Genomic DNA, 56,021 nt, shown 5'->3' with positions numbered 1-56,021 from the left:
ATTGCCGCCCCACCACTACGACCAGATCTTCACCGCCCACGGCGTCATCATGATCTTCTTCGTGGCCATGCCACTGGTGATCGGCCTGATGAACATAGTGGTGCCGCTGCAGATCGGCGCCCGTGACGTCGCCTTCCCCTTCCTCAACAACCTGAGCTTCTGGTTTACCGCCGCCGCCGTGGTGCTGATCAACGTCTCCCTCGGGGTCGGTGAATTTGCCCAGACCGGCTGGCTGGCCTATCCGCCCTTGTCGGGCAAGGAGTTCAGTCCCGGAGTCGGGGTCGATTACTGGATCTGGAGTCTGCAGATCTCGGGATTGGGCACCCTGCTGACCGGCGTGAACTTCTTTGCCACCATCATCCGGATGCGTGCCCCTGGCATGACAATGATGCGGTTGCCGGTGTTCACCTGGACCGCGCTGTGCGCCAACATACTGATCATCGCCTCCTTCCCGATCCTGACCGTCACCATAGCCCTGCTCACCGCAGACCGTTACCTGGGTACCCATTTCTTTACCAATGACATGGGTGGCAACATGATGATGTACATCAACCTGATCTGGGCCTGGGGTCACCCCGAGGTGTATATCCTGGTGCTGCCGGTGTTCGGGATCTTCTCCGAAGTGGTGGCGACCTTCTGCAAGAAGAAGCTGTTCGGCTACACCTCCCTGGTGTGGGCGACCATCGCCATTACCGTGCTCTCTTTCGTGGTCTGGCTGCACCACTTCTTCACCATGGGATCGGGCGCCAACGTGAATGCCTTCTTCGGCATCACCACCATGATCATCTCGATCCCGACCGGGGTGAAGATCTTCAACTGGCTGTTCACCATGTACCGCGGTCGCATCGAGTTCACTTCGCCCATGTTGTGGACCGTCGGCTTCATCATCACCTTCACCGTGGGTGGCATGACGGGGGTACTGCTCTCAGTGCCGGCCGCCAACTTCGTGCTGCACAACAGCCTGTTCCTGATCGCCCACTTCCACAACGTCATCATCGGCGGCGTGGTGTTCGGTTGCTTCGCCGGTATCACCTACTGGTTCCCCAAAGCGTTCGGCTTCAAGCTGGATGAGGTCTGGGGCAAGCGTGCCTTCTGGTTCTGGATCACAGGTTTCTTCGTGGCCTTCATGCCGCTCTACGTGCTGGGCTTCATGGGCATGACCCGTCGGGTCAGCCAGAACATAGATCCCGAGTTCCACGGCTGGTTGGTAGTCGCTGCCTGCGGTGCCGGCCTGATCGCCATCGGCGTCCTGTGCCAAGTTATCCAGGTGGTGGTCAGTATTCGTGACCGCGAGAAGAACCGCGATCTGACTGGCGATCCCTGGGGTGGCCGTACCCTGGAGTGGTCGACCTCTTCCCCGCCGCCCTTCTACAACTTCGCCATCGAGCCGAAGATCACAGGTCTGGATGCCTTCTGGGAAGCCAAGCAAGACGGTTCTGCCTTCCTGCGCCCGGCCCAGTACGCTCCCATCCACATGCCGAAAAACTCGGGTGCCGGTGTCATCATCGCCGCCTTCAGCGTGGTGTTCGGCTTTGCCATGATCTGGCACATCTGGTGGATGGCCATCGCCGGCTTCGTCGGCATGATAGCCACCTGGATCGTCCACAGCTTCAATGAGGACGTGGATTACTACGTGCAGGTTGACGAAATCGAGCGCATCGAAGGTCAGCATTTCGACAATATCAACAAGGTGGCTTAATTCCATGGCGACTGACGTTCTACATCACACTCACGGCGCCCATGACGATCATGGGCACCATGATGCCGGTGCCACCAAGGTGTTCGGTTTCTGGATCTACCTGATGAGTGACTGCATCCTGTTTGCGACCCTGTTCGCAACCTATGCAGTCCTGGTCAACGGCACCGCCGGCGGCCCGAGCGGCAAGGACATCTTCGAACTGCCGTTCGTGTTCGCCGAAACCATGCTGCTGCTGCTGAGCTCCATCACCTTCGGGTTCGGCATGCTGGCCATGAACAAGAACAAGGTTTCCGCGGTCAATACCTGGCTGCTGGTCACCTTTCTGCTTGGCGCCGGTTTCATCGCCATGGAGATCTACGAGTTCCACCACCTGATCGCCGAGGGCTTCGGCCCGCAGCGCAGTGGTTTCCTCTCCGCCTTCTTCACCCTGGTCGGTACCCACGGGATCCACGTGACCAGTGGCCTGGTCTGGATCATCGTGATGATGGTGCTGATCAGCAAGAAGGGGCTGACCGAGCGCAACCGTACTCGCCTGATGTGCCTGAGCCTGTTCTGGCACTTCCTGGACGTGGTGTGGATCTGCGTCTTCACCGTGGTCTATCTGATGGGGGTCATGTAATGAGTCATTCCGTTGACAATCACGGCGCGAGCCACGGCAGCGTCAAGTCCTATATGACCGGCTTCGTGCTGTCACTCATCCTGACCGCGATCCCCTTCTGGATGGTGATGGATGGCTCTGCCTCCCACGCCATGGTGCTGGGCACAGTGGTGGCCATGGCGGTGGTACAGATCTTCGTGCATCTGATCTACTTCCTGCACATGAACACCTCGTCAGAGGAGCGCTGGAACCTGGTGGCACTGGTGTTTACCGTGCTCATCATCGCCATCGTGGTCGTGGGTTCCCTGTGGATCATGTACAACCTCAACATCAACATGATGGTTCACTGAGCGGCTTGATGTGATGATGAAGCAATACCTGCAAGTGACCAAGCCGGGCATCATCTTCGGTAACCTCATCTCGGTTATCGGGGGATTCCTGCTGGCCTCCAAGGGGAGCCTGGACGTGCCCCTGTTCATCCTGACCATGGTGGGTGTCTCCCTGGTGGTGGCCTCCGGTTGTGTGTTCAACAACTACATCGACCGGGACATCGACTGCATCATGGAGCGCACCAAGAACCGCGCCCTGGTGAAGGGGCTGATCGCCCCCGGTGTGTCGCTCTGGTATGCGAGCGCGCTGGGCGTTGCGGGCATTGCACTGCTCTACTTTGCAGCCAATCCGTTGGCCGCCTTGCTGGCAGTGCTGGGCTTCCTGGTCTATGTAGGGGTCTACAGCCTCTACATGAAGCGTCACTCCGTCTATGGCACCCTGGTCGGCAGCCTCTCCGGCGCCGCGCCACCCGTCATCGGTTACTGCGCCGTGAGCGGTCAGTTCGACTCGGGCGCCTTGATCCTGCTGGCGATCTTCAGCCTGTGGCAGATGCCGCACTCCTATGCGATTGCCATCTTCCGCTTCAAGGATTACCAGGCCGCCAACATACCCGTGTTGCCGGTGGTGAAGGGGATTGTCGTGGCCAAACACCACATCACCCTCTACATACTGGCCTTCATGGTGCCGACCCTGATGCTGTTCCTCGGCGGTTACGCCGGCTACAAGTATCTGATCGTGGCCACTGCGGTCAGCGTCTGGTGGCTGGGGATGGCGCTGTCGGGTTACAAGCAGGCGGTCGATGACTCCCTCTGGGCCCGCAAGCTGTTCATGTTCTCCATCGTTACCATTACCTGTCTGAGCGTGATGATGTCGGTGGACTTCCAGCCGGATGCGACGCCGGTATTGGTGAGCATGCTGCCGTGATCCTGACGCGGCATGTTCTCCCTCGTCGTCATCATCTTCACTTGCCTGAGCGTGATGATGTCGGTGGACTTCCAGCCGGATGCAACTCCCGTGCTGGTGAGCATGCTGCCCTGATAGTGTGAACTGCACCCCTAAATGCATGAAATCCAGAGCCGGGAACCTTCCCGGCTCTGTTATTATGGAGCCGCCCTGCGGGGCACTTTTCCCGTTGTTCGGGTGTGGCGCGCCTTGTGTCATCCACCCCTTGCGTCTCCCTTCTCTTTGACCTATCGAGGCCATCATGAATGATTTCACCATGACGAGGGGCGAGCGCCGCGCGACCTGGGCGCTCGGCTCCGTCTTCTCCCTGCGCATGCTCGGCATGTTTATGGTGCTGCCGGTGCTGACCACCTATGGCATGTCTCTGGCGGGCGCCTCCGAAGCCCTGATCGGCCTTGCCATCGGCATCTACGGCATGACCCAGGCGTTGTTCCAGATCCCGTTCGGCCTGCTCTCCGATCGCATCGGCAGAAAGCCGCTCATCGTCGGCGGCCTGCTGATGTTTGCGCTGGGCAGCGTGATCGCGGCGCTGACCCACTCCATCTGGGGCGTCATCCTCGGTCGCGCCCTGCAGGGCAGTGGCGCCATCTCGGCCGCCGTCATGGCGCTGCTCTCGGATCTCACCCGCGAGCAGAACCGCACCAAGGCGATGGCCTTCATCGGGGTGAGCTTTGGCATCACCTTCGCCATCGCCATGGTGACGGGCCCCCTCATCACCCACGCGCTGGGGCTGTCCGGCCTGTTCTGGCTCATCGCCCTGCTGGCGCTGGGGGGCATAGCCATCACCCTCTGGCTGGTGCCGACCCCGAGTGGTCACCTGCTCAATCGCGAGTCCAGCATGGTCAGGGGCGGGATGCGCACCGTGCTCACCAACCCGCGCCTGCTCAAACTCAACCTCGGCATCCTCTGCGTGCACACCCTGCTGATGTCGAGCTTCGTGGCGCTGCCGCCGCTGCTGGAGCAGGCCGGTCTGCCCCGTGACAGCCAGTGGCAGGCCTATCTGGTCACCATGCTGGTCGCCTTTGTCAGCGTGGTGCCCTTCATCATCTATGCCGAAAAACGCCGCCAGATGAAACGGGTATTCCAGGCTTGCGTGCTGGTGATGCTCATCGCCGAAGTGGTGCTGTGGCAGGCCGGGTTGCAGCTGTGGGGCCTGCTTGCCGGGCTGCAGCTCTTCTTCATCGGCTTCAACGTGATGGAGGCGCTGTTGCCGTCGCTCATCAGCAAGGAGTCGCCACCGGGTTACAAGGGCACCGCCATGGGGGTCTACTCCACCAGCCAGTTCATCGGGGTGGCCATAGGCGGCAGCCTGGGTGGTTTGCTCTACAGCCTGGGCGGCGGCGTGCTGGTGTTTGGCAGTTGTGCCCTGCTGGCCCTGGCCTGGCTGGGGGTCAGCCTCACCATGCAGGAGCCCCCCTATGTGAGCAGCCTGCGCATAGTGCTGCCGGCAGGGGTCGAGGCGAGCGCGGCGCTGGAGCAGAAGATCCGCGCCTGTGACGGGGTGAGCGATGTGCTGCTGGCGCCAGCCGAGCATTCGCTCTATGTGAAGGTGGACAGCAAGCGCCTCACGCGCAGCGATCTGGAGCGGCTGGTCGCCGTCTGACGGCGTCTGCCAGCATGCAAAAGCCCGCCAATTTGGCGGGCTTTTTGTTGGGTTGGGTTCAGTCGGCCAGGCAGGGCTGCTCGGCGGGCAGGCTCGTGGCGTCGCCCAGCAGCAGGGTGCTGAGGGCCTCTCTGGCGCACTGTGAGGAGTGCAGCTGGCCGTGCCGGTTGCTCTGCTCCACCCGCACCAGACGGGCGGCGCTGCCAAAGGCGGCCTGCATCTGGCGGGCACCGGCGAAGGGCGTATTGGGATCGTACTCGGCGCCGAGCACCAGGGCCCTGGCATCATCCGGGAGCCTTATCTCGCCGGCGCCGTAGGTGGTGATGGGCTGGCGCGGGTAAGGCCAGTCGGCGCAGGTGTTGAAGCTCTTGGCCAGCAGCAGGGCGCCGGCCCCCTGGAAGGCGGCATCTTCCGGGTCCAGCGCCTGCCAGCCATAGGGCTCGCTGTTGTCGGTGCAGTGGATGGCGCTGAAGAAGGGCATTTCCAGCAGATCCTGGTAGGGGGTCTCGTCGGCCTGCTCCTTGGCGAGGCGGGTCAGCAGGGGGCCTGCATCATCCTGCTGCCAGAAGGCGAGCTGATCATAGTGCTGGCTGCCGCTGATGGCATCGCTCATCACAGCTTCCCAGTGGGCGCGGTCGAGCACATTGCCCATGTTGTCCACATAGCGGCCGCTGTCGCGCACCTGGCGGGTCACCGCCATGCTGCGCTGCAGCGCCTCGGCCCCGAAGCGCCATGCAAGGATGCGATTGGCATTCTCGGCATCGCCGCGGAAGATGGCCGGGTAGCGGCTCTCGGCAGGGGACATCGGCGAGTCGACCACCAGGTTGGCCACGTGGCTCGGGTAGCGGGCGGCATAGAGGGCGGCGAGGCGGGTGCCGTAGGAGAAGGTGATGGGGGTGATGCGGTCGTGCCCCAGATGCTGGCGCAGTCGCTCCATGTCCTCGACCACGGCCCGCGAGCCCAGGTGCGGCGCATGCAGCTTCAACGGCTCGTCGCAGCGCTCCCGCAGCGCAGTGCCGAAGGCCTTGCCCTGATCGTCACCGCTCTCGAGCGCCGGCAGGGCGCCCTTGTCCCGGCTGGCAAAGATCTGGGCGAGCTGCGCCGGGGTCATGTCCGGCCGGATGCCGCTCTTGTCCGTCAGCAGGCAACTGCGCAGTTCATGCCCGAGCGCGCTGTAACCGGCCCCGCGGGGATCCAGGGTGACTATGTCGTAGTGCGCCAGGATGGCGGGGTTGGCACTGCGCAACATGTCGAGCAGGATACCCAGATCCGGGGTGGCCGAGGTGGGGCCGCCCGGGTTGTAGAAGAGGGTGCCGCGATAGTCACCGGTGGCGCGATAGTGCACATAGAAGAGGTCTATGGTGTCCCCCTTGACCGTGCGGGTCTCCTGTTTGATCTCGCCCCGGATGGGGTTGTCTGACCAGGAGGAAGTCGAGAAGCGGCTTGTGTTGCCAGAGAGGAAAGTGGTAGCCGGGGCGGGGGCAGGGCGTTTCTCCCATTTGGTCTGCTTGATCTGGACCCACTCCTTGTCGTAATCGAGCGGCACCGTCAGGTAGTGGCAACTGACCTGGCTGGCGGGCACGGCGACGCCATCCTCCTGCCACCCCTGCCGCAATTGGCGGCAGATGTTGCCCGTGTCATAAGCGGCGGTGATATGCCGGGCCTTGAAGGGAGCTTCCTCTTTCTTTTCCAGATCGCAGCCCGCCAGCAGGGCCGGCGCCAGCAAAGATATCATCAGCGTGTATTTCATTTTTTTGTTTCCATCATATTGCCTGAACCCGGGCATGTTACGTGATGGACTCAAAAAAATAGCAGTGGGTAATTGTATGGAAATATTTCAATGTATGTCGGTGAAAATAATTCGGCGTCATTAACTGGGTTGTTTGAAAATAATGGCCCGCATAGCGCCCCGTTATTTTTATCGGGATCAATAAATGTCGCTAAACAGGCCATGTGGCATGAAGGGAGTGCCGGTTATACCCGCGTGCTCACCAGGCCCGCCAGAAGGGTTTGTCTCCCAGTATGGTGGCCCTGTGCATCACCCGCCGGGCAGGCAGATAGTCGGCGTTGGCATAGTGCTGGGTGACCCGGTTGTCCCAGATGGCGATGTCGTTCTCCTGCCAGCGCCAGCGCACCTGATACTCGGGTTTGGTGATGTGGGCGAACAGGAAGGCAAGCAGCGCCTCGCTCTCCCGCGCAAGCAGATCGGGCAGGCGGGTGGTGAAGCCTTCGTTGACGAACAGCGCCTGGCGGCCGCTCAGGGGATGGGTGCGGACCACAGGGTGGCGCAGGGGCGGGTGGCGGGCCGCCGCCTCCTGCCAGCGTCCATATTCCGCCGGGCTGCCGTTGTGGCGATGGGCCGGGAACGACTTGCTGAAGTCGTGCTCGGCTTCCAGTCCCGCCAGCAGCTGTTGCAGCCTGGGGGAGAGCCCCTCGAAGGCGGCGATGCCGCTGGCCCACAGGGTGTCACCGCCGACCGGCGGCAACTGCTTGGCGGCCAGGATGGCCAGCGCCGGTGGCGTCTCTATGAAGGTCACATCGGTATGCCAGTTGTCATTGTCCGGCGGATTCTCGTGGTGGGTGTCGAGCACTATGATCTCTTCGGCCTCGGGCGCATGGGGATAGACGGGGTGGATGTGCAGATCGCCGAAGCGGTTGGCCAGCGCCCGCTGAGCCAGGGGGGTGATGGGCTGATCCCGAAAGAACAGCACCTGATGGATCAACAGGGCCTGATGGAGCTGCTCGAAGTGGATCTCGTTCAAGGGTCCGGCCAGACGGATGCCGCTGACTTCGGCGCCGATATGGGGGCCAAGGGGGGTGATGTGCAGGGTATTGCTCATAGTCCTTCTCCATGCCACGGCGTCAGGCGACGCTGCAGCGCACGTAAACCAAGTTCCAGAATGAAGGCGATCAGGGCGATCACCAGAATGCCCGCCAGCACCACGTCGGTGGCGAGAAACTCGCCGGCGGCTTGCACCATGAAGCCCACGCCGCGGGTGGCGGCGATGAGCTCGGCCGCCACCAGGGTGGACCAGCCGACCCCGAGCCCGATGCGCAGCCCGGTCAAGATTTCCGGCAGGGCGCCGGGCAGGATGACGTGCCACAACACCTGCCAGCGGGTGGCGCCCAGTGCCCGGGCGGCCCGCAGCCGCACCTGCTGGGCGCTCTGTACCCCCGCCAGGGTTGCCATGGCGACCGGCGCGAAGATGGCGAGATAGATGAGCAGTACCTTGGAGGTCTCGCCTATGCCAAACCAGATCACCATGAGCGGCAGATAGGCGAGCGGCGGTACCGGTCGGTAGAGCTCGATCAGCGGATCCAGCATGCCGCGCACCGTGGGGCTCAGACCCATGGCAATCCCCACAGTCACCCCGCACAGGGCCGCCGCCGTCAGCGCGATCAGGATGCGCTGCAGGCTGGCCGCGAGGTGTTGCCACAGGGTGGCATCCATGAAGCCCTGCGGCCCGGCTATGGTGATGAACTGGTGCAGCACCTGCTCGGGGGGCGGCAAAAACAGCGGGCTTATCAGCCCGAGCCGGGCCACCAGCCACCAGAGGGCCAGCAGGGCGGTCAGGCTAAGCAGGCTCAAGCCAAGCCTGCGTGGCAGGGGCCAGCGCAGGCGCACCTTGGCGGGGACCGCCGAGGAGGAGAGGGCGGCCGTCATGCAAACACCTCCCGCTCGGCGAAGACCCGGCCCAGCACATACTCGCGCCGCTCGATGAAGGCCGGATCCGACTTGATGCTGCGGCACGACTCACCGGCGGCGAAGCGGCGGCCAAAATCCAGGGTCAGCCGCTCTGTGATCCGGCCCGGGGCGGGGGAGAGCAGTACCAGCTCGGTGGCCATGAATACCGCCTCCTCTATGTCGTGGGTGATGAGCAGTACCTGGCGACGCTGCTCGTGCCACAGGCGCAGCAGCAGGGTCTGCATCTGCTCGCGAGTGAAGGCATCGAGGGCGCCGAAGGGTTCGTCGAGCAGCAGCAGTTGCGGCTGGGTGGCAAGGGCGCGGGCTATGCCGACCCGCTGGCGCTGGCCGCCGGAGAGCTGCCAGATGGGCTTGGCGTGGGCCTCCTCCAGCCCTACCTTGCGCAGCATGGCCCGCGCCCTGGCCTCGCGCTCGGGGCGGGGCAGGCCGGCCAGCTGCAGCCCGAAGGCCACGTTGTCCAGCATGTTGCGCCAGGGCAGCAGCCCCTCGTGCTGGAACACCACACCCCGCTCGGCGCCGGGGCCGGTCACCGGCCTGCCCTGCAGGCTGATCTGGCCCTGATGATGGGTGAGAAAGCCCGCGATCAGGTTGAGCAGGGTGGTCTTGCCACAGCCGGAAGGGCCGAGTACCACCATCAGCTCCCCCGCTTCCAGCGTCAGGTTGATGTTGTCGAGCACCCGTCTGCCGTCGTAGTCGGCGCAAAGGTGAGTGAGTTGCAGCATGGCGGCCTCCTGGTCATTTGGGGTCGTTCAGCGGGCCTGGGCCTTGACGAAACGGTCGGTCACGTACTGGCTGTAATCGCTGCCGGCGGTCTGCACCTTGCCCTGCTCCTTGAGGAAGCGGGCCGTGTCCACTATGGTCCGGTTCACCAGCGCGGCGAGCTCGTCGCTCTGCTTGCGGGCAGTCAGGTAGGTGTTGCCTTTGACCAGCCCGGGTACCTCTGCTGCGGGTACGCCGCTCAGCTTTGCCAGCTTGGCGAGGTTGTCCGGCTGTGCCAGCCAGCCTGCCGGGTTTTCCAGATAGCCGCGCTGGGCCGCCAGGGTACTGTTGACGAAGGCCTGCACCACCTCGGGGTGAGCCTTGGCGAACTCCTTGCGCACTACCCATACATCGAGCGTGGGGGCGCCCCATTCACCCACCTGGGCCGAGTCGGTCAGTATCTTGCCCTCCCTGGTCAGTTCATTGAGGGCCGGTGCCCAGACGTAGGCGCCATCTATGTCACCCCGTTGCCAGGCGGCTATGATGGCCGGTGGCTGCAGATTCACTATCTGCAGGCTGGCCGGATCCAGGCCCCAGTGTCTGAGGGCGGCCAGCAGGCTGTAGTGGGTGGTGGAGGTAAAAGGCACGGCGATGCGTTTGCCGGTCAGTGCCTGGGGGGAGGAGAGATCCGGTTTCACCACCAGCGCCTCCGAGTTGCCGAGCCTGGAGGCGAGCAGGAACACCTCTATGGGCACCTGCTGGCTGGCGGCCACCGCCAGCGGGCTGGAGCCTATGTTGCCTATCTGCACGTCGCCGGAGGCGAGCGCCCGCACCACGCTGGCGCCACTGTCAAACTTGAGCCACTTCACCTCGGCACCGCTGTCGCGGGCAAAGGTGTTGTCGGCCTGGGCCACCTTGGCCGGCTCGGCGGAGGTCTGATAGGCCACCGTCACCTCGACGGCGTTGGCCTGCAAACTGATGATGGCGAGGGCCGCCAGCCAGAGGGAATATCCTTTTCCTGTCATGGTACTGCTCCGTATCGGGGTAATGGAGCCGCAGTATTTCCATTTATCCGGGCGACAATGAAAGAATAAAAATATATGGGTGATGAGTTATGGTTCTTAGAAAAAGAACGGTAACGCAATGCGGTTATTTATATATCTCAATATGAGGGATTGATATCCGCCGCTTGGCAATGGCAGGCTGATATTGTCAGCATCCAATACAGGTTTATGGCTATGCTTGCCCGATTTATGAATATTGAACGAGTTATATTGCTGGCAATAATAAAGACCCGCCATATTGGCGGGTCTGATGTTCGGTGAACGCTCTGGTGCGCTAATCAGCGCTCGATCAGCGGGGCCGAGCGGTAGCTCCACAGCCCATAGGTGCGCAGCGCATCGCGGTAGATACCGAGCAACTCGCTGTCGCTCACCTTGGCCAGGGTCGAGAGCGACTTGTCCGGGTAGCTGACGCTGTCTATCTGGATCCCGGCCGGGCCGCTCTGCCAGCAGGCGATCTCCAGCAATGTCTGGCCCCGGCGCACGTGGCTGGCCGAGCTCACCAGGGTGGCGTACTGGATCTGGTGGCGGGCGAGGGCGTAGCCGCTGTAGAGGGCGTTTTCCACCGTACTGGTGGCGTAGTTCTCCTCTATGATGCGCGAGCGATCTATGCCCTTCTTCACCAGCCAGTCCGCCATCAGCTTGCCCTCGGTCTGGCGGTTCTGGGGCACGCCGCCGGTCAGTATGATGAGCGCCGCCGGGTTGGCCTGGGCCAGGGAGCGGGTGGTTTCCAGTCGGCCCAGCAGTATGTCGTGCATACTGCCATCGGGATTGAGGGCATAGCCCAGGGTGACGATGGCCCGGTTGCCCGGCTTGGGTGAACGCTCCCCCTGCTCTTTGAGCGGGGTGGCGTTGACGCGGGCCACCGTATCCAGGATGCGCTGCAGATCGGCGGCGCGGCCGGGATTGAGGGTCGCCAGCTTGCTCTGGTATGCCTGGGCGGCACTGGGGTTTTGCTTGAAGGTCTGCCAGGTGGCCAGGTAGGTGAGCAGATCTATGTCGTCCGGCGCCGTGCTGAGCGCCTGCTCGAACAGGCCTATGGCCTTGTCCACGTTGCCGTTGTAGATCTGGGCGTTGGCCGCCGAGATCAACAGGTCGGTGCGATAGGGTTCGAGCTGATAGGCCTGCAGCAGCAGCTCTGTGACCTGCTCCATGTTGCTCGGCATCTTGGCGGTGAAGCCGGCGGTGGAGATGCGGGCCGGCGACTTGAAGATCTGCCAGGCATCTGCCAGCAGCTGATCCACCACCTGGCGCTTGCTGATGTACTGGTCGTAGTTTTGCTCCTTTTGCAGGGAGCGCACCGGAGCAGCCCAAGCATTGGTGGAGACAAACACTGGCAGCGCCAACAGGCTGGCCAGGGTCAGGGCAATCGCGGTTTTCTTCATCATGGCGTTCCACTTGGGGTTAAGGGCGCTATGCCATTGCATGACCCGTAGGGGCTTTTCCAATAAAAACATAAACTTGGTGATTGCCTACTCTACTCCTTTTCAGATGAAAAAAACGTGAACCGATTCGGTTATCCGGGGATGGGGTCTGTGCCTCTCTCCTGTGCCGTCTGCCGAGCTGCTGGACCCTGCTGGCTGGCGCTCATTGGGCTTGTGCTCACTTGCGGGTCAATCCTGCCGCGTTTTCGGGCGAGCCCCTGTCCGGGGTGAAAAAGTTGCCTAAGCCAATCGTTTTACCGCTTTTTCTGTGACGGCGATCACTGTAGCATCGCCGCCCGACCTGCCACCCGGTCGCATCTCCCCCTGCGACGGCGCTGGCGTCACCCGATACATGCTGTCACCCGGAACGTGAATGACCCCAGGATGGGACCCGCCACTAACCTGTAGGTTTGTGGTCTGCGTGTCGCGTGGGTCGGCACCTCTCCCGCCGGTTCTCCCGCGACGCCTGTCTGCAGACTTGCCATATGAAACTCCTCTCTTCATAGGTGCAAGATGACACTGTTATTGAGTCTGGTCGGTATGCTGGCCCTGATGTTTATCGCCTGGCTGGCCAGTGAAAACCGCCGTGCCATCCGCTGGCGAACCGTGCTTGGGGCGCTCGCCCTGCAAACCGGCTTTGCCGCCCTGGTGCTCTATTTCCCCCCCGGACAAATCATGCTCGGTGCCATGAGCAATGGCGTCTCCGCCCTGCTCGGCTTTGCCGACAGTGGCATCCGCTTCGTGTTTGGCGATCTCGCCAGCAACGGTTTTATCTTCGCCGTGCGGGTGCTGCCGCTGGTGATCTTTATCAGCGCGCTGATCGCCGTGCTCTACCACTTCGGCATCATGCAGTGGGTGATCCGGGTGCTGGGCGGCGCCGTGCACCGCCTGCTCGGCACCAGCCGCGCCGAATCCCTGGTGGCCACCGGCAATATCTTCCTCTCGCAGGGGGAGTCGCCGCTGCTTATCCGCCCCTTCCTCGCCGGCATGACCCGCTCCGAACTCTTTGCTGTGATGACCTGCGGCATGGCCTCGGTGGCGGGCTCCGTGCTGGGCGGTTATGCCGGTCTGGGGGTGGATCTTAAATACCTGATCGCCGCCTCCTTCATGGCCGCGCCGGGTGGCCTCTTGATGGCCAAACTGCTGGTGCCGGAGCAGCAGCAGGTGAGCGATCAGGCCGAGATCACCCTCGACAAGAGCGACTACAGCAACGCCATCGATGCCCTGGCGGGCGGCGCCATGAGCGGCATGAAGATCGCGGTGGCCATCGGCACCATCCTGCTGGCCTTTGTCAGCGTCATCACCATGATCAACGCCGGTCTCACCACGGTAGGCGAGTGGTTCGGCTGGGCCCATCTCTCCCTGCAGCAGCTGCTGGGTTATCTGTTTGCCCCGGTGGCCTGGCTGATTGGTGTGCCCGCCAGCGAGATGATGGCGGCAGGCTCCCTGATTGGTCAGAAGGTGATCATGAACGAGTTCGTCGCCTATCTGGACTTTGCCAATATCAAGGCCGATCTGAGCGCCCACACCCAGATCATCATCACCTTCGCGCTGTGCGGTTTCGCCAATCTGGGCTCCATTGCGGTGCAGCTTGGCTCCATCGGCACCATGGCGCCGGAGCGCCGCCACGATGTGGCCAATATGGGCTTCAAGGCGGTGTTGGCGGCGACCCTGGCCAACCTGATGAGCGCCACCCTGGCCGGGATCTTTGTCTCGCTGGCCTGATAGCGTGACGCAATAGCCGGTTAGCTAGCGGCAAAAACAAAAGACCCCCTCTTGCCGCTGGGCGAGAGGGGGTCTTTTTCGTTGGACTGATTACAGATGCAGGTCGGGTAACAGCGCAGCCTGTTCCTGAAAATGGCGGCAGCGACGCTCAACGTCGTCTCGGTAGCGTGCCAGATAAGCCAGCTCTGCGGGATTGTCTGTCTCAACCATGGCGATGGCGGTATCCAGATGAAGGAGGATGTCGTTGGTCATCTTGTGCAAGGTCTGTTGCAACAGGCGTTTGGGCAGATCACACGCCTCGGCCATCTCCAGCAACTGCCATGCGTTGATCGCCTCGGGGGCAAACTCGTCGCCTATGGCCATGGCCAGATGCTGGTTGAACTCGGGGTAAAGCCCCACATTGACCAGATCGTACCAGGGGGTGGGCGTCAGCCCTGCCCGCGAGACGAAGAAGCTGTAGTTCTTGCCGTGGGCATCATGGTTGTTGACGCAGAGGTTGAAGAGCAGCCATTGCAGCATGTTCAATCTGGCTTGCGCCGGATTGACACAAAGGGCGCTGAGGCTGAACAGTCGTGGCAGGCTCACCCCTTCCCTAATATGGGCCACATCCCGCCCGTCACCGAAGTTGCGTTCATATTTTCGCGTGACGGGGAACCCTAGCCCCTGACAGGCGTCGATCATGTGGCGACGGCGAACCCTCAAGCCATCTTCATCAAGACGCCGATCAAACCGTTCCACCAGCAAGCCTCGGTGGGACTTCTCATCTTGACCAAATGTGTGCAGTTCAACCTGTGCGACCGGCATGCCCAGCAACGCGGCCAGCCGCATGGTCACAAATTCATTGATCACAAGATGAGGGTGATGCTCGAACTTGAGGAGGTGGGTGGAACAGAGTTCGCCCTCGCCAAATCCCAGCGCCCCCTCGAGTCGCAGCACGTTGAGCTTGGCCTGCACACCCGCAACCGAGAGTCGGGGGCGACCATCCCAGACTTCCAGCGGCCAGATCTCGGGCTGATCGAGTCGCAGCATCAACTCCTCTGGGGTGATGGGGCGAAAGTGGGTGGGAATGTCGGACTCTGCGGACAGGGTAAAGGTGACAGCTCCGGATACATCGCGGCCAATGCCGTGGATCAGGGCAAAGAGATTGCTGCGCGAAACGGATAGCGCCTCAATCAGGTGCTCCAGCCCGCGATTTTCTGGCAGCAAGTTGCCGAGATATGCCCGGATCTGGGCGCTGCTGGCCGAGCCATCCAGCGCCAGCGGTGGTGAAAGCGGGAATCCATGCGCTTGCCACTCTGGCAGATAGCCGAGCTGAAACGCATCCCGGCTGGAGTCATATTCGAGATGGCCGATCAGTTGGTTACCCAGCCGAAGTTCAAGCCGATGGTGCTCAGAACCACTCATCATCACCGACCTCTGGTTGGCTGTTGCCGCTCGTTACCTGTGAACCCACTTCCTGCACCAGTTGCAAGCGCAGCCCCAGCGCCTTCATCACCTGCAATAGGGTAGAGAGGTAGACATCCCCACCCTTCTCAATCTTGATCAGGGTCTTTTTGGATATGCCGCACAGTGAAGCCGTCACCTCCTGCGTCATCCTGGCGGCCTTGCGCCTATCGCGTATCGCCAGCCCCAGCGAGGCGGGATCCAGTTCTTTCGGGCCGGTTTGCAACGATGTGTCTGCCATCATGATCACGGAAAAAGTGTAGGTTATTACACCTTAACCCATGGTAAGAGCAAACAGCAACAAAAAGTGTACGATGGTGCACTTTTTATGGTCTAGGTGCTGTTTGCGAGAGAAAAGTGTAGAGAGGTTCACTTTTTAGAACAGAAGAGGTGGTTAGGGATGGTCTGGGGGATGACTGAGGGGCCGGGAGGGTGTTGCTTGCAGAGCAGCCTTGCACTTCACCTTCACTTCACTGAGCGGGGATAGGGTAGGCACCAGTTTTCAGTTGGAGCTTTACGATATGCCCACCATAGTCACCCACGCCGCCGTCCCCCTCTGCCTTGGGCTCGGGCTTGGCAGCCGGATCATCCCGCCACGTCTGCTGTTGGCGGGGGTTGCCATCGCCATGCTGCCCGATGCCGATGTGCTTGCCTTCAAGCTGGGGGTCGCCTACGGCCATGTCTTTGGCCACCGCGGCTTTACCCACTCCCTGCTGTTCGCCTTTGCCCTGCCCACGCTGGCCATGTTGTTTCACGGCCAGCTTAGGGCCAGCGCCGCCACCGTCTGGTCGTTTTTGCTAGTCTCTCTGCTCTCCCACTGCCTGCTCGATTCCCTCACCACAGGCGGCAAGGGGGTTGGCTGGCTCTGGCCGTGGCGTGACGAGCGTTTCTTCGCCCTCTGGCAGGTGATCCGGGTGGCCCCCTTCAAGCTGGAGGCCTATCTCACTGCCCGAGGCGAAGCAGTGATCCTCTCCGAGCTCTACTGGGTATGGCTGCCGGGGGTTGTGCTGATGCTTATCTTGGTGGGGTGGCGGGTGTGGAGAAGGGAGCGGTAGTGGCGGGGTTGAGGAGAGTTGTTGGATATATCGTGGCTGAGCAACAAATAAAAGCTTGGACACCCATCTTTTGGGCTCTGGCTGCAATGTTTTGCTCAGAAAAATAGGGGACAGATTTCTTGTTTCTAGCGAGCAGCACACCGGCGGCGCGTAGCGCCGTCCGAGTGCTGTTGCTTTTTAAATGGCAATCTAGATTCGTGCAACGTCAATGTTGTAGCCTTGAGCACACATTTCTTTTGCCAAGATAAGACCAGCTTCTTTAGCAAGATCATCTTTAAATGGAATATAAATTAGCCCTTGAATATCTGATGGACGTTCCATGTTTTCTTGCTGTTTTAATAAAATTGCTACTCGCTTACGACCGAGCTTGGAAAGCAACATACCCAGTTCTAGCACCACATTTTGCCTTGCTCTGTAAGCCGACTCATCCGCGTGCTGTGCCCTATGCCCTTTATCATCTGGCGTAGCAAGAACTACTGCAAATTGGACATCAGCTGTGTAGGCTTCCAACTTTTCGATAATAGTTTGACCTTCTGAGGGAAGCTGATCGAGTATCAGTGGCTCCATGCCCCAGCGGCGCAACATAGCCTCTAACTGGGTTCGGGCAGGCTCATCATGACCGTACACGACGAAAACTTTGTTATTGCCTCTAACTATCCCTGCCGTTGGTGCTGCTACTGGTTGTCCCCCAGGGGTAAGCCCAAGCAACGCTTTTACGTTTTCCTGTTCTTTTCCGCCTACTACAATTTTTCCTGAGTCGTATACATTCACCGACGAACCATTGGTGAACTTAATTTGTTGCCCATAGCCAATGGATTTTATTTCATCAACCATATATCCCTTGGCAACAAGTATTTCCTGTACTTTCTCTAAATTCACTCAAAGCTCTCCCATTGCCATTTAACAAAGCTGCAGTAGTCCGACAGCAGTGTATTCCGTATAACTTCGTCCCGCCTAATAATTGCCACGAAAAAGTTACATCATGACAATACTAAGCAGCCTCTGATATCCAAATGTGTTCGTTTGTCTTCTTCTTACTATAAGATTTCCCCAGCATAAAAACATAGAGCACGAGTCGGCGATGCCAAACTCCTGCAAAGCTACAGCCGAAGAGTTCCATGTGGCGATCTTTTTGATCGCCGCTACGCCGGAGGCAGCATGTCTTGGATCGCCAGCAGCTTCTCTATGTCCCGTCCAATTATTTTCTTCGCACAGTCTAGGCAGTAGTGATCCCAACTCCGGTCGTTTCTGACCTTCAGGCGCACATCGCCCTTCTCGATACGGTGCTTGGCACTGGCTTGACAGTTATGGGCCTTGCCAGCGGTATCTATCTCGACATGGGTTACTAGAGACTTAATTGCCACCGAACACCTCCACTACAGCTGCCGTGACTATGCTGTCGAATCCTTGGTCAATCCGTTCGAGCATCTCGCGCGAGAACTCGTGCCGTTGTCCCGCTCTCATACCGACAAAGGTATTAACCTGACGATTGATGGCTGCAATCATCACGATCAAGTTCGTTCTGCCGAGACGTTTTGTATCAAGCTCGTGACCATTAGGGTTGATGTCTCTCTCGCCGAGAATCCCGGCCGCCACCGTATTCACACGTGCTGGAAGCCCGTCTCGCATCGCCTGGCGCTGGCGGACGCGGGTGACTGGTACCGGCTGCAGGGTTTGGTATGCGGCGGCGACATCGTCCATGGTATAACCGCGATCTTGGAGCACGCGCAGGGCGGCCAAGGCCGCATCGTCATGCAGCAAGGGGATTTCCTCGATGTGCACCTCGGACTGACTGCGCACCTCCACGCCGTCCAAATCATGGGGTACCGGCTCCACCTGTCGCTCGATGGGGGCATGATCTGGATCGACTTCCTCCACCGGCAGCAACTGGTCGAAATAGTCCCGGTCGGCCTCGCTAAACTCCTGGAAGTCAGCCCAGCGTCTGGCGATGTTCGCGCCAGCATGGAACACGACGACGCCTTGGTTGAGGACGTCGCCGGGAGCGTTCTGCCGAATGACGCGCATGATGCGACCGACGAACTGAACGAACGGGGACAGATTACTAAAGATGCTGAACACGGCGGCCACGGACAGGTACGGATGGTCGAACCCTTCACCGAGCTTGCGCACCTGGACGATCACATCGAGCTCATGGTTTTCCAACCGTTGCATCACTCTCTGGTTCGCCGGCGCGTTCTCTCGCGAATGCACATAACTAGCGTGCAGACCACGTGCGACATAGGCTTCGACGACTTGCCGACAGTGTTCGTAGTTTAGGGCCGAGGCGATAATCTTCAGTCGGGCCTCGCCAGTCTCCTCGCGCAGCCGGTGCAGCTCTCGGATTGAAGCATCCACAATAGTGTTCAGCGTTTCGGTAGAAGTTACGATGCTGCGGCGGAAATCGGCGTCCTCCTCACCCAGCCGGCGTACCTCGTCAAGCCCTACCTCGATCTCCTGACCGTCTTCTCGGCGCACATACCGGAGCGTGCGAGGGTTCAACTGTACGGCCTTAAGGCGTTTGACATAGCCTTCGCGGATCGCTTCGAAAATAGGGTACGTATAGATGACGCGCCCCTCCATGAGCTGGCCATCGGCGCGCATCGGCGTCGCGCTGAAGTTGACGATCTGCGCTTCGGGAAACTGCGCCTTGAGAGCCTGCCAGCTGTCGGCTACACCGTGGTGACCCTCATCGACGAGAATCAGGTCGAAGTAGTCGGCCGGTAGTTGGCGCAGCCAGCGGTTCGAGTCTCCGCCTTGGAGTTGCTGAATATTAGTAATGACGACGTGCGCTTCGTTCAAATCAGTCAGGTTGGTCATCGTCCCTCGGATTTCGACCGGCTCAGGATAGGGCGCGCCGACGAGCACCGCGCACTTCTGGTAGAACATGTTCGGATTGGACGGGTCGAAATCACTGGCCAACTGCTGAGCGATGGCCACGCCTGGCGCGACCACCAGCGTCCGCCGTGAGCGGAAGGCAAAAGGCGATATCGTGATGCTCCCGGACTTGCCACATCCGACTGGGAGTATTACTGCGAACTCACGCTCCCCGCCACCCGCCGTGAAAACCTCGTTTAGCGCGCGGAACACGCCTTTCTGGGGAGTGCGGATACGTTCGTTATTCTCGATGTGTGGCTCGCGGTTCTGAAATGGATTGGTCATATGGATCCTTTTGTTGGGGTTTAGGGTACTGCGTCACAACGGCCGAGCGGATCATACGAGATACGACCAAAATGGCGTGTGCAAGGCCACGTAAGTCACAGGCCCCGTCGTTAGAGACTACCGCCCCTGAATTTCAGCTCCCAGCCCACTGCTTCTCACCTGTGAGATAGCAACAATCGCTGCCATGGAGCTCTCCCGAGAGATATATTGTCGATTGCCATCTTAAGGGGCCTGATTGAGACATGGAAAGAGGAAGTTGATAGAAACCTGAGTTGGCTCAATTAATTAGTGAGCAATCGATATTTTAAGTGAGTCATTGTTTCAGCAGAGAATGCGGAAATACCCTCTCCCAGAGGGAGAGGGAGCTTGTTTGCAGTTAGACGCGAGCTTAGGGCTGGCACTGTCTTGTCTTGATCCCCCTCCAAGCCGCCGAGTCGAACTCTGTGGGTCAGGAGCGCCGTCAGGGATGACGGCGCAGCCGCAGTTGGTACAGGGATGTACCATCTGCGGCGTTCCGTCCGACCCAGAGAGCGAGATGCGGGAACCCGCCGCAGGCGGGCGGCTTGGCGGGGGTGGCCTTTCTTTTGGTGACTTTTCTTTGGCCACGCAAAGAAAAGTCACTCGCCCACGCCAGAAGGGCGGGCGAAACCCTGTCGAGGGCGAAGCACTCGCGTCTTGCGCGGTGAAGCCGCGCCATCACATCCAATCCGCGAACGTCCGAATACGCTGCGCTATTCGAACCTACGATTCGATAACGCCGGGGGATTATGGGTTCCCTCACCCTGACTCTCTCCCAAGGGGAGAGGGGACAAAGACGCTGGGAGCGGCAACAAGCAGGAAATAGAAAGGGAGCCTATCAGGCTCCCTTTCCTCAGACACGGCCAATGGCATTTGACTAATGCCATCCCTTATCGATTGGTCGCGGCCTTCATCCCTTCTACAAACTCTTTCAGACGAGTGAGCATATGCTCCGGGTTCTTGTGGTGGGTCTCGATGATCTTCACCACTGCGGAGCCGGAGATGGCACCGGCGGCGCCGGCCTTGATGGCTTCACGCACCTGAGCCGGTTCGCTGATGCCAAAGCCGATCAGGGCGGGGGGCGCCTTGAACTCGCGCAGGGTATTGATCAGGCCATCCACCGGCATGCCGGCCTTGGTCTCGGCGCCTGTCACACCGGCGCGGCTCACCAGATAGGTGTAACCACTGCCAAGCTCCGCCACCTGTTTCAGGGTCTCGGCGTCGCCGTTGGGCGGGGCGATAAAGATGCTGTCGATGCCGAACTTGTCGGCGGCCGCCTTGTAGGGGGCACACATCTGCACCGGTACGTCGGCGACCAGCACCGAATCCACGCCCGCCTGCTGGCACTTCTCATAAAAACCGTCGATCTGGCGCACATAAACGAGATTCGCATAGACCAAGAGGCCAATGGGCAGTTGCGGGTACTTGGCACGGATGCGGCCGAGCAGCTCGAAGCAGTCGTCCGGGGTGGTGTGGCTCTCGAAGGCGCGCAGGGCTGCGCCCTGAATGGTGGGGCCGTCCGCCACCGGATCGGAGAAGGGAATGCCGAGTTCGAGGGCATCGGCGCCCCCTGCGACCAGCGCATCAACGATGGCCAGCGACAATTCGGGGGTGGGGTCACCCAGCATCACGAACGGCACGAAGGCGCCCTGATGGACGGCGTCCAGACGGGAGAAGAGTTGTGCGTAGCGATTCATGACAAGGTTCCTTCTTTCTCGAAAATGTCGGCGACGGTAAAGATATCTTTGTCGCCACGGCCGGAGAGGTTGACGATGAGCACCTGCTCTTTTTCCGGTTCACTGCGGGCCATCTTGAGGGCGTGAGCCAGCGCGTGGGAGGATTCCAGCGCCGGGATGATCCCTTCGGATTTGGCCAGCTCCTGGAAGGCGTCCAGCGCCTCCTTGTCGGTGATGGAGACATACTCGGCGCGGCCGATGGAGGCCAGATGGGCGTGCTGCGGGCCGACGGAGGGGAAGTCTAGCCCCGCCGAAACGGAGTAGGACTCCTGAATCTGCCCCTGCTTGTCCTGCATCAGGTAGGAGTGCATGCCAAAGAAGACCCCCTTGCTGCCGTGACCCAGCGGCGCACCGTGCTCGCCGCTCTCTATGCCGTGACCACCCGGCTCGACCCCGATGAGGCGCACCTCAGGGTTGTCGATAAAGTCGGCAAACATGCCGATGGCGTTGGAACCGCCGCCGACGCAGGCGATTACCGCATCGGGCAGCCGCTCCTCTTTCTTGAAGCACTGGGCCTTGGCCTCTTCGCCGATCATCTTCTGGAACTCCCGCACTATGGTGGGGAAGGGGTGCGGACCGGCGGCGGTGCCGAGCAGATAGTGGGCGTTGTCGTAGTTGGCAGCCCAGTCACGCAGCGCCTCGTTGCAGGCATCTTTGAGGGTGGATGAGCCGGAGTGCACCGGAATGACGGTAGCGCCCATCAACTTCATGCGAAATACGTTGGGCTTCTGGCGCTCGCAATCCTTGGCACCCATATAGACCCGGCACTTGAGGCCGAGCAGGGCACAGGCCAGCGCTGTGGCGACGCCGTGCTGACCGGCGCCGGTCTCGGCGATGATCTCGGTTTTGCCCATCCGCTTGGCCAGCAGCGCCTGACCCAGCACCTGGTTGGTCTTGTGGGCACCGCCGTGCAGCAAGTCTTCACGTTTCAGGTAGAGGCGGGTCTTGGTGCCCTTGGTCAGGTTGCGGGTCAGGGTAAGCGGGGTCGGGCGACCGGCATACTCGGTCAGCAGCTCCTGAAATTCGGCGATAAAGGCCGGATCCTCCTTGGCATCGACGAAGGCCTTCTCCAGCTGGAGCAGGGCGGGGATGAGGATTTGGGGCACATACATGCCACCAAATTCACCAAAAAACGGGTTAAGCAGGGTCATGGTTTCTTCCTTATACCTTGAGTCAAAAACGGAACATCAAAAACGACACATAGATTCAGTGGCGGCCTTAGAGCGCGCGCAGGGCGGCGAAGGCTGCGGTGAGTTTGTGGCCATCTTTCTGGCCCGGGGCACTCTCTACCCCGGAGTTGAAATCAAGGCCGAGGCAGCCGACCTGGGCCGCCTGCAGGGCGTTGTCGGGATTGAGCCCGCCTGCCAGCATCAGTTTGCTCTTGTCGAGAGTGGCTAGCATGGCCCAGTCGAACGCCTGACCTGTGCCGCCGCTCTGGCTGCCCACTTTTGTATCCAGCAACAGGCGATCGGCCGGATAGTCGAGGGCGGGCAGGGGTTCGCCGCTTTCTTTGCCGAGAGAGACGCCTACGGCTTTCCAGATCTGGCAAGTCGCCGGCAGCAGTGGGCGCAGGTTGTCGATATAGGCGGCATCTTCCTCCCCGTGCAGTTGTACCGCGGCCAGCCCCAGGGCCTCCACCGTCTTGGCAATGGTCTCTTGCTGGGCGTTGCGAAATACCCCGACGTAAGAGAGCGGCGCGCCCGCCATCACGGTGCGGGCGGCGGGAATGTCCACGTAGCGCGGGCTTTTCGCCACAAAGATGAGGCCGCCGAACACGGCGCCAGCCTGATGGGCGGCGGCGGCATCTTCGGACCTGGTCAGGCCGCACACCTTGTTCTGGCCCAGCACCAGTTTGCGTACCGCGGCCTCCAGATCGGTTTCCTCCATCAGGGAGGAGCCCACCAGGAAGCCCTTGGCATGGTGGCGCAGCTCGGCCACCTGGGTGCGATCCTTGATACCGGATTCGCTGATCACGACTCGATCGGCCGGGATGCGGGCGGCCAGCTGCTTGGTGCGGTTGAGATCGACGCTCAAGTCCCGCAGATCCCGGTTGTTGATGCCAATCACGGGGGCGCCCAGCGCGATGGCGCGGGTCAGCTCCTCTTCATTGCTCACCTCGGTGAGCACGCCGAGACCCAGCTCCCTGGCCACCGCAAACAGGGCGCGATAGCCCTCGTCGGTGAGCACGGAGAGCATCAGCAGTATGGCGTCGGCCTGATAGTGGCGGGCCAGATAGAGCTGATAGGGGTCAATCATGAAATCCTTGCAGAGCACCGGCTGGCTGACCCTGGCGCGCACTCGCGGCAGGAAGGCGAAATCCCCCTGAAAGAACTTCTCGTCGGTCAGTACCGAGATGGCGGTGGCGTATTTGCCATAGATGTCGGCGATGGCCTCCGGGCTGAAATCGTCGCGGATCAGGCCCTTGGAGGGGGAGGCCTTCTTGCACTCCAGAATAAAGCGGGTGGAACCGGCCTTGAGCGCACCGACAAAATCCCGATCGCTTGCTACCAGTTCACTCTGGAAGCTCTCCAGTGGCTGGGCCAGCTTGCGGGCGGCGACCCACTCCTGCTTGGCCGCTACTATTTTGCCGAGAATGGTCTGGTTGATGGAGGCCATGTTCAGGAAGGCATGGGGGGCAATAAGGTCTGACATCTCGTTATCCTTGCGAAACTGGGTACTGCCCTGCGGGCGATCTGAGCTAGTGCCTGAGTGAGTGCCGTGCTGGTTAGTGGCTGACATCATGCCTCCTGATGGCTCAGGGTGGCGAGCCGGGCGGCGAGCTCGGCTGCCTTGCCGCTCGCCAGCACCGCCAGCACCTGGGCCGCCGCGCTCTTGAGATCTGCGGCCTTGCCTGCCATCAGCAGCAGGGGGGCCACGTTGGCGGCGATGGCGGCGTTGTGAGCCGGGGTGCCTTTCCCTGCCAGAATGGCGGCCGTGATGGCGCGGTTCTCTTCAGGCTCGCCCCCTTGAATGGCGCTGACTGGATAGGTCTCCAGGCCAAAGTCCGCCGGGGTGATCATGAATTCGCGGATCTCGCCGTCACGGATCTGGGCCACCTGGGTCGGGCCGTGGATGGCAATCTCGTCGAGCCCGGCGCCGTGAACCACCATACCGGTTTTCAGACCCAGTGCCAGCAGGGTTTCGGCGATGGGGCGCACCAGCTCGGGGGCATAGACACCCATCAGCTGATAAGTGGGGCGAGCGGGGTTGATGAGCGGCCCCAGCACGTTGAACAGGGTGCGGGTCTTGAGGGCCTGGCGCACCGGCATGGCGTGGCGCACTCCGGCGTGGTACTGGGGGGCGAACAGGAAGCAGATGCCGAGTTCATCCAGACAGTGGCGCGCCTGCGCCGGGCTCATGTCGAGCTTGATGCCCATCTTGTCCAGCAGATCGCTCGAACCCGACTTGCTCGATACCGAGCGGTTGCCGTGCTTGGCCACTTTCAGGCCGCAGGCGGCGGCCACCAGTGCCGAGGTGGTGGAGACGTTGATGGTGTTGAGGCCATCGCCACCGGTACCGACTATGTCGCAAAACTCGTAGTCCGGACGGGGGAAGTCGCGCGCCTCCGCCAGCAGGGCCTCGGCGGCGCCGGCGATCTCCTCCGGGGTCTCCCCCTTGATCTTGAGGGCGGTCAGAAGGCTCGCCAGCACTATGGGATCCACTTCGCCACGTACCACCTGGCCGAAGGCATCGCGGGTACTTTCACGGCTCAGAGACTGACCCTGATAGAGGGTGTTGAGATGATGATGCATGTTGGTCTCCTTACCGCACACTGCTTACAGGACGGGTGATATGGGCGAGCGCCTGGGTCAGCAGGCGGGCCCCTTCCGAGGTCATGATGGATTCGGGATGGAACTGGAAGCCCAGCACCCTGTCGTCCTGCTGCTCTATGGCCATGGGCATGCCCTGATAGTGGGCAATCACAGTCAGCTCTTCCGGTACATAGGTGGCCACCAGCGAGTGGTAGCGCGCCACCGGCAGCGGGCTTGGCAGACCGGCGAAGGCGCCATGGCCGTTGTGCTCGATGAGCGAACGCTTGCCGTGGACGATTTCACCCGCCGCGCCGACTGTGCCGCCGTAGGCTTCGCACAGGGCCTGATGGCCGAGGCAGATGCCGAGGATGGGCACCTGACCACGGGCCAGCTTGATCAGGTCAATCAGGCAACCCGCCTCGTGAGGCGCACCCGGCCCCGGCGAGAGCACCAGCACGGCATCCCCTTCGCAGGCGGCGATCTCGCTCATGATGCGGCTCGCCGGCAGGCTGTTGCGGTAGATCCGCACCGGATAACCGAGGGAGCGGAATTGATCCACCAGGTTGTAAGTGAAAGAGTCGAAATTATCGAGCAGGAAGATGTTAGTCATGGCTCACGTCCTTATGTTGCTCCTGCTGGGCGCTCAGGGCTTGCAGTGAGGTGCCATGGCTGGCGGCGATGGCGGCCAGCACGGCGGCCGCCTTGGCGCGGGTCTCGTCCGCTTCGGCCTGGGGTTTGGAGTCATAGACCACACCGGCGCCGGCCTGCACATGGGCCATCCCATCTTTGACAAACGCCGAGCGAATGACGATGCAGGTATCCATCTCGCCCGCACCGTTGATGTAGCCGACGGCGCCGCCGTAGCTGCCGCGGCGTTTGCCCTCCACCATGCGGATCAGCTCGCTGGCGCGGATCTTGGGGGCACCTGTGAGGGTGCCCATGTTCATGCAGGCCTGATAGGCGTGCAGGGCGTCCAGGTCAGAGCGCAAGGTGCCCACCACCTTGGAGACCAGGTGCATCACGTGGCTGTAGCGATCCACCTTGAGCAGCTCCTTGACGTAGCGGGTGCCGGGCTCGGAGATGCGGGCTATGTCGTTGCGGCCCAGATCCACCAGCATCAGGTGCTCGGCCACCTCTTTTTCATCCTGGCGCAGCTCCAGCTCGATGCGGCCATCCAGATCCCGGTTGATGCTGCCATCCGGGTTCAAGCCACGGCGACGGGTGCCGGCGATGGGGTACATCTCGACGTCGCGGCTGGCGGCGCAGAACTTGACCGCGCTCTCCGGCGAGGCGCCAAACAGGGTGAAGCCCTCATCCTGCACGTAGAACATGTAGGGGCTGGGGTTGGTCTGCTTGAGGCGGCGATAGGCGGCCAGCGGGTTCGGGCAGGGCAGGGAGAAGCAGCGGGACGGCACCACCTGGAAGATGTCGCCACGGCGGATGAAGCCCTTGAGCTTCTCCACCTCGGCGCAGAACTGCTTGTCGCCCTTGTCCACGCTCATGCCGCCGGTGAGGGGCTGGGTGGCCAGCTCGGCACTCAGGGTTTGTTGGCAAATCTGTTTGAAGTCGGTGAGCCGATCGCTCAGGCGGCTATATCTGTCTTCCACCTGGCTCTCATCGCTGTCGCCGCCAAAGATGCAGGCCAGCAACTGGGTTGAGCGCTCGATATGGTCGATGGTGATCAGGGTCTCGGCCACATAGAAGCAGTAGTCGGGGCAGTTGTTGTTCCCCTCCGGCACCTGCGGCAGATCCTCGAAGGAGGCGATCAGGTCATAGGCGAAGCTGCCTGCCATAAACAGCGCTTCTTTGCCCAGCTGGCACTGCAGCTCCTGTTGCAGGGTGCGCAGCACGTCCAGCACGCTGCTCCCCTTGAGGCGAGAGTCTTCATCCTGCTCCCGATCGGAGGCCGGGAAGTCGAGCTGCAGCTCGCCATCCACCAGGGTCTGGCTGATGACGGTGGGCAGATGCTCGGCCAGCAGGCTCTGCAACTGGGCGCCGTTGTCGTTGAGGGTGCGCACTCGCACAGTGCGGCCCCGGCATTCGATACGCAGGCAGGCATCGACCAGCAGCAGGCTCTGCTTGCCCGCCTTGGAGTCGATCTCCACCGATTCCAGCAGCAGGTTGTTGGGGCGACCCTGGCAGAGTCGGGTGTAGAGTGCCAGCGGGTCGGCCACATAGGGGGCGTTGAGCTTGAGGGTATCGAATTCACCCAGGGGCAAGCGAGTCGTATTGACGGTCATAGTGCGTTCCCTTGCGTGTGATGCTGTTTACCGATGTTCATGACGTTGAATTCCTTGGAAATTAAATTGGTTTAGGCGGTTTCAGTAGGGTCGCCATCGCCAGGTCAGTGTTCTTGTCTGAATTCTCGGTTTCATCACAGGTCCATTTGCCGGATAATAAAAAAGCCCGCTGGGGTCAGCGGGCTTTTTCTTTGGGTTCTTAATTTGCTGTCAGATTACAGATACAGCAACGACCACACGCCCGCATGTCAGGGAGTGTGCCACCACCAGATGGTCAGGATGGAAGTCGTTTGCATGATAGAGTCCTGTAAAATTTTGTTTGCAATGAAGTGCCTACAGAAAACGATAAAGCCGCGGCCAAGTCAAGTCGCTTTTTAGCCTTCTTTCACCGATGGTGACCTGATCATGAGAGCGGAATAACCTGATGAGATTCGATCTTCACTGTCATACCACTGCCTCCGACGGTGTGTTGAGCCCGGCCGAACTGGTGCGCCGCGCCGCCGAAAAACAGGTAGAAGTGTTAGCAGTCACTGACCACGACACCCTTGACGGGCTTGATGAGGTGCGCCGCACCATAGCATCCGAACAACTGCCGCTGCGGTTGGTGAGCGGGGTCGAGATCTCCACCGGCTGGGAGCATCACGAAATTCATATCGTGGCGCTGGGGGTGGATGAAAAAAATCCGCAGCTGGTGGCGTTTTTGGCAGGCCAACGGGCTCGCCGCGAGGCGCGCGCGCTGGAAATAGGGCGCCGTCTGGAGAAGTGCCTGATCCCCGGCACCTATGAAGAGGCCAAGGCGCTGGCCGGTGATGCCGCCGTGACCCGGGCCCACTTTGCCCGTGTGCTGGTGGCGCGCGGGGTGGCGGACAACATGCAGAAGGTATTCAAAAAGTACCTGAGCCGAGGCAACAAGGGTTATGCCCCGGCCGAGTGGCCCGAGATGAGCGAGGCCATTATTGCCATTCACGCCGCCGGTGGGTTGGCGGTACTGGCCCATCCCAGCCGTTACGATCTCACCGCCAAGTGGATCAAGCGGTTGCTGGTGGCCTTCAAGGCGGCCGGTGGTGATGCCATGGAGGTGTCACTGCCTCAGCAGAGCCCGCAGGAGCGGGCCAACCTGGGCCAGTGGGCGAAGGATCACGACCTCTATATTTCGGTGGGATCGGATTTTCACTTTCCGTCCAACTGGACCGAGCTGGGCCGCCACCTCTGGCTGCCCAAGGAAGGCATGCCGGTCTGGCTGGCCTATCCCGGCCACTTCGGGCTCACTACCGAGCAGCATGCCGCCCTGCTGGCCAGTCGCTAGCACGGGGTCGGCCGCCGGCCCTCTGCTGCATGGGAGGGCAAACCGGCGTCAAACAGGTTAAGGTAGCGTCATGGGTCTGGAACCCGTGACCATGAAGCGGGCACCGCGCGTGCCCCTATCGCGAGAAGAGCATATGAGTCAGCATTTTTACGTACATCCGGAAAATCCTCAGGCCCGTCTGATCGGTCAGGCGGTGCAGATCATCCAGAACGGTGGCGTCATCGCCTACCCGACCGATTCCGGCTATGCGCTCGGTTGCCAGATGGGTGACAAGGGCGCGCTGGAGCGCATCTGCCGTATCCGTCGCATCGATCCCACCCACGACTTCACCCTGGTGTGCCGGGATCTCTCCGAGATCTCCACCTATGCCAAGGTGGACAACACGGCGTTTCGCCTGGTCAAGGGCAACACGCCCGGGCCTTACACCTTCATCTTCAAGGCGACCAAGGAAGTGCCGCGCCGCCTGATGAACGAGAAGAAGAAGACCATCGGCATCCGGGTGCCCGCCAACAACATAGCGCTGGCCCTGCTGGAAGCCCTCGGTGAGCCGCTGCTCTCCACCACCCTGATCCTGCCGGGTTCGGAGATGGCGGAGTTTGACCCGGAAGAGATCTTCGACAAGCTGGGCAAGCAGCTGGATCTGGTGGTCAACGGTGGCTATCTGGGCGAGCAGCCCACCACTGTGGTGGATTTCTCCGATGACGAGCCCGTGCTGCGTCGTCGTGGTGCCGGAGACCCAACCCCGTTTGAGTGATGACCCTGTGCCCGTGATGGCCCCGCCTGCGTTGGGCGCAACCGGGGAGGGTGTCCCCCCCCAGGCCATCTCATCCCCCATAGCGCGGGTGCTGGGGCAGCCCTACCATGAGCTGCCTCAGGACTTGTTCATTCCGCCCGATGCGCTGGAAGTCTTCCTCGATACCTTCGAGGGGCCGCTCGATCTGCTGCTCTATCTCATCCGGCGCCAGCAGCTGGATATCCTGAACCTGCCGATCCTGCAGATCACCGCCCAGTACATGGAGTACGTGGAGCTGATGCAGGGGCTCAATCTGGAGCTGGCTGCGGAATATCTGCTGATGGCGGCCTGGCTGGCGGAGATCAAATCTCGCCTGCTGCTGCCCAAAGCCCCCGAGCTGGAGGATGAAGAGGAGGGGGAGGATCCCCGTGTCACCCTCATTCGCCGGTTGCAGGAATATGAGCGCTTCAAGGTGGGGGGCGAGCGTCTCAATGCCTTGCCACGGGTGGAGCGGGAGATCTTTATCGCCGCCGCCCTGCCGCCGGATTTTGGCTCTCTCAAGCCATTGACCCCCGATGTTTCGCTGGTTGAGCTCGCCCTTTACATGCAAAGTGTGGTAAAACGCGCGACTCATTTCGAACATCATCAGATCCGCCGCGAGCAGATCCCGACCCGGGTGCGCATGGCGGAGATCCTCGCCATGCTCTCGCTGGGCCGGACCTTGCGGCTGGAACAGGTGCTCAGAGCCGAAGAGGGGCGCATGGGGGTGCTGGTGACGTTTCTGGCCCTGCTGGAGCTGTGCAAGGAGTCCCTGATCTGGATCCTGCAGGCCGAGCCGCTGGGGCCGATCCACTTTGCCCTGGCGAGCCAAGATGAAAGCGGGGAGCGTGAACATGCACACTGAGTTGTTTTCTTTGTCCCGAGCCTGTTGCCCGCCTGCCGGGGTCTGTGTGCCTCTCCCGTTGGCCGGCCAGCCTGCAGCCATGAGCGGGGAGGGCAACCGTGGCGCTGCCCGCTGAACGGCTCAAGACGCTGGTCGAGGCCGCGATCTTCGTGGCCGGACGGCCATTAACCGTAAGTGAGCTGAAAAGCGGCGTGCTGGCGGATTACCCCGTCACCGGCCGCTATATTCAACTCTTGCTGGCAGAACTGCGGCAGGATTACAGCGAGCGGGGGGTGGAGCTCAAAGAGGTTGCCTCCGGCTGGCGCTTTCAGGCGCGTCAGGAGTATGCCGAGGAGCTCTCCAGGCTCTGGAGCGAGCGGGCACCCCGCTATTCCCGCGCCGTGATGGAGACGCTGACGCTGATTGCGTACCGGCAGCCCATCACCCGGGCCGAGATCGAAGCCATCCGCGGAGTGGCGGTGTCGAGCCAGATAGTGAATACCCTGAAAGAGCGTGGCTGGGTGCGCAGCGTCGGTCACAAGGAGGTGGTGGGTCGCCCCGAGCTGCTCGCCACCACCCGGGAGTTTCTGGATTATTTTAATCTGCAGAGCCTGGAGCAGCTCCCCGAGCTGGATCCTGAACTGCAACATCCCTTGCCCGGTTTGCCGGTCGAGGGAAGCTAGGCCCGGTTCAGGTCGCTGGCCTGTGCCGGCTGACCTGGCCTCTTGAACATCAGGGCGTGTCGGATGACCCATGCGGGATCCTGCACCGCCATCCCCTTGCCCGGCATGCCGGGCGAGGGCCGCGAGACCGGGTACACTGTGCTGGCATGTGCCGGCGGGCCCGATCTTTGAGCATTGAAGCGTGTCGGATTGCCCGTACTGGGTTCGACACAGTAATAACCGTTGCCCGTTATGCTGGCGGGCAGCGATCAACAATCAGGTAACCCCGATGAGTGAAAAACTGCAAAAAGTGTTGGCCCGCGCGGGTCACGGCTCCCGTCGTGAGATGGAGGCCCTGATCACCGCAGGTCGGGTCAGTGTGGATGGCAAGGTCGCCACACTGGGAGATCGCGTCGAAGTGAACGCCGTGATCCGTGTCGATGGCCATACGGTCAAGACCCGTGCCGAGGAAGAGATGATCTGCCGCGTGCTGGCGTATCACAAGCCCGAAGGGGAGATGTGTACCCGTCACGATCCGGAAGGTCGTCCCACCGTGTTCGATCGTCTGCCCAAGCTGGAGAGTGCCCGCTGGATCGCGGTAGGCCGTCTCGACGTCAACACCTCCGGCTTGCTGCTGTTCACCACAGACGGTGAGCTGGCCAATCGCCTGATGCACCCGAGCCACGAAGTGGAGCGTGAATACGCGGTGCGTGTGTTCGGCGAGATCACCGAAGCCATGCTGCAACGCCTGCGCAAGGGTGTGCAGCTGGAAGATGGCATGGCCAAGTTCAACAAGATCAAACCGGCCGGCGGTGAAGGCCTGAACCAGTGGTTCAACGTCACCCTGACCGAGGGCCGCAACCGTGAAGTGCGCCGCCTGTGGGAATCCCAGGAAGTGCAGGTTAGCCGCCTGATGCGGGTGCGCTACGGCGACGTCACCCTGGATCGCGGCATCCCCCGTGGTGGCTGGCAGGAGCTGAAACTGCCGGAAGTGAACTACCTGCGCGGTCTGGTCAACATGCCGCCGGAGACCGAATCCAAGGTCGATCTGCAGCAGGATGGCAAGAGCACCCGTCACAAGCAGGCCGCCCAGATCCGTCGCGCCGTCAAGCGTCACAAGGACATGCAGGGCATGGAGCCGCGCGCCCGCAGCACCACGGCCCGCCGCAAGCCGACCTCCTCTACCCGCAACTCGGGTACCGGCAGCAAGTAAGCGGAGACAGCGTTAATAACTGACACTGAGTGCAAGTAATAACAGGGCCCACACCACCAGTGCGGGCTTTTTATTATGTCACTCCGTCCTGAAGATGATTTTCCTCTTCCTCTAGTAGTGTTTCAACCTTTGCAGCTTGAATCGCCCCTACTTTCCTAGACACCTCAAGAGCCTCAAACTGAGGTCATTCAGGAGGTGTTATGAGCAAGCAGCAACGTTACACGGAAGAATTCAAACTGGCCGCTGTCAAGCAAGTGACTGAGCGCCATTACTCAGTGGCAGAGGTCGCTGAGCGGCTTGGTGTTTCCAGCCACAGTCTTTACGCCTGGATCAAACGCTACAGCCAGCCCGAAATACAGCAACAGCATGACTCCAGCCAGCAAGCCGAAATTCGGCGCCTCAAGGCTGAACTGCGCCGCGTCACCAATGAGCGAGATATCTTAACAAAGGCCGCCGCGTACTTTGCCAAGCGGTCAGGGTAAGGTACGCCTTCATCCGGGAACACGAGTCCACACATCCCATCCGTAGACTGTGTCGGATGATGAATGTCCACCCAAGCGGTTATTACGCCTGGCAGCACCAGCCTTTATCTGCCCGAGCCCTGGAAGACCAACACCTCCTGGGCCAGATCAAGCAATGTTGGCTAGAAAGCGGGGGCGTCTATGGTTATCGCAAGATCCGGGATGACCTGCGAGAGATGAGCGAGACCTGTGGGAAACACCGGGTGGCGCGATTAATGCGTCATGAAGGTTTACGTTCACAAACCGGTTATCGTCGCCGTCCCGGTTATTATGGTGGCCGGGCAACAGTGGTTGCACCGAACCATCTTGAACGCCAGTTCGATGTGACGGAGCCAAATAAGATCTGGGTAACGGACATCACTTATATCCGAACCCATGAAAGCTGGCTCTATCTGGCAGCGGTATTGGATTTGTTCTCACGAGAAGTCATTGGTTAGTCAATGGGGGCCACGGATCGACCGAGAGCTGGCCATCAGCGCGTTACTGATGGCGGTGTGGCGACGACGACCCGAGCAGGAAGTGCTGGTTTATTCCGACCAAGGGAGCCAGTTTAGCAGCTATGACTGGCAGGATTTTTTGCGGGAGCACCGGCTCAAGGCCAGCATGAGCAGACGCGGCAATTGTCATGATAACGCGGTGGCGGAGAGTTTCTTCCAGCTCCTCAAACGTGAGCGGATCCGACGTAGAACCTATGCGGATCGCGAGGAAGCCCGACAGGATGTGTTCGATTACATTGAAATATTTTACAACCCCAAGCGTCGGCACAGTTTCAACAATGGGCTATCGCCAGTAGAGTGTGAAAAGCAATATTTCGAACGGCTCAAAAGTGTCTAGAGAAGCCGGGGCGATTCAGTCCGGGATGATTAGATCATTACATCCAGTGACTCCAGATAACACGGTAGTGGTACCGTTTTGTTATCCGGTTTGAAGCCGAATGACCACTCCCTTTGTGGGCAACTGTCAGGTGAATATCATCTCCAGACAGAAGAACTAAAGCGTTCACATCCCGTGCAGCCGCTCGTTTTCCACCACCTCGACGCCACTCTCCTGCTGGCCGAGCACTATCATGGCATGGGCCACCTGGCTGGCCTCGATGGCGCGCCAGCGGCGCAACTTGCCAACCAGCAGGGGGCGCAGCAGCGGATAGACAGCCTGGAAGCACTGCTCCGACAGGCGCGGTGGCTGGCGATTGCCGAGCAGCATGGCGGGGCGCACTATGGCGAGCCTTGGCCAGGCTTGTGCCAGCAATGCCTGCTCCATCTGCCCCTTGGTGCGCGGATAGAGAGCCGGCGAGCCTGGATTGGCCCCCAGACTCGAGACGACGATCAGACGTTGGCAGCCGTGGCGGCGGGCGAGTGCCGCGAAGGCCAGCACATAGTCGTGATCGACCCGGCGAAACGCCTCGTCGGACCCCGCCTGCTTGCGGGTGGTGCCGAGGCAGCAGAAGGCGATGTCGATGGGGCCGGGCAGCGAAACCTCGTCGAGGCGTTCGAAGTCGGCCGGCAGCCAGTGATGTTGGGGCCGGGGATCACCTGCCTTGCGACAGAGCAGGGTCAGTGAGTGGGCGGGGTCGAGCTGACGGAGCAGCTCCCGGCCGATCAGCCCGCTGGCCCCGGCGATCAGGATCTGGCTCATGCGGGCCTCCCAAGTTCAACGAGGGCCGCCAAGGTCTTGCCAGCGAGCCGTCCGTGGGTATGGGGATTCTTGGGCTGGTGCATGGAGGCTTCCTCGCTAAGATGGGATGGCGGTGGCCAAATAAAACAAAACCGGCGCGGGGCCGGTTTTGTGAATGCGATCAGAGCGGGGTGTGGAAGGCCGCTGGCAGCGGGAAGTCGCCGGTGACCGTGGCCAATCTGTCGTTGGCAAAGGTCAGGGTGAGCTCCTTGCGCTCCTTCTCGCCGCGACCCGGCTGGAATTCATAGAGGTAATACCAGGTGTTCGGGTCAAAACCATCGCGCAGCATGGCGGAACCCAGCACGAACTCGACCTGTTCGCGGGTCATGCCCTGGCGCAGTTTGTCGACCTGTTTTTGTTCCACATAGTTGCCCTGGGGAATATCGATGCGATAGACCAGGCTGCAACCGGACAGGGTGAGGGCGGTCAGGGCCGCGGCAATCAGGTGTTTCATCCGCATATCGAGTTCAGATCATCCATTCAAGTCTTTTACGCTGGCCGAATCATACCTACTCCCTTGGCGGAAGTAAAAGCCATGGAAAAAATAGCCAGAGGGCGCTTGGCCCTCTGGCCGATGGGATCACTCCTCTATGGTTGGGATGGGGCGGACCAGCCGCAGCATGACGCTGGATATTCCTATTCCGCCAACGTTGAAGGTTTCCCCGCTGCCGGCAAAGTTCAGAAAGTCGTATCCTTCCCCCCCCGAGCTGTCTGAACCAAAGGCGATGTTGGTCAGTGCCCAAAGTTGTTGTTCAGCTGCGCGACATGCAGTTTTGACATCATCGGGAGCCTCGATCCACTGCTCGGTTACCTCATCCCACTTGGGCGCAGCGTCAGCACACAGGGTCTCTTTGTCTGCCGCTATCTGTGATTGGAGGGATGTCGAAGGGTAACCTTGTGCCGCATAAATGGCCGGCTGGCACTGGTTGTTGTAGAGGGTAAACAGTTCCTTGATATCGGGGGCCCGCCAGGGGTGTGCGGGGATACCAAGCCGGTCGTTGGCCTGTTTGATAACGCCCATCAAGGGATTGTCTTCAACGTTGGCGCGGGTTGAAATAAACGCTGGTGTGCCTTCGCAGCCAGTGCCATCGGCACTGGCGTGCTGACCATAGGGACAATAGAGCCACTGCAGACCTGTGGATCTGTCATTGACCACGTTCAGCTTGCCCTCGGCCGTGTCGATCTGTTCGCTGACGAAGCGGCTGTTGTCGTCCTGATAGCCAGGCAGACATTCGCGTGCCTGGCTGGTGAACGGCAACAGGGTGGTGACCAACAATAGGGGGGTGAAATAGCGGTGCATCTTATTCTCCTGTGACCTTGAAGCCATCGCTGACCAGCATGACGTAATGGGGTTGATACTGGCGGGCGATACTGCCTCTGAGGTCAGAGCTGGGTCGTACCTTGTAGGCATCCGGCCCGCCATCATCCTTGTTCCAGGTACCGACCGGGCGGCTCACCGGCATGACATCTGCCGTCCAGAAGCCGTAGAAGATGCCTTCCAGCTCATTCCACTTGCCGTAGGTGTATGCCAGGCCGGAATAGAGCGGGAAATAGCGGGTGTCGAGCGCTATGGGGTTCTCTTTGGTCAGGGTCATGATGCCGTAGAACTCCTGCTGGCTGGGGGCGCGCCAGTTGCCAAGACCACATAGCTTGCTTCGATTGACCAGCGTGGTCTGGCGTTTCAGGTTGCAACGGCTTCTGTCGCTGACCAGGGTGCCACTTTGCGGGTCATAGCAACTGCCGTTGAAGGCGTTGTCGCTCTGGATATCGTCATAGGCAAACAGGCTCTTGTCATCGTGCAGGGAGGACTCCCCATCCTTGTGCTGCACCTTGGTTTCCCACACCAGTCCGCTCAAGGCGTCGGCCACGCAGGCGAAGGGCAACTGCTTGTAGGAGAGATCCTGACGAGGCAGAGGTTGGCCCTGGCTGTCCAGCTTGATGTAGCGAGCGCCAAGTACCCCATCCTGATTGCTGTTGACTGCCTGACCGCTCAGGGGGTCGCAGCGGTTGTCGAGATCCCGCCCCCGCTTGCCGTCATCGTCTCCCATGCTGTGGGTGATGCGGGTATCGGCCACATGCAGCTGGCCCGCCCGATAGTGCAGCGGGGCGCTGATAGTACCGCCTTCGCCCATCACCCTTATCTGGTAGTCCTGGTAGCGAGCAAGCCCGCTCAGGGTAACGCGAGTCTGCTGGCTGCTAGCTTGCTGCTCGGCGTGTTCAATATGCTCGAACGAGGTGCGTCCCCAGCCAATCCGGTACTGACTCGCCCCCTCCTGGGGTTGCCAGCCGAGGGTGACCCAGTGGCTGCCATCCTGATCACTGCCTTGGCCCAGAATGGCCTGCCCGATCACCTGATCCGACAGCACCTCGCGCTGACAGACCGCAGAGATGGGGCTGTTGGGGTAGGGGGTGATCCAGCTGCCCGGAGTGCTGGTTCCGGGATAGAGAGGGGCGTCGCTCTCCGAGTTGCGGATCAGGCCGGCCGCCGCCTTGATGATGTGGGAGATGTTCTTGTCGCTCTGGCTGTTGAGCAGTGGCCCAAGCCCGCTGTTGTCGGCGAGGGCGGTCTCCAGTTTGAACAGGTCTGGTATCTGGTTGTCACGGGAGACGGTGGAATACTCATTGGCCATGTTGATCTCCAGCCAGCTCAGCAGTTGCTGGCGAAAATCTGTGCCTTCGATCAAGTTGACGGGCTGTTGCCAGAGCTCCCCCTCGGCTTGCAGGGCGACCATGGCCGCCAGCAGCTCGACCTGGTGCCTCGGCAGCGCCTTGAGTTTTTGATCCAGCTCCGCCAAGGTCCAGGCTTGCCAGCCCAGGAATGAGCCCATACCGGCACTGAGGGTGGTTTTGAGCAGCAAGGCTTGTTGAGCCGTACTGGTATAACCCACCTGCAGGCGCGGGAATTCGCCGGCGGTGAGGATGCCGTCCCGGTTGCTGTCCTGTTTGACCAGCTCGCACAGGGAGCCCAGGACGGATCGCAACTCCACCTCGCTCTGCCCATCCTGCACCACCAGGGTGAGGGTGTCCTGCATCAGGTCGTCGCTGGTGTCGCTCTTGCCTGGCTGGCAAGTGGCGAAGCTGTTGTTGAGATCCGGCAAGGTGAGGGTGAGGCTGTACCGGTTGCCTTGCTTGACGGCGAGTCCGTCCAGCATTCGGCCATCCTGGGCCCGGATGGGGAGTCGCAGTGGCCGGATGGGGCGTTCCGGTTTGAAGTAGTACTGGTTAAGGCCATCGTGATTGGGCTTGGCGCCGATCTCCATCGTGATCGTCGGCTCGGCAAGGCGTGAGGGGAATACCCCCTGCAGGGTCAGCTGCCGGTGGGGATGGAAGGTGGTGAGCAACTGATAGGCCGGGGAGCGGGTATCCAGAGTCGCCATGGCCTTGCTGGCTGCGACCAGTTTGGTCTCGGTATCGACAGGCAGTGCCGTCCCCTGCTGGGCGGCATAGTGCAACAGCCCTTCTTGCAGTGTGCTGCCCGGCAGTGACTGCTGGCGGGCGATCACATGCCCGGCCAGCCTGGTGAGCTCGCTGGCAGGCAGTGGGATATCACCATCCAGCACGAGCTGCAGCAGTGCGGTCAGTTCGCGAGCGAAGCCGTGATTGAGTTGTGGATCGCTGACCAGCAGGGCAGTGACATCCTGCTTTCCCTCCCGTTTTTGCAGTGCCGTGGTGAGGCTCTGGTATGCCAGCAGCATGGGGGAAAGGTGCAGATGGGGTACCTCCTGCTCGGTGATGATGCCATCCCCATTCTGATCCTGTCTGAGCAGTTGTTCCAGCGAGGGCAGTTGGCTGCTGAGGATGGAGGCACTCTGCTGGCGGTGGCTGGCGGTCAGGCTCAGTGGTTTATCCTGCGGCCACTGACTCAGCTTGAGCTTTAAATCAAAGCTGCCGTCGGCCCGGATATTGGCAGGCGTACAGACCTTGTCGGCGCAGAGCTGAATGGCGAATTCGGCCCCCTGCTGGTGGCTGACGGACAGCGTGCCCGCCAGATCCAGGCTGGTGGGTTGATGGGGCTGGTCTGGCTCCTTGCCCGGTTGATCCGGCGATGTGGGCGGGGTCACAGTACCTGCGTTACCTGCGTTACCTGCGTTACCTGCGTTACCTGCGTTACCTGCGTTGCCGCTACCGCTCCCCGAATTTGTGTTGTTATGGTTGGTCCCGGTGTCCTTATCGGGTGTCGAGGTGGCGGGGTCCGTGGTGGTGGGCTGCGTGGTCTGACTGCCGCCGTTATTGCCGTTGGCATTGTTGTTGCCGTTATTTCCTTCCTGACCCGGGGTGCCCAGCTCGGCCTTGCATGCCAGCAAGGCCAGGCAGCAGAGGGCCAGGGACAGTGATCGCGTTGTCCTGAACAAGATCGACTCCATTATTGTGATTTATATTGTTAATCAGGCAAGTTAGCCGTTTATTACTATTTTCATTAATAAAGCAGACTTATTTGCTGTTTTATTTATCAAAAAGACAAATTCACTCTGCGAATTATTTCTAAGGATGATAATGATATTGATTCTCGTTTAAGATCTCAATATGATGTTTCCGCTGTTTAATTTCAGGCATAAAAAACAGGGACACTAAAAATGGACATGCGAGTTTGGGATTACCTTGGGGATTATCTGAAGGATGACACCGGCGCCACGGCGATCGAGTACGGCATTCTGGCGGCCGGGCTGGCGGCCGGGATCCTGGCCATTTTCGGGTCGGACGGGATCTTTATCACGGCCCTGAAGGAGAAGTTCACCACCATAGTGGCCGGGTTGAACATGGATGCCGCCGGCAAGTGATGGCGCCCGGGCAATGGCTGGCCATCCTGATGGCGTGCTGGTGCCTGGTCAGCGACCTGTTTGAACGGCGGATCCCGAACCTAGCGGTGCTGGTACTGGCACTCTGGGCACTTTGGTTGCTGCCGTTCAATCTGCTCTCGCTGAGCCTGGCTCTGCTGACCTTGCTGCTGGGACTGTTTGCCTATCACAGGGGCTGGTGCGGGGCCGGCGACAGCAAGTTGCTGGCGGTCTGCCTGTATGGCGCGTCTGAACGCTGGCCCGAGCTGTTGCTCTGGATGGCGCTCTCGGGCGGCGTACTCAGCCTGGTTTGTCTGGCCTATGCCCGTTTACGGCCATTTCCCGGCCCCGTCACTGTGCCTTATGGATTCGCCATCCTGTGGGCGGCGAGTCTGACCACTCCTCTATTTATGTAGTCACACCCAATGAAGAAACTCTTCTCTCTTATCGCTGCACTGCTGGTGCTGGCGGCGATGCTGGCTGCCTTCTGGCCGGTTGAACCGGCGCCGCAGACGGCTGTGCCACCGGGCGAACAGGCGCCGGAGCCAGCCGCCTCGGCCCGCCTCGCCCAAGTGCTGGTGGCGGCTCACCGGGTACAAGCCGGCGCCTTTATTCATCCCGAGGATCTGGTCTGGCAAACCCTGCCTGCCGCCGAGGAGATGAACCTGCCCGGGCTCTTCCTGTTCGGATTTACCGATACCAAGGCGCTCAAGGGTAGTCTGGTCACCCGCACGCTGGAGGCGGGCCAGATCGTCTCGGCCGATGATCTGGTGCGCCCCGAGCAGAGCCATTATCTCTCCTCCATGATGGCCCCCGGCATGCGGGCCGTGACCCTGGCGCTGGGACGGGAGGCGGCCAGTCATGGCCTGATCCGGCCCGGCAACCGGGTGGATGTGATCCTCACCAGCAAGCATACCCACCAGCGCAATGCGCAGGGGGCCGAGGTGACCAGCAAGCAGTCGGCAGAGATCATCCTGACCGACATCAAGCTGCTGGCCATCGATGCCCAGGTCACCGATATCGCAGCACTCAACGGCACAGTGGCGGCGCAGGACAACTTCGATCAGGTCGCCGTGACCTTCGAGCTGGCACCGAGCGCGGCGGCCCGGCTGTTGCTGGCTCATCGGCTCGGGGAGCTGGCCCTGGTGCTGCGCTCGGCCCAGGCCGCCCCGACGGGCAATGAGGCCGTGACCCTGCCAGCAGGGAGCCTGATATGGGCCGAACAGGTGGCCCGTGGCCAGAACCCGAGGGCCCTGCCGGGTCACGGCGTCCGGATCAGCTATGGCGACGGCAACGACCGTAACCGCCAACCTTAATCAACTCAGAAAGGACACGATGTTGCGAACACTCGCCATGGTGCTCGCCCTGCTGCCGTTATGGGCAGTGGCGGCCGAGAGCCTGACTCTCACCCCAGAGCAGTCCACCCTGCTCAATTTCGATGAACCCGTGCTGGATGCCTTCGTCGCCAACTCCGAGTTGGTTCGGGTACACAGCCCCTCCGATCAGCAATTGCTGATCTATGGCCGCAAGGTTGGCCGCACCGATCTGGTGGTGACGGCCCTGGATGGTCGCACCCTGGGTCACTACCGGGTACAGGTGGTGGCGGATCTCGCCCCCCTCAAGCAGTTGGCCAGGCAGCATTTTCCCCAAAGTCGACTCAGCTTCAGCGAGTCTGGCGGCGCCATAGTGGTGGCGGGGGAGGTGACCAGTCCGCTGCAGGCCCACGAGATCCTGACCATGGTGGAGGGGTTCGCCAAGGGTATCCAGCCACAGGGGAGTGCCTTGGGCACGACAGCCCCCGCCCAGCCTCAGACTGGCAGCCAGGATGAGGGGGCCGCGGTCGCCGGTGGCGGCAGCGGGCAATATGCTCACGTCATCAACCAGTTGCGTCTGGCGGGATCGGATCAGATCAACATATCGGTACGCATCGTCGAGATGCAGCGTACTACCAGCGAACAGCTGGGATTGCGCTGGAGTGCTATGGGGGAGTATCTGCAACTGGGGGTCTCGCCGGGCAACCGCTTCCCCAAACCTGCCGAACGGGGCAGTTGGAGCGGCAAGAAGGATGTGGTCTACATCAACGCCATCATAGATGCGCTGGTGGAGAACAGTCTGGTCAATGTGCTGGCCGAGCCGAACCTGACCGCAAAATCCGGTGAAGCCGCCACCTTCATGTCCGGCGGCGAGTTCCCCTTTCCGGTAGGCAATGGGGACAACGGCCCGGAGATCGAGTTCAAGAAGTTCGGCATCTCGCTGGAGCTGACTCCCACCTTGCTCGACAACAACCGCATCAGCCTGACGGTGTCACCCGAGGTGTCGACCCTGAGCCGGGAGAACAGCGTCTCCATCGCCGGGGTGGTGGTGCCTGGTATAGAAACCCGTCGTACCACCACCACCATAGAGCTGGCGGATGGGCAGAGTTTCGCCCTGGCCGGTCTGGTGCGCACCCATCGCAATCAGAGCAGTGAGGCCCTGCCTTTCCTTGGCGAGATCCCCGGGCTGGCCCCCTTCTTTGGCAGCAACGGCTTCAAGAACCAGGAGAGCGAGCTGGTGATCATCGCCACCGCCCGACTGGTGCAGCCCACCAGCGATCCCCTCTCCCTGTCGACACCGCTGGATCACTATCGGGCGCCGAGCCGGTTCGAGCGGCTGTTCTTCACCGACATGGGCTCAACCGAGCGACCGGGCGCACAAGCGACCCGCCTGTTCGGCAACTACGGCTACAGCTACTGAGGGAAGTGACCATGTTAAAAGAGACACTGCTGCTGGCCCTGGCGTTACCGCTGCTGGCCTGTACCACTCAACCCCCCGCCGCCCCGCTCACGGATCGGCTGCAGTTCCGGGTTGCCCCGTCGCAACTGCAACAACGGCTTCAATGGCAGCTGGCCCCGCTGGCCAGCAGGCTGGAATCCGGCTCCCTGCACCTGCGGATCACCGGCCCGCAACCCGGGAGCCATGAGCCGACAGCGGAGGCACTGCGTCAGCAGCTGGCCCTGTGGCTGGCGCTGGAGACCCGCCTCACCTTCATTCCGGCGACCCGGCAAGAGTATGAGGTCGAGCTTGACGCCACCCTGCAACCCGACACCTGCCGCTATGCCAGGGGGGTATCCCCGCCATCCCCCAGCGCCTGCCTGGTGCTGCGCAACCAGTACCGCGCCCAGAGCCATGTCGAGCACTGGGCCCGCGGCGCCGGCTATGACGGCAGCGGCAGTGCCCTCGATGCCGGCGCCGTGCAGCGCCTCTACCAGGGCAAGGCCAAATCGGCCAAGAAACAGCAGACGACGGGGGAGTAGTGAATGAGTGAACAAGTCAAACAGCTGGTGGCCGTCACCCGCCAGCCTGCTCTGAGTGCCGGGGTCGACCTGGTACTGGCCCGGCTGGCCGATGTCGAAACCCGGCAAGTCCCGGGCTCCCTGGTCGAGGCCAGGGCCCACTGCCTGACGCAAGGGGCCCCCGATATTCTGCTGGTGGAGGTGGAGAACCCGCAGACGCTGGCGGCCGATCTGGCCGCCCTCGCCGAGTGTTGTCCACCTCAGATGCGGCTGGTACTGCTGGGGGATCGGGGGGATGTGACCCTGTTTCGCTGGCTGATTTCGGTGGGGGTGGATGATTACTATCCGGCACCGCTGGATCCCGATGCCCTGCGCACCGGCCTGTTGCGTCTGCTGGGGGTTCCCCTTGCCACCTCGTTGCGCAAGGGGCGGGTGATCTGCGTGGTGGGTGCCGCCGGCGGGGTGGGCACCAGCACTGTGGCCGCCAACCTGGCCATGGCGTTGGCCGACCGGCATCACCGCCAGGTTGCGCTGCTGGATCTCAATCTTCACCACAGTCGCCACCCCATACTGCTGGGCAGCGACTATGCCCCTCCCGGCGAGCAGTGGTGGCAGGCGACCGGGCGGCTCGACGGTACCCTGCTGGCGCATACCGCCCATCAGCTTGGTCCCAGACTCTTTCTTTTCTATGACGAGGGGCAGGAGCTGGTGCTCGGTGCCGAACAGCTGGTAGCGGCGGTCAACGTGATGGCGGAGCACTACAGCACCCTCATCATAGATGTGCCGGATCTGCGCAGTCATGCGCTGCAGGCCTTGTTGCAGCAGGCTGACGTGGCGATCTGGCTGCATGATTTCAGTCTGGGGGCGCTGCGGCTGCTGGGGCAATTTCCGCAAGGCGGGCCGGCCCAGCGCCGCCTGCTGGTGGGCAACCACTGTCGTGGCAAGGAGGGACGGGTACCGGCGCAGGCGCTTGAGCGCGTCTGTGGTCAGCCCCACGCCGCCGTGCTGCCCTACGATCACGGCGCCTTCGTGCGCGCCGAGCGAGCCGGGCAGCCGTTGATCCAGCAAAAGAGCAAGTTGGCTCGCGCCTTCACGTCATTGGCCGCCGAACTGGTGGGGGCTCAGGTCGCGGGACGAGCCCGGGGCGGGAGGCGCTGATGTTTGGACAAGCCAATAGCCGACAGCCGTCGGTGTCAGGGGCACTGCTCACCCTGTCTGATGCCGCGCGGGAGGCTTTCTACGAGCTGGTCGAACCCTCGGTGGCGGCGACCTTGCCGCGCGCCGCGCTGCTGGAGCGGGTGGCCAGTGCCCTCGCGCAGCTCTCGGCCCGTCGCATGCTGCCCTATAACCGCCAGGAGCTGACTCAGCTCGCCCGCCAGCTGGTGGACGAGATGGTGGGGGTGGGGCCGCTGCAACCCCTGCTCGATGATCCCGAGGTATCGGACATCCTGGTCAATGGCCCTGACAAGGTCTATGTGGAGCGGCACGGCAAGCTGACCCTGTCGGGCGTGCGTTTTCGTGACCGCCAGCATGTGTTCAACGTGGCGCAGCGGATCGTCAATGCGGTGGGGCGGCGGGTGGATGAGTCCACCCCCATGGTGGATGCCCGGCTGGCCGATGGCAGCCGGGTCAACGTGATTTCGCCTCCCATCGCTCTGTGCGGCACCACCATCTCCATTCGCAAATTTCCCAGCGCCCGTCTGACCCTGGCCCATCTGGTGGAGAAGGGGGCCCTGTCCGATGCCATGGCCCGTTTTCTGGAGCTGGCGGCGCGCAGCCGCTTCAACGTGCTCATCTCGGGGGGGACGGGCTCGGGCAAGACCACCTTGCTCAACGCCCTGAGCAAGCACATCAACGATGACGAGCGGATCATCACCATAGAGGATGCCGCCGAGCTCTCCCTCGATCAGCCTCACTGGGTGCCGCTGGAGACCCGCAACGAGAGTGCCGAGGGCAAGGGGGAGGTGAGCGTTCGCGCCCTGGTGCGCAACGCCCTGCGGATGCGGCCGGACCGGATCATCCTGGGGGAGGTGCGCGGTGCCGAGGCGTTTGACATGTTGCAGGCGATGAACACTGGCCATGACGGCTCACTCTGCACCCTGCACGCCAACACCCCTGAAGATGCGCTGCTGCGTCTGACCAACATGTTGCAGATGGGGGCTGAGCGGCTCTCCGAGCAGATCATCCAGGCCCAGATCGCCAGCGCGGTGGATCTGGTGGTGCAACTGGAACGGATGCGCGACGGTCAGCGTCGCATCACCGCCATCAGCGAGATCGCCGAACTGGCAGAAGGACAAATCCGGATGCGGCCGCTGTTTCGCTTCGTGCTGGAGTCCGAGCTCAACAGCAAGCTGCAGGGGCGCTTCAGCGTCCACCCTCTCTCGGCCGCAGTAGAAGAGAAAGCCCGTCAGGCCGGCTTGCTGAGCGAGCTGCAATCCTGCATGGCGGGCGACGGGGAGCCAGTCTCATGAATACGCTCATTCTGGTGTGCCTCTGCTGGGGGCTGGCCTGTCTGCTGCTCTGGCAATGGCAGAGCCGATGCGATGCCTGGCAGCAGCAGTGTCAACGTTATGGCCATCAACCCGCGCAACAGAAGAGGGCAAGGCCACGGCCCCACTGGTATCAGCAGATGGTGACCATGGTGGGCCAGGAGCAGCTGACCCGCTGGACCTGGCAGGGCCCGGCGGGGGCGGCGTTGGCCTGCGTCTTGCTGGCGGCCAATGGCATGCCGTTCTGGCTGGCGGTGTTGTTGGCGGCTGGGGGGGCTCTGACCCTGGGGCTGGTGCTCTATCAGCAGCTGCAACAGCGGGCGCTGGAGCGGTTTCGAACCCGATTGCCCGAGGTGATCGACGGCATGATACGGGCACTGCGGGTGGGGGCGCCGCTGGCGGATATCTTCCTGCTGGTGGCCCGCCAGCAGCGCGGTTTGATGTCTCGGCTGTTTGCCCAGATGCACGACGAGTTGCAGGTCGGCCAGCCGGTGGCGCAGGTGATGCAGCAGGCGGCTGGCCGGGTCGCGGTGGCCGAGTTCCAGTTTCTGACCATAGTGCTCAGCCTGCAGCAGGAGACAGGTGGTCGCCTCTCCGAGGTGCTGGCGCAACTGGTGGAGACACTGCGTGCCCGCCAGACCCTGGCGGCCAGCATCCAGACCATCACGGCCGAGAGCCGCAATGCCGCCAAGGTGCTGGCAGCGCTCCCCGTCATCATACTGCTGGTGCTGTTCACCACAGGGCGGGAGCACTTCACCTATCTGATGACCACGACCAGCGGCCAGTGGGTGCTGGGCTATGTCTCCATCAGCGTGGCGGTCGGGCTCTGGCTCATCCGTCGCCTCACGCGTCTGCAGGGGTAGCCCATGACGGTCATGCAACTTTTTGGATTGGCGCTGAGCTGTTTCGCGCTGGCCGCGTTTGCCGGCTGGCATGGTTACCGGCAGCAGCAGCAGTGGTTGGCCCAGAGCCGTCGCTATGGCCCGCCTCGTCAAGGCAGGGACGTGGCGCGGGACTGGCTGGCCTGGTGCGGTCGTGGTTATCCGGTCGGTGCCCGGGAGCAGGCCCGCTTGCAGCAGCTGCTGGCGCAGGCGGGGATCTTCTCCCGCCATGGCTTTGACCGGCTCAGGGCGGCCAAGCTGTTGGGCGGGCTGGGAGGGGCACTGGCGACCTTGCTGTGGCGCCTGCTGGCGGCGCCTGCCGACGGCTTCACCCTGATGTGGGTGCTGGTGGCCTATGTGGTGGGGGCCGGAGTGCCCGAGCGCTGGCTGCAATGGCGCGCCCGCAAGGTGAAGGCGGCGCAGCAGAAGGTGGTGCCCGATGCCATCGATCTGCTGGTGATCAGCGTCGAGGCGGGGCTGGCCCTCGATCGGGCCCTGCTGCGGGTCGGTCACTATCTGGGGGCGCTGGAGCCGGGCCTGGCCCGCCAGTTTCTGCGCACCCATGCGGAGATCCAGATGCGCGGCGATCAGGCAGGTTGCCTGGCACGACTCGCCTGGCGCACCGGCCTGCCCGAACTGGATCGTCTCGCCAATACCCTGCAGATGGCCCAGCAATACGGTTCGCCGCTGGCCGAGACCATGCGCACCATCAGCCAGGAGGCGCGCCAGATGCGTCGGCTGGCGCTGGAGGAGCAGGCAGGCTCCTTGCCGGGCAAGATCACTCTCATCCAGATGGCACTCATCATGCTGCCCATGCTGGTGCTGATCATCGCTCCCACCCTCAACTTGTTGATCAACAGCCTGCGCTGAGCGGGCCACAGGACTTGAAATGCGATCACGACTTCATCACCTGCTGCTGCTGGCCCTGCTCGGGCTGGCAGGTTGCAGCAATCACGGCGATACCCGGCAGCAAAGCCAGAGCAATGGCATGGCGGTAGCCAAGGCGGCGTTCGATTCTGCCCAGTATGACAAGGCGGAGCGGCTCTATCAGGCCTTGCTGGTGGACGATGCCAGCCTGGACGAGGCGCAGCTGATGCTGGCCCGCACCCGCTATCAGCAAGACAAGAAACAGGCGGCGCGCGATGGCTTGCAGCAGTTGCTGGACAAGGGCGGCAAGCAGGGGGCTCAGGCCGCCCACTATCTTGGCAAGTTTCTGCTGGATGATGGCCTGACCGCCGAGGCTGCGCGGGTCTATCAGCAGGGGCTGGCACTGGCCGGGCTTGATCTGGACGAACGGGCGCGGCTCAGCAACGGTCTGGGGGTGGCCAGCTTGCAGCAGGGGGCGTTTGGCAAGGGGCGCAAGCAGTTTGAGGCGGCGGTGGCGGCGGCTCCCGACGAGCCCGACTATCGGGCCAACCTGGCACTGGGCTGGCTGATGGAGGGCAACAAGGTGGCGGCCCGGCAGGCATTCGAGCCCTTGCTGCACTACCAGAGCCTGCCACCGCGGGTGGAGATGAACTATGTCTTGCTGCTGTTGGCCGAGGGCAATGAGCCCCAGGCTCGCCTCATATTGTCGCGCTTTCTCAGCGCCAGTCAGCTGGAGCACGACATCAGGCTGCTCAAGGCGCAGCTGGGGCGGGGGCAAGGGGCGTGAGAGGCCAGCGCGGGGTGGCCAGCATGGAGCTGGTGATCATATTGCCGCTGCTGCTGGCACTGCTGTTGCTGGTGGTGGATGTGCTGCGGGTGCATCTGCAATACAGCACCCTGGAGCATGGCTTGCGATCCGTGCTGCGTGAGCTGCAGGCCGAATCGGCAGCGGGGCGGATCCCCTCGGCCGACGGGATCCGACTTCGCTTGCAGCAACGGGGGCGAGGGGAGCTGGACGCCGTGACTGTGAGCGTCAACCACCATGTGTCGCTGGAGGCCATGCTGGGCCAGGAGGAGGGCAGCCCGGATCCCGCCAGCGAAACCCGCTTGCCTGCGGATCCCGTGCTGGAGGTGACGGCCAGGATCCGTCCCCGTCTACAGCTCACCCCGCGCTGGCTGATTGACGAGCGCGAACTCAGCTATCGGAGCACCCTGCTGCTGCTCACCGACCGGCTACCGGCCGGAGGTGCAGGATGAGCCGCTGTTCCCGGCGGCTGTCATCTCCCGGCCCGGGCACCATGGGCGGCAGCATCAGCATGGAGGCGATGTGTTTCATTCCCGTGCTGCTGGCCCTGCTGAGCTTTGGCAATGAAGCACTGCAACTGCTGCGCCTGGAGCAACGTCTGCACAATGTGGCCTACAACGTGACCCAGATAGTCACCCAGCAGGGCACGGGGCAAAATGCCGCCGCCGTGGCACAGCTGACCTTCTATCAGCGCTTCGTGCAGGGCCAGTTGTCTGCGCTGCAAGGAGGGCAGGCGGCACTGACCATAGAGCAATACAACAGCGCCAATGGCGAGCTTGTGCCCCTGTTGCAGGGCACTGGCTGCGCCGGGCAGGGCAGCTGGCCGCCACTGCGGGTCGGCACCCTGATGCGGGTCACTCTCTGTTATCGCCTCGGGCAAGGGGAAGGTGGCATGTTCAGCCGGTTCTGGGTGGGTCGTACCCTGACCACCCACTTTATTCAGGAGATCCATTGAATGGGAATGCCCTTGCGCCAGGGGGGCGGGCTCTCCCCCGCCTTCGCCCTGATGTTGACTGGCGTGCTGGCGCTGACCGGCGTGGTCATCGAGCTGGTGCGAGGCTACAGCGGCCAGAGCCTGCTCAGCGCGGCCGCCGATGCGGTGCTTTACTCGGCCGCCGACAGCGACAGTGCGGCGGAAGATGCCGCCGCGCTGGTTCAGGCCAATCTGGCGGGGCGTCATTTGCAGGTGGGCCCCCCCAGTCTGAGCCAGAACGAGCAGGAGGCTCAGGTCATCTTGCAGGGAGAGGTGCCGGCGCTGATGGCGCTCTCAGCCATCGGCAAAAGCGGCGATCTGCCGGTAGCGGCGGCAGCCCGTGCCAGCAGTGCCCGTACCCGCATAGAAATTGCCCTGGTGCTGGATGTGTCCAACTCCATGTCAGGGGCACCTATGAAGGCGATCAAGCAGGGGCTGGCGGAGTTTGGCGAGGTGCTGTTTGGCCGCGAGCGGCGCAATCAGGACAGAGTGGTCAGCATCATTCCCGCCACCGGCCTGGTCAATATCGGGGATCACCCCGAACTGTTTCATCCAGAGAGTCTGACATTCCCCTTCGGATTGCAGACGCTGGCCCATGAGCGAGGCTGGAGCAATTTGCTGACTCGAGAGGTGCCGGGACGCCAGCGCAAGGCATTCTGCGCTCGCCTGCCGGAGCATGTGGACGGCATCGATCGGCTGGCCGAACTTACCCCGGGCTGGATCCGCAAGCTGGAACTGGCACCGCGTGGTGAGGCGCAGCCCCGCCTGCACTACAGCACCAAGCCGCCAGCCATCCAGCAGTATGAGGATGGTACTCCCCTGCGGGCATATGCCCCGCGGGAGAACCCCCTGGAGCGTTATCTGGAGAACCGGCGTGACAAGCTCGGCATCTTCGATGATCCGGATTGCGGGGTGAGCCCCATTCAGGCGCACCTGTCGACCCGGGCCGCGTATCGTCAGGCACTCGATACCCTCCATGCCGCCTTCAACACCAATACGGCAGAGGGGGTGATGTGGGGCTGGCGGCTGCTCTCGCCACAGTGGCAGGGGCGCTGGCAGCAGGGGGCAGCCGAACTGCCGCGCCCTTACGGGCAAGCGGATAACCGCAAGATCCTGGTGCTGTTCTCGGATGGGGAGCACATGGGGCCCGAAGCGGCGCTGCGGGATCGCAAACAACTGCTGCTGTGTCGGGAGATGAAGCGCAAGGGGATCCAGGTCTATACGGTGGCATTCGAGGGGGATGCCCGTTTCGTGGCGCAGTGTGCCAGCGAACGCTCGCTGGCCTACAAGGCCACCAGCGGCAATATCAGGACAGTGCTGACCCGGCTGGCCAGCGCCATCAACGATGTGGTGCTGACAAAATAGTGCCATATGGTGCAAAAAAGAGGGGCCAAGTTTGGCCCCTCATCTCATCTGTCGAGCATCCGGTTTACATGGCGGCGCGGAAGATGGCGACTATCTCTTCGTGGCTCGCCTGTTTCGGGTTGGTGAAGCCGCAGGCATCTTTCAGGGCGTTGCTGGCCAGGATGTCGAAGTCATCGGCCTTGACGCCGAGCTGCTCCAGACCGGCCGGGATCTTCACGTCCAGCGCTAGCTGCTTGATGGCTGCAATTGCCGCAGCAGCGCCCTGTTCGTCGTTCATGGCGGTCACGTCGACACCCATATGGCGGGCCACCTCTTTCAGGCGAGCGGCGCTTACCTGAGCGTTGTATGCCTGAACGTGGGGCAGCAGCACGGCGTTGCAGACCCCGTGGGGCAGGTCGTAGAAGCCGCCCAGCTGGTGCGCCATGGCATGCACATAACCCAGGCTTGCGTTGTTGAAGGCCATGCCTGCCAGGAACTGGGCGTAGGCCATCTGCTCGCGGGCGTGCAGGTCATCGCCCTGATTGACGGCTGTACGCAGGTGCCTGGCGATGAGCTGGATTGCCATGATGGCGCTGGCATCGGTCACCGGGGTGGCGATGGTGGAGACATAGGCCTCGATGGCGTGGGTCAGGGCATCCATGCCGGTGGCGGCGGTGAGGCCGGCCGGCTTGGCCAGCATCAGCTCGGGATCGTTGACCGACATCAGCGGGGTGACGTGCTTGTCTATGATGGCCATCTTCACCTGGCGGGCCTCGTCTGTGATGATGCAAAAACGTGTCATCTCGGAGGCGGTGCCGGCTGTGGTGTTGATGGCGATGAGCGGCAACTGCGGCTTGGCGGAGCGATCCACCCCTTCGTAATCCTGGATGCTGCCGCCGTTGGCGGCCACCAGGGCTATGCCCTTGGCGCAGTCGTGGGGCGAGCCGCCCCCCAGCGAGATGACGCAGTCGCAGCCGTTGGCCTTGATCATCCCCAGACCTGCTTCGACGTTGGTCATGGTGGGGTTGGGCCTGGTTTCATCGAAAACCACGCTTTCAATGCCATGTTCTGCCAAGAGGGTGGTGAGCCTGGCGACCACGCCGATCTGGCCCAGGATCTTGTCGGTGACGATCAGCGCCTTGCGATAGCCATAACCCTTGATATCGGCTGCCGCTTCTTGCAGGCAGCCAGCTCCCATCAGGTTGATTGCGGGAATGTAGAACTTGAATGTCGCCATGATGGACTCCGTTTTATTAGCCATTAAGTGGTATACGGGCGCCAACATAGCATCGTCAGTGGGGATGAAAAGGGGTCAAGGGTATCCTGTTTGCAACTTTATGGACTCGATCACGTACCGATAAACCGGGGCGTGACAGGGATTGACAAGGCCGGAGACCACTCCTTTGGCAGAAAAACGTTTTTCAAGAAATTCATCAAGTTAGCAAACGTTTTGCACGGGATTTGTCACTGTCAATGCGTGGAAGTGTGAGGAGCTTCAAGGAATTGGAAAGCGCTTTCGACCATAGTTGGCGCCTCCCCAGAGAGGGGGGTAAAGGCTTGAAAGTATCATAAAGAATCATCTTAACTTGCGCCCTGACCATGCTGGCAGGGGGCAACCAGGAGTCCACTATGTCTGATGTATTTCACTTGGGTTTGAAGAAAGCGGATCTGCAAGGCGCCACCTTGGCGATCGTCCCCGGTGACCCCGAGCGTGTAAAGCGTATCGCAGAGCTGTTGGATAACCCGGTGCACCTGGCCAGCCATCGTGAGTTCACTACCTGGCGCGGCGAGATGGACGGCAAGGCCGTGATCATCTGCTCTACCGGTATCGGTGGCCCGTCCACCTCCATCGCGGTAGAAGAGCTGGCCCAGCTGGGCATCCGCACCTTCCTGCGCATCGGCACCACAGGCGCCATCCAGCCGCACCTGAACGTGGGCGACGTGATCGTCACTACCGGTTCCGTGCGCCTCGACGGTGCCAGCCTGCACTTCGCGCCGATGGAGTTCCCGGCCGTAGCCGACTTCGACTGCACCACTGCGCTGGTCAACACCGCCAAAGAGATGGGCTCCAAGCTGCACATCGGTGTGACTGCCTCTTCCGATACCTTCTACCCAGGTCAGGAGCGTTACGACACCGTATCCGGCCGCGTAGTGAGCCGTTTCCAGGGTTCCATGAAAGAGTGGCAAGCCATGGGCGTGCTGAACTATGAGATGGAATCTGCCACCCTGCTGACCATGTGCACCAGCCAGGGCCTGCGTGCAGGTATGGTAGCCGGCGTTATCGTCAACCGTACCCAGCAGGAAATCCCGAACGCCGAAACCATGGCGAGAACCGAATCTGATGCCATCAAGATCGTGCTGGGCGCCGCCCGCAAGCTGATCTGATAGCCACACCGAGTGGGGGGTGGGGGCCGTTGCGAAAGCACGGCCCCTATCTTTTATCTGCCGTTTGCCCCGTTTTTCCCCTATTGCGCCTCTGTTCCCTCTGTTGTTCCCTTCGCCTGTTATCACACCACAGCTTGATGCCACGTCTCGCTAGAAGGGGCTGGCACATCTGACCGCCATCGGTTCACCGCTCACCGGATGCCGCAAATCCAGTTCGCTGGCATGTAGCATCAGCCGCGGCGCCTGCTCTGTGCCTGGCAACGCAAGACCGCCGTAGAGATCGCAGCCCAGTATGGGGTGGCCCAGCAGCTGGCTGTGGATCCGCAGCTGATGGGTGCGGCCGGTTTCTGGCACCAGCCGCACGCGCGTTAATGGTACGGCCTGACCTTGCATTGGCTGCGCCAGCCGCTCAATGACCCGATAGCGGGAGCGGGCGGGCTTGCCGCTGGCGGCGCAGATGGTCATCAGCGGGAAGAGAGCCGGATCCTTGGCGATGGGGGCATCGATCACCCCCTCATCGTCGACCAGATGGCCGCACAGCAGGGCGCTGTAGGCCTTGCTTACCGCCCGCTGGCTGAACTGCTGGCACAGCAGGGCGTTGATGGCCTTGTTTCTGGCCACCACCATGATGCCAGAAGTGCCAAAATCGAGGCGGTGCACCAGGGTGCAGCCGGGATAGTCCTGCACCAGCCGGTAATGGACAGAGTCGAGGTTCTGCGGGTTCTTGCCTGACAGGCTGAGCAGGCCGCTCGGCTTGTTGATCAGCAACAGGTGCTCATCCTCAAACAGGATCTCGATGGCAGCCGCGCAGGGCGGGGCGATGAAGGTATCGACGATGACGGACATGGGGCACGCGGGCTGGAAACGGGGGGCGATCATACTCGAACCGGCTGCGCGGGGCTAATCGGCTGCTTGCGCCGTGCGATGCGAGGGGGTCATTCGTTCAACAGCTTGATAACGCAATGGTTTGAAACGCGAGAAGGGCACCGTTTTGTGACCCCTTCCCGAGTTCATCCGGGGCTTGCTTGTTAAGGTATGGCTCCCTGTCATGTTGTAAGGAGTCTGTCCATGGCGTTGCCCGTTATTCTCGATTGTGATCCCGGCCACGATGATGCCATTGCCCTCATACTGGCGCTGGCCAGTCCCGAGCTCAAGGTGCTGGCGGTTACCACCAGTGCGGGCAACCAGACGCCGGACAAGACCCTCAACAATGCCCTGTGCATCCTGACCCTGCTCGGCCGTGACGACATCCCGGTGGCGGCGGGGGCACCCAAACCGCTGATGCGCGAGCTCATCATAGCCGACAACGTCCACGGCGAGTCGGGCCTCGATGGCCCCAAGCTGCCGGATCCCGCCTTTGCCCCGCAAGCCATGACGGGCCTCGAATTGATGGCCAAATGCCTGCGCGAGAGCCCTGAGCCTGTGACGCTGGTGCCGACCGGGCCGCTCACCAATATCGCCCTGCTGCTGGCGGCCCATCCTGAGTTGAAATCCAGGATTGCCCGTATCGTGCTGATGGGGGGCGCGGCGGGGGCGGGCAACTGGACCCCGGCGGCGGAATTCAATATTTATGTGGACCCGGAAGCGGCCGATATGGTGTTCAAGTCCGGCATCCCCATCACTATGTGCGGGCTGGATGTGACCCACGAGGCCCAGGTGATGGACGAGGACATAGCACGGGTGCGCGCCATCGCCAATCCGGTGGCCCAGTGCGTGGCCGGTCTGCTCGACTTCTTCATGATCTACCACAGGGATCCCAAGTGGGGATTTGCTGGCGCGCCGCTGCACGACCCCTGTACGATTGCCTGGTTGCTGGCCCCCGAGCTGTTCCACGGGGTCGAGTGCCGGGTCGATATCGAAACCAGTGGCACCCATACCACCGGCATGACGGTGGTGGATCGCTATGGCCTGACCGGCAAAGCGGCCAATGCGCTGGTGCTGCTGGGACTGGATCGTGCGGGTTTCATCGACCTGCTGGTCGAGCGACTGCAGGCGTTTGGCTGACCGCCATTGCACTATTGAGAGAAGGGACGGGAAATGTACAAAGCGTCGCTGGCACTGCTGGCCGGGTTGCAACTGACGGCCTGCTCCACGCCGTTTGAATCTATGTGGCAGGGGCTGGCGACCTGCGAGCTCGATGATCTCTATCTCGACAGCGAGACCGGCGAGCCGGCCCATCCTCAGCTCAAAAACTTCACCCCCTACAAGGTGACGGACGGGTTTGCCTGGTACAAGACCCGCCAGGAGCTGCATGGCCTGCCCATCAGCGGCTTTCTCATCCCCTCGTCCACCTTCGAGGTGCATGCCCTGTTCGTGGACACCCCCATCGCCAATGCGCGAAGGCTGACCCACAACGCCTATGGCAGCGAGTTCTCCGACGAGCAGAAGCACAACGAGGGACTGGCCCCCTTGCTGCTGCGCGACCCCAACAACCCCAAGCGCTCCATCATCGACTGCACCCAGGGTGAGACCCTGGAGCCGCTGCCGGAAGAGCCCTTCCCGGAATAAGCCTCCCGCCATCTCCATCGCCGTCCTTCCGACATAAAAAAGCAGGGGCCAGCCTCATCGGCTGGCCCCTGTTCATCGTCCCCTCGTTGGGATCTGGGATAACCCGGCGTCTGCTTGATCACGGGCATCCCCCAGCCGCCGAGCGATAGTGCCCCGTCAGTATTTATGGATAACCCAGCGTCTGCTTGATCACGGGCAGTTGCGCCTTGATCCAGGCAGGATTGATGGGCCCCCAGTCGCCGATGCGATAGTGACCCTGCAGATGGCGGGCCCCCTCGGTCTGCTCGAAGCCGCAGCTGATGTCCAGCTCGGCCAGGGCGCTTAGCGTGTCCTGGGCCGTGCGTCTGGGCATGCCGGTGGCGGCCATGATGGCCGGGATTGTGTCTGTGCCCTGACTTATCAGCCAGGCCACGTAGAGTCGTCGGTAGAAGCTGGTGCGAGTCTTGCTCGGCTCTGTCATATCTCGTCCTCGAGCCGGTCGAAGTAGCGCCAGGTCGCCAGTGCAGCCTTGCCCATCACCAGTGCCCAGAGGCCGAACCAGAACCAGCGGAAGAAGCTCCAGGTGGAGGCGTCAGGCTGAGTGCTCTCGATCTTGGTGACGTTGGGGAACATGGAGAACATGTTCACGCGCCAGCCGTAGGAGGTGATGATGGCCAGACGCTTCTCGAACTCCATGGACTTGGCCTTGGCCTGCACGTCGGCGGCATTGAACTTGAAGTAGAAGGGCCAGCCCCACTCTGTGTCCTCGTTGCGAAACACGCGGATCTTCTCGCCGGGCCGCTCGGTATAGATGTAGTAGACGTCAGTGGTGGGACCGTCGGCCGGGTTTTTCTGGCTGATGGGGCCATCCTTGTCGGTGCGTTTCACCTCGACGCCCGTGATGGTGGCTATGGTGTGTTCCGGCAGATAGAAGTCGAGCCAGATGGCGGAGACGAGGGCGATGAGGCCCAGGCCGATAAAGGCCGGTTTCTTGAATTTCAGCTTCATGGTGATCTCATGTGAGGGGGAGTGACGTGCCTCTACCATACTCACATTTGGTGGGGTAGCCCAGCCCCCAATGAAGCCTATTCATAAAAAAGACCGTTTAAAACAATAACAAGTCGGCAGCGCCATTAACACTAAGGCCCCGCGAGCGGAGCCTTCGTTTGACGTGATAGCGCAGCCATTACAACTGGAACTGGGCCAGCTGCTTGCGCTGCTGTTCGGCGAGCTGTGACAGTTCGTGACTGGCGGCGGCGCTCTGGCTGATGCCGGCCGCACTCTGGTTCACTATCTCGTGGATGTTGGTGATGTTGCGGTTGATGTCGGCGGTGACGCAGGACTGCTCCTCGGCGGCGGTGGCGACCTGGGCATTGGCGCCGTTGATCTGGTTGACCGCCTCCGTGATGCCGCCGAGCAGTGCCTGTACCTCGCCGGAGAGCTGCTGGTTGTGCGCCAGTATGGAGAGGGTCTCCTGCATGCCGCTGTTGGCTGACAGGGACTGGCTCTGCAACTGCTCTATGATGGCCTGGATCTCCTT

General features: G+C 61.7%; 53 protein-coding genes and 1 pseudogene (2 of these 54 running past the window's edge). 29 read left to right on the top strand and 25 right to left on the bottom strand.

All coding sequences use genetic code 11. The annotated features are described in order from the left end of the window. The 5 genes from cyoB to AACQ95_RS08850 all read left to right on the top strand — a co-directional run. On the top strand, positions 1–1,699 hold the 3' portion of the coding sequence (cyoB, locus tag AACQ95_RS08870) for a cytochrome o ubiquinol oxidase subunit I (protein WP_241278364.1). Its footprint begins 278 nt before the window's first position; only the last 1,699 of its 1,977 coding nucleotides appear in the window; the start codon falls outside the window, past its left edge; it ends in the stop codon at positions 1,697–1,699. A gap of 4 nt (positions 1,700–1,703) precedes the next feature. Beyond that, the gene (locus AACQ95_RS08865; protein WP_042871241.1) at positions 1,704–2,318 is read left to right on the top strand and encodes a cytochrome o ubiquinol oxidase subunit III; all 615 of its coding nucleotides are present in this window, start codon (positions 1,704–1,706) and stop codon (positions 2,316–2,318) included. Next, positions 2,318–2,647: a cytochrome o ubiquinol oxidase subunit IV gene (locus AACQ95_RS08860; RefSeq protein ID WP_025327639.1), complete on the top strand. Its 330-nt coding sequence runs from the start codon at positions 2,318–2,320 to the stop codon at positions 2,645–2,647. Before AACQ95_RS08865 ends, AACQ95_RS08860 begins: the two co-directional genes overlap by 1 nt. Before the next feature lie 10 nt (positions 2,648–2,657). Further along, positions 2,658–3,551: a heme o synthase gene (gene cyoE, locus AACQ95_RS08855; RefSeq protein ID WP_043134248.1), complete on the top strand. Its 894-nt coding sequence runs from the start codon at positions 2,658–2,660 to the stop codon at positions 3,549–3,551. Positions 3,552–3,831: 280 nt separating this feature from the next. Then, on the top strand, positions 3,832–5,193 hold the full coding sequence (locus AACQ95_RS08850) for an MFS transporter (RefSeq protein ID WP_241278363.1): 1,362 nt from the start codon (positions 3,832–3,834) through the stop codon (positions 5,191–5,193). A gap of 58 nt (positions 5,194–5,251) precedes the next feature. Here AACQ95_RS08850 and AACQ95_RS08845 read toward each other — a convergent pair whose 3' ends face one another. From AACQ95_RS08845 to AACQ95_RS08820, 6 genes are all read right to left on the bottom strand, one after another. Further along, complete coding sequence (locus AACQ95_RS08845) at positions 5,252–6,943, bottom strand: alpha/beta hydrolase (RefSeq protein ID WP_241278362.1); 1,692 nt, start codon at positions 6,941–6,943, stop codon at positions 5,252–5,254. A gap of 238 nt (positions 6,944–7,181) precedes the next feature. Continuing rightward, entirely contained in the window at positions 7,182–8,033 is an 852-nt protein-coding gene (tauD, locus tag AACQ95_RS08840) for a taurine dioxygenase (protein WP_241278361.1), read from the bottom strand. After that, positions 8,030–8,857: a taurine ABC transporter permease TauC gene (gene tauC, locus AACQ95_RS08835; protein WP_241278360.1), complete on the bottom strand. Its 828-nt coding sequence runs from the start codon at positions 8,855–8,857 to the stop codon at positions 8,030–8,032. The genes tauD and tauC overlap by 4 nt, the downstream gene beginning before the upstream one ends. After that, positions 8,854–9,621: a taurine ABC transporter ATP-binding subunit gene (tauB, locus tag AACQ95_RS08830; RefSeq protein ID WP_241278359.1), complete on the bottom strand. Its 768-nt coding sequence runs from the start codon at positions 9,619–9,621 to the stop codon at positions 8,854–8,856. Before tauB ends, tauC begins: the two co-directional genes overlap by 4 nt. A 27-nt stretch (positions 9,622–9,648) precedes the next feature. Continuing rightward, on the bottom strand, positions 9,649–10,623 hold the full coding sequence (gene tauA / locus AACQ95_RS08825; protein WP_241278358.1) for a taurine ABC transporter substrate-binding protein: 975 nt from the start codon (positions 10,621–10,623) through the stop codon (positions 9,649–9,651). A gap of 317 nt (positions 10,624–10,940) precedes the next feature. Further along, positions 10,941–12,044, bottom strand: a complete 1,104-nt coding sequence (locus AACQ95_RS08820) for an ElyC/SanA/YdcF family protein (protein ID WP_241278663.1) — start codon at positions 12,042–12,044, stop codon at positions 10,941–10,943. A 552-nt stretch (positions 12,045–12,596) separates the two neighbouring features. Here AACQ95_RS08820 and AACQ95_RS08815 point away from each other — a divergent pair. Further along, a complete protein-coding gene (locus AACQ95_RS08815; protein ID WP_241278357.1) occupies positions 12,597–13,808 on the top strand; it encodes a NupC/NupG family nucleoside CNT transporter in 1,212 nt (403 codons plus the stop codon). Between the two features lie 90 nt (positions 13,809–13,898). On the opposite strand, the gene AACQ95_RS08810 is transcribed toward AACQ95_RS08815, so the two are convergent. Both AACQ95_RS08810 and AACQ95_RS08805 read right to left on the bottom strand, forming a co-directional pair. After that, a complete protein-coding gene (locus tag AACQ95_RS08810) occupies positions 13,899–15,215 on the bottom strand; it encodes a HipA domain-containing protein (protein ID WP_241278356.1) in 1,317 nt (438 codons plus the stop codon). Beyond that, the gene (locus tag AACQ95_RS08805) at positions 15,199–15,492 is read right to left on the bottom strand and encodes a helix-turn-helix domain-containing protein (protein WP_039216115.1); all 294 of its coding nucleotides are present in this window, start codon (positions 15,490–15,492) and stop codon (positions 15,199–15,201) included. The genes AACQ95_RS08810 and AACQ95_RS08805 overlap by 17 nt, the downstream gene beginning before the upstream one ends. Before the next feature lie 280 nt (positions 15,493–15,772). On the opposite strand from AACQ95_RS08805, the gene AACQ95_RS08800 reads away from it, so the two are divergent. Further along, positions 15,773–16,306 carry a metal-dependent hydrolase gene (locus AACQ95_RS08800; protein ID WP_241278355.1) on the top strand — a complete coding sequence of 178 codons (534 nt, stop codon included), beginning with the start codon at positions 15,773–15,775 and terminating at the stop codon, positions 16,304–16,306. A 189-nt stretch (positions 16,307–16,495) separates the two neighbouring features. On the opposite strand, the gene AACQ95_RS08795 is transcribed toward AACQ95_RS08800, so the two are convergent. The 8 genes from AACQ95_RS08795 to AACQ95_RS08760 all read right to left on the bottom strand — a co-directional run bounded on the left by AACQ95_RS08795 (position 16,496) and on the right by AACQ95_RS08760 (position 27,211). Beyond that, complete coding sequence (locus AACQ95_RS08795) at positions 16,496–17,185, bottom strand: TIR domain-containing protein (RefSeq protein ID WP_241278354.1); 690 nt, start codon at positions 17,183–17,185, stop codon at positions 16,496–16,498. Between the two features lie 474 nt (positions 17,186–17,659). Next, entirely contained in the window at positions 17,660–19,465 is a 1,806-nt protein-coding gene (locus AACQ95_RS08790; protein WP_241278353.1) for a DEAD/DEAH box helicase, read from the bottom strand. Positions 19,466–20,373: 908 nt separating this feature from the next. Continuing rightward, positions 20,374–21,180, bottom strand: a complete 807-nt coding sequence (gene trpA / locus AACQ95_RS08785) for a tryptophan synthase subunit alpha (protein WP_241278352.1) — start codon at positions 21,178–21,180, stop codon at positions 20,374–20,376. Continuing rightward, on the bottom strand, positions 21,177–22,370 hold the full coding sequence (gene trpB / locus AACQ95_RS08780) for a tryptophan synthase subunit beta (RefSeq protein ID WP_098983376.1): 1,194 nt from the start codon (positions 22,368–22,370) through the stop codon (positions 21,177–21,179). The genes trpA and trpB overlap by 4 nt, the downstream gene beginning before the upstream one ends. 67 nt (positions 22,371–22,437) lie before the next feature. Next, a complete protein-coding gene (gene trpCF, locus AACQ95_RS08775; RefSeq protein WP_241278351.1) occupies positions 22,438–23,958 on the bottom strand; it encodes a bifunctional indole-3-glycerol-phosphate synthase TrpC/phosphoribosylanthranilate isomerase TrpF in 1,521 nt (506 codons plus the stop codon). Continuing rightward, complete coding sequence (gene trpD / locus AACQ95_RS08770; RefSeq protein ID WP_043134228.1) at positions 23,958–24,971, bottom strand: anthranilate phosphoribosyltransferase; 1,014 nt, start codon at positions 24,969–24,971, stop codon at positions 23,958–23,960. Before trpD ends, trpCF begins: the two co-directional genes overlap by 1 nt. 10 nt (positions 24,972–24,981) lie before the next feature. Beyond that, complete coding sequence (locus AACQ95_RS08765; RefSeq protein WP_005319135.1) at positions 24,982–25,581, bottom strand: aminodeoxychorismate/anthranilate synthase component II; 600 nt, start codon at positions 25,579–25,581, stop codon at positions 24,982–24,984. Continuing rightward, positions 25,574–27,211: an anthranilate synthase component 1 gene (locus AACQ95_RS08760; RefSeq protein ID WP_241278350.1), complete on the bottom strand. Its 1,638-nt coding sequence runs from the start codon at positions 27,209–27,211 to the stop codon at positions 25,574–25,576. The genes AACQ95_RS08765 and AACQ95_RS08760 overlap by 8 nt, the downstream gene beginning before the upstream one ends. A 424-nt stretch (positions 27,212–27,635) precedes the next feature. On the opposite strand from AACQ95_RS08760, the gene rnm reads away from it, so the two are divergent. From rnm to AACQ95_RS08730, 6 genes and pseudogenes are all read left to right on the top strand, one after another. Further along, a complete protein-coding gene (gene rnm, locus AACQ95_RS08755) occupies positions 27,636–28,517 on the top strand; it encodes an RNase RNM (RefSeq protein WP_043134224.1) in 882 nt (293 codons plus the stop codon). A 133-nt stretch (positions 28,518–28,650) separates the two neighbouring features. Further along, positions 28,651–29,271 carry an L-threonylcarbamoyladenylate synthase gene (locus tag AACQ95_RS08750; RefSeq protein ID WP_043134223.1) on the top strand — a complete coding sequence of 207 codons (621 nt, stop codon included), beginning with the start codon at positions 28,651–28,653 and terminating at the stop codon, positions 29,269–29,271. A gap of 16 nt (positions 29,272–29,287) precedes the next feature. Next, complete coding sequence (locus AACQ95_RS08745) at positions 29,288–30,154, top strand: segregation and condensation protein A (RefSeq protein WP_043134220.1); 867 nt, start codon at positions 29,288–29,290, stop codon at positions 30,152–30,154. Between the two features lie 98 nt (positions 30,155–30,252). Beyond that, positions 30,253–30,816: an SMC-Scp complex subunit ScpB gene (gene scpB, locus AACQ95_RS08740; RefSeq protein ID WP_241278349.1), complete on the top strand. Its 564-nt coding sequence runs from the start codon at positions 30,253–30,255 to the stop codon at positions 30,814–30,816. A gap of 268 nt (positions 30,817–31,084) precedes the next feature. Further along, positions 31,085–32,008, top strand: coding sequence for a 23S rRNA pseudouridine(2605) synthase RluB (rluB, locus tag AACQ95_RS08735; RefSeq protein WP_043134216.1), 924 nt, complete (start codon positions 31,085–31,087; stop codon positions 32,006–32,008). A gap of 200 nt (positions 32,009–32,208) precedes the next feature. After that, positions 32,209–33,363: pseudogene (locus AACQ95_RS08730) on the top strand (IS3 family transposase). A gap of 165 nt (positions 33,364–33,528) precedes the next feature. Here the strand turns inward: AACQ95_RS08730 and AACQ95_RS08725 are convergent. The 4 genes from AACQ95_RS08725 to AACQ95_RS08710 all read right to left on the bottom strand — a co-directional run bounded on the left by AACQ95_RS08725 (position 33,529) and on the right by AACQ95_RS08710 (position 38,555). Then, the gene (locus AACQ95_RS08725; protein ID WP_241278348.1) at positions 33,529–34,164 is read right to left on the bottom strand and encodes an NAD(P)H-binding protein; all 636 of its coding nucleotides are present in this window, start codon (positions 34,162–34,164) and stop codon (positions 33,529–33,531) included. A 160-nt stretch (positions 34,165–34,324) separates the two neighbouring features. After that, positions 34,325–34,663, bottom strand: coding sequence for an outer membrane protein assembly factor BamE (locus tag AACQ95_RS08720; RefSeq protein ID WP_011705347.1), 339 nt, complete (start codon positions 34,661–34,663; stop codon positions 34,325–34,327). A 120-nt stretch (positions 34,664–34,783) separates the two neighbouring features. Continuing rightward, positions 34,784–35,503, bottom strand: coding sequence for a DUF1566 domain-containing protein (locus AACQ95_RS08715; RefSeq protein WP_241278347.1), 720 nt, complete (start codon positions 35,501–35,503; stop codon positions 34,784–34,786). Between the two features lies 1 nt (position 35,504). Continuing rightward, on the bottom strand, positions 35,505–38,555 hold the full coding sequence (locus AACQ95_RS08710; RefSeq protein ID WP_241278346.1) for a fibronectin type III domain-containing protein: 3,051 nt from the start codon (positions 38,553–38,555) through the stop codon (positions 35,505–35,507). A gap of 222 nt (positions 38,556–38,777) precedes the next feature. On the opposite strand from AACQ95_RS08710, the gene AACQ95_RS08705 reads away from it, so the two are divergent. The 13 genes from AACQ95_RS08705 to flpL are packed head-to-tail and all read left to right on the top strand — an operon-like array spanning position 38,778 to position 49,630. Further along, positions 38,778–38,981, top strand: a complete 204-nt coding sequence (locus AACQ95_RS08705) for a Flp family type IVb pilin (protein ID WP_011705350.1) — start codon at positions 38,778–38,780, stop codon at positions 38,979–38,981. Further along, positions 38,981–39,394 carry a prepilin peptidase gene (locus tag AACQ95_RS08700; RefSeq protein ID WP_016350147.1) on the top strand — a complete coding sequence of 138 codons (414 nt, stop codon included), beginning with the start codon at positions 38,981–38,983 and terminating at the stop codon, positions 39,392–39,394. The genes AACQ95_RS08705 and AACQ95_RS08700 overlap by 1 nt, the downstream gene beginning before the upstream one ends. A gap of 9 nt (positions 39,395–39,403) precedes the next feature. Beyond that, complete coding sequence (gene cpaB / locus AACQ95_RS08695; protein ID WP_241278345.1) at positions 39,404–40,294, top strand: Flp pilus assembly protein CpaB; 891 nt, start codon at positions 39,404–39,406, stop codon at positions 40,292–40,294. Positions 40,295–40,313: 19 nt separating this feature from the next. Then, a complete protein-coding gene (gene flpC / locus AACQ95_RS08690) occupies positions 40,314–41,711 on the top strand; it encodes a type 4 pilus assembly secretin FlpC (RefSeq protein ID WP_241278344.1) in 1,398 nt (465 codons plus the stop codon). A gap of 11 nt (positions 41,712–41,722) precedes the next feature. Further along, entirely contained in the window at positions 41,723–42,271 is a 549-nt protein-coding gene (gene flpD / locus AACQ95_RS08685) for a Flp fimbrial biogenesis protein FlpD (protein ID WP_241278343.1), read from the top strand. A gap of 3 nt (positions 42,272–42,274) precedes the next feature. Continuing rightward, on the top strand, positions 42,275–43,408 hold the full coding sequence (locus tag AACQ95_RS08680; RefSeq protein WP_241278342.1) for an AAA family ATPase: 1,134 nt from the start codon (positions 42,275–42,277) through the stop codon (positions 43,406–43,408). Further along, a complete protein-coding gene (locus AACQ95_RS08675; protein WP_241278341.1) occupies positions 43,408–44,721 on the top strand; it encodes a CpaF family protein in 1,314 nt (437 codons plus the stop codon). The genes AACQ95_RS08680 and AACQ95_RS08675 overlap by 1 nt, the downstream gene beginning before the upstream one ends. Beyond that, positions 44,718–45,602: a Flp fimbrial biogenesis protein FlpG gene (gene flpG, locus AACQ95_RS08670; protein ID WP_241278340.1), complete on the top strand. Its 885-nt coding sequence runs from the start codon at positions 44,718–44,720 to the stop codon at positions 45,600–45,602. The genes AACQ95_RS08675 and flpG overlap by 4 nt, the downstream gene beginning before the upstream one ends. Positions 45,603–45,605: 3 nt before the next feature. Beyond that, entirely contained in the window at positions 45,606–46,490 is an 885-nt protein-coding gene (gene flpH, locus AACQ95_RS08665; protein ID WP_241278339.1) for a Flp fimbrial biogenesis protein FlpH, read from the top strand. Positions 46,491–46,509: 19 nt separating this feature from the next. Beyond that, on the top strand, positions 46,510–47,274 hold the full coding sequence (flpI, locus tag AACQ95_RS08660; RefSeq protein WP_241278338.1) for a Flp fimbrial biogenesis protein FlpI: 765 nt from the start codon (positions 46,510–46,512) through the stop codon (positions 47,272–47,274). Then, on the top strand, positions 47,271–47,744 hold the full coding sequence (gene flpJ / locus AACQ95_RS08655; protein ID WP_241278337.1) for a Flp fimbrial biogenesis protein FlpJ: 474 nt from the start codon (positions 47,271–47,273) through the stop codon (positions 47,742–47,744). The genes flpI and flpJ overlap by 4 nt, the downstream gene beginning before the upstream one ends. Further along, positions 47,741–48,247, top strand: coding sequence for a type 4 pilus assembly pseudopilin FlpK (flpK, locus tag AACQ95_RS08650; RefSeq protein WP_241278336.1), 507 nt, complete (start codon positions 47,741–47,743; stop codon positions 48,245–48,247). Before flpJ ends, flpK begins: the two co-directional genes overlap by 4 nt. Further along, entirely contained in the window at positions 48,248–49,630 is a 1,383-nt protein-coding gene (gene flpL, locus AACQ95_RS08645) for a Flp fimbrial protein FlpL (protein ID WP_241278335.1), read from the top strand. A 64-nt stretch (positions 49,631–49,694) separates the two neighbouring features. On the opposite strand, the gene yiaY is transcribed toward flpL, so the two are convergent. Further along, positions 49,695–50,846: an L-threonine dehydrogenase gene (gene yiaY, locus AACQ95_RS08640; protein WP_241278334.1), complete on the bottom strand. Its 1,152-nt coding sequence runs from the start codon at positions 50,844–50,846 to the stop codon at positions 49,695–49,697. Between the two features lie 392 nt (positions 50,847–51,238). Between yiaY and udp the strand changes: the two genes are divergently transcribed. Next, the gene (gene udp / locus AACQ95_RS08635) at positions 51,239–51,994 is read left to right on the top strand and encodes a uridine phosphorylase (RefSeq protein ID WP_043138232.1); all 756 of its coding nucleotides are present in this window, start codon (positions 51,239–51,241) and stop codon (positions 51,992–51,994) included. Between the two features lie 150 nt (positions 51,995–52,144). Here udp and AACQ95_RS08630 read toward each other — a convergent pair whose 3' ends face one another. Beyond that, positions 52,145–52,873 carry an RluA family pseudouridine synthase gene (locus tag AACQ95_RS08630; protein WP_445290528.1) on the bottom strand — a complete coding sequence of 243 codons (729 nt, stop codon included), beginning with the start codon at positions 52,871–52,873 and terminating at the stop codon, positions 52,145–52,147. Between the two features lie 189 nt (positions 52,874–53,062). Between AACQ95_RS08630 and rihA the strand changes: the two genes are divergently transcribed. Further along, positions 53,063–53,998 carry a pyrimidine-specific ribonucleoside hydrolase RihA gene (gene rihA / locus AACQ95_RS08625; protein ID WP_241278333.1) on the top strand — a complete coding sequence of 312 codons (936 nt, stop codon included), beginning with the start codon at positions 53,063–53,065 and terminating at the stop codon, positions 53,996–53,998. A 33-nt stretch (positions 53,999–54,031) separates the two neighbouring features. Further along, positions 54,032–54,502: a hypothetical protein gene (locus tag AACQ95_RS08620; protein WP_241278332.1), complete on the top strand. Its 471-nt coding sequence runs from the start codon at positions 54,032–54,034 to the stop codon at positions 54,500–54,502. A gap of 163 nt (positions 54,503–54,665) precedes the next feature. Here the strand turns inward: AACQ95_RS08620 and AACQ95_RS08615 are convergent, their stop codons facing one another. The 3 genes from AACQ95_RS08615 to AACQ95_RS08605 all read right to left on the bottom strand — a co-directional run. Further along, the gene (locus AACQ95_RS08615) at positions 54,666–54,962 is read right to left on the bottom strand and encodes a winged helix-turn-helix domain-containing protein (protein WP_043140989.1); all 297 of its coding nucleotides are present in this window, start codon (positions 54,960–54,962) and stop codon (positions 54,666–54,668) included. Continuing rightward, a complete protein-coding gene (locus tag AACQ95_RS08610; protein WP_043140986.1) occupies positions 54,959–55,489 on the bottom strand; it encodes a DUF1523 family protein in 531 nt (176 codons plus the stop codon). Before AACQ95_RS08610 ends, AACQ95_RS08615 begins: the two co-directional genes overlap by 4 nt. 178 nt (positions 55,490–55,667) lie before the next feature. Continuing rightward, positions 55,668–56,021: the final stretch of a methyl-accepting chemotaxis protein gene (locus tag AACQ95_RS08605; RefSeq protein WP_241278331.1), read on the bottom strand. 1,269 nt of this gene lie beyond the right edge of the window; the window shows 354 of its 1,623 coding nt (coding positions 1,270–1,623); its start codon lies beyond the right edge, outside the window; its stop codon occupies positions 55,668–55,670.

This window comes from Aeromonas sp. MR19 (assembly GCF_963899305.1).
Classification (GTDB): Bacteria; Pseudomonadota; Gammaproteobacteria; order Enterobacterales; family Aeromonadaceae; genus Aeromonas; species Aeromonas bestiarum.
This window is presented reverse-complemented; position numbering and strand designations above follow the sequence as displayed.

What these genes read in the sequence shown, in the direction of transcription:
- AACQ95_RS08865 (WP_042871241.1), top strand. Translation starts at nt 1,704, where the DNA reads ATGGCGACTGACGTTCTACATCACACTCACGGCGCCCATGACGATCAT.
- AACQ95_RS08860 (WP_025327639.1), top strand. Translation starts at nt 2,318, where the DNA reads ATGAGTCATTCCGTTGACAATCACGGCGCGAGCCACGGCAGCGTCAAG.
- AACQ95_RS08850 (WP_241278363.1), top strand. Translation starts at nt 3,832, where the DNA reads ATGAATGATTTCACCATGACGAGGGGCGAGCGCCGCGCGACCTGGGCG.
- AACQ95_RS08845 (WP_241278362.1), bottom strand. Translation starts at nt 6,943, where the DNA reads ATGAAATACACGCTGATGATATCTTTGCTGGCGCCGGCCCTGCTGGCG.
- tauD (WP_241278361.1), bottom strand. Translation starts at nt 8,033, where the DNA reads ATGAGCAATACCCTGCACATCACCCCCCTTGGCCCCCATATCGGCGCC.
- tauC (WP_241278360.1), bottom strand. Translation starts at nt 8,857, where the DNA reads ATGACGGCCGCCCTCTCCTCCTCGGCGGTCCCCGCCAAGGTGCGCCTG.
- tauB (WP_241278359.1), bottom strand. Translation starts at nt 9,621, where the DNA reads ATGCTGCAACTCACTCACCTTTGCGCCGACTACGACGGCAGACGGGTG.
- tauA (WP_241278358.1), bottom strand. Translation starts at nt 10,623, where the DNA reads ATGACAGGAAAAGGATATTCCCTCTGGCTGGCGGCCCTCGCCATCATC.
- AACQ95_RS08820 (WP_241278663.1), bottom strand. Translation starts at nt 12,044, where the DNA reads ATGAAGAAAACCGCGATTGCCCTGACCCTGGCCAGCCTGTTGGCGCTG.
- AACQ95_RS08815 (WP_241278357.1), top strand. Translation starts at nt 12,597, where the DNA reads ATGACACTGTTATTGAGTCTGGTCGGTATGCTGGCCCTGATGTTTATC.
- AACQ95_RS08810 (WP_241278356.1), bottom strand. Translation starts at nt 15,215, where the DNA reads ATGATGAGTGGTTCTGAGCACCATCGGCTTGAACTTCGGCTGGGTAAC.
- AACQ95_RS08805 (WP_039216115.1), bottom strand. Translation starts at nt 15,492, where the DNA reads ATGGCAGACACATCGTTGCAAACCGGCCCGAAAGAACTGGATCCCGCC.
- AACQ95_RS08800 (WP_241278355.1), top strand. Translation starts at nt 15,773, where the DNA reads ATGCCCACCATAGTCACCCACGCCGCCGTCCCCCTCTGCCTTGGGCTC.
- AACQ95_RS08790 (WP_241278353.1), bottom strand. Translation starts at nt 19,465, where the DNA reads ATGACCAATCCATTTCAGAACCGCGAGCCACACATCGAGAATAACGAA.
- trpA (WP_241278352.1), bottom strand. Translation starts at nt 21,180, where the DNA reads ATGAATCGCTACGCACAACTCTTCTCCCGTCTGGACGCCGTCCATCAG.
- trpB (WP_098983376.1), bottom strand. Translation starts at nt 22,370, where the DNA reads ATGACCCTGCTTAACCCGTTTTTTGGTGAATTTGGTGGCATGTATGTG.
- trpCF (WP_241278351.1), bottom strand. Translation starts at nt 23,958, where the DNA reads ATGTCAGCCACTAACCAGCACGGCACTCACTCAGGCACTAGCTCAGAT.
- trpD (WP_043134228.1), bottom strand. Translation starts at nt 24,971, where the DNA reads ATGCATCATCATCTCAACACCCTCTATCAGGGTCAGTCTCTGAGCCGT.
- AACQ95_RS08765 (WP_005319135.1), bottom strand. Translation starts at nt 25,581, where the DNA reads ATGACTAACATCTTCCTGCTCGATAATTTCGACTCTTTCACTTACAAC.
- AACQ95_RS08760 (WP_241278350.1), bottom strand. Translation starts at nt 27,211, where the DNA reads ATGACCGTCAATACGACTCGCTTGCCCCTGGGTGAATTCGATACCCTC.
- rnm (WP_043134224.1), top strand. Translation starts at nt 27,636, where the DNA reads ATGAGATTCGATCTTCACTGTCATACCACTGCCTCCGACGGTGTGTTG.
- AACQ95_RS08750 (WP_043134223.1), top strand. Translation starts at nt 28,651, where the DNA reads ATGAGTCAGCATTTTTACGTACATCCGGAAAATCCTCAGGCCCGTCTG.
- AACQ95_RS08745 (WP_043134220.1), top strand. Translation starts at nt 29,288, where the DNA reads ATGGCCCCGCCTGCGTTGGGCGCAACCGGGGAGGGTGTCCCCCCCCAG.
- rluB (WP_043134216.1), top strand. Translation starts at nt 31,085, where the DNA reads ATGAGTGAAAAACTGCAAAAAGTGTTGGCCCGCGCGGGTCACGGCTCC.
- AACQ95_RS08725 (WP_241278348.1), bottom strand. Translation starts at nt 34,164, where the DNA reads ATGAGCCAGATCCTGATCGCCGGGGCCAGCGGGCTGATCGGCCGGGAG.
- AACQ95_RS08720 (WP_011705347.1), bottom strand. Translation starts at nt 34,663, where the DNA reads ATGCGGATGAAACACCTGATTGCCGCGGCCCTGACCGCCCTCACCCTG.
- AACQ95_RS08715 (WP_241278347.1), bottom strand. Translation starts at nt 35,503, where the DNA reads ATGCACCGCTATTTCACCCCCCTATTGTTGGTCACCACCCTGTTGCCG.
- AACQ95_RS08705 (WP_011705350.1), top strand. Translation starts at nt 38,778, where the DNA reads ATGGACATGCGAGTTTGGGATTACCTTGGGGATTATCTGAAGGATGAC.
- AACQ95_RS08700 (WP_016350147.1), top strand. Translation starts at nt 38,981, where the DNA reads ATGGCGCCCGGGCAATGGCTGGCCATCCTGATGGCGTGCTGGTGCCTG.
- cpaB (WP_241278345.1), top strand. Translation starts at nt 39,404, where the DNA reads ATGAAGAAACTCTTCTCTCTTATCGCTGCACTGCTGGTGCTGGCGGCG.
- flpC (WP_241278344.1), top strand. Translation starts at nt 40,314, where the DNA reads ATGTTGCGAACACTCGCCATGGTGCTCGCCCTGCTGCCGTTATGGGCA.
- flpD (WP_241278343.1), top strand. Translation starts at nt 41,723, where the DNA reads ATGTTAAAAGAGACACTGCTGCTGGCCCTGGCGTTACCGCTGCTGGCC.
- AACQ95_RS08680 (WP_241278342.1), top strand. Translation starts at nt 42,275, where the DNA reads ATGAGTGAACAAGTCAAACAGCTGGTGGCCGTCACCCGCCAGCCTGCT.
- AACQ95_RS08675 (WP_241278341.1), top strand. Translation starts at nt 43,408, where the DNA reads ATGTTTGGACAAGCCAATAGCCGACAGCCGTCGGTGTCAGGGGCACTG.
- flpG (WP_241278340.1), top strand. Translation starts at nt 44,718, where the DNA reads ATGAATACGCTCATTCTGGTGTGCCTCTGCTGGGGGCTGGCCTGTCTG.
- flpH (WP_241278339.1), top strand. Translation starts at nt 45,606, where the DNA reads ATGACGGTCATGCAACTTTTTGGATTGGCGCTGAGCTGTTTCGCGCTG.
- flpI (WP_241278338.1), top strand. Translation starts at nt 46,510, where the DNA reads ATGCGATCACGACTTCATCACCTGCTGCTGCTGGCCCTGCTCGGGCTG.
- flpK (WP_241278336.1), top strand. Translation starts at nt 47,741, where the DNA reads ATGAGCCGCTGTTCCCGGCGGCTGTCATCTCCCGGCCCGGGCACCATG.
- flpL (WP_241278335.1), top strand. Translation starts at nt 48,248, where the DNA reads ATGGGAATGCCCTTGCGCCAGGGGGGCGGGCTCTCCCCCGCCTTCGCC.
- yiaY (WP_241278334.1), bottom strand. Translation starts at nt 50,846, where the DNA reads ATGGCGACATTCAAGTTCTACATTCCCGCAATCAACCTGATGGGAGCT.
- udp (WP_043138232.1), top strand. Translation starts at nt 51,239, where the DNA reads ATGTCTGATGTATTTCACTTGGGTTTGAAGAAAGCGGATCTGCAAGGC.
- AACQ95_RS08630 (WP_445290528.1), bottom strand. Translation starts at nt 52,873, where the DNA reads ATGATCGCCCCCCGTTTCCAGCCCGCGTGCCCCATGTCCGTCATCGTC.
- rihA (WP_241278333.1), top strand. Translation starts at nt 53,063, where the DNA reads ATGGCGTTGCCCGTTATTCTCGATTGTGATCCCGGCCACGATGATGCC.
- AACQ95_RS08620 (WP_241278332.1), top strand. Translation starts at nt 54,032, where the DNA reads ATGTACAAAGCGTCGCTGGCACTGCTGGCCGGGTTGCAACTGACGGCC.
- AACQ95_RS08615 (WP_043140989.1), bottom strand. Translation starts at nt 54,962, where the DNA reads ATGACAGAGCCGAGCAAGACTCGCACCAGCTTCTACCGACGACTCTAC.
- AACQ95_RS08610 (WP_043140986.1), bottom strand. Translation starts at nt 55,489, where the DNA reads ATGAAGCTGAAATTCAAGAAACCGGCCTTTATCGGCCTGGGCCTCATC.